This is a genomic window from uncultured Bradyrhizobium sp., assembly GCF_936943645.1.
Taxonomy (GTDB): Bacteria; Pseudomonadota; Alphaproteobacteria; order Rhizobiales; family Xanthobacteraceae; genus Bradyrhizobium.
Window position 1 is genome coordinate 56,706 of the sequence record NZ_CAKZJO010000079.1, and the last position, 55,931, is coordinate 112,636.

Consider the following 55,931-nt stretch of genomic DNA (forward strand, 5'->3'; position numbering starts at 1 on the left):
GATATCGTGTTCGAGGACGACGATATCGTGGTTCTCAACAAGCCGAAGGGGCTGGTGGTGCACCCCGCCGCCGGCCACGAGACCGGCACGCTGGTGAATGCGCTGATCGCCCATTGCGGCGCCTCGCTCTCGGGCATCGGCGGCGTGCGCCGGCCCGGCATCGTGCACCGGCTCGACAAGGACACGACCGGGCTGATGGTGGTCGCCAAGAACGACATGGCCCACGCCTCGCTGTCGGCGCAGTTCGCCGATCACGGCCGCACCGGCGAGATGCGGCGCGGCTATATGGCCTTTGCCTGGGGCGTGCCCGGCCGGCATCGCGGCACCGTCGACGCGCCGATCGACCGCCATCCGCATGCGCGCGAGAAGATGGCGGTGCGCCAGGGCGGCCGCGAAGCGGTGACGCATTGGGAAATCCTGGAGAGTTTTGCGGGGCGCGACGGCAAACCGGTGGCCTCGCTGATCGCCTGCGAGCTCGAGACCGGACGCACCCACCAGATCCGCGTCCACCTCGCCCATATCGGCCATCCCCTGATGGGCGATGCGGTCTATGGGCCGCACTTCAAGACCAAGGCGAACCAGCTCGGGCCCGAATCGCAGGCCGCTTTGGCCGCACTGGGACGGCAAGCCCTGCATGCCTATCTGCTGGTATTGGAGCACCCGAGAAGCGGAGAATTACTCCACTGGGAGGCGCCTTTGCCGGAGGATTTGCTTCTCCTCCAGAGCGCTCTCAAAGCGGCGCTATGACGCAGCCTCCTTAGGAAAGGCGTTACATTACAAAAGATTATAGCTGCCACACGGGGACGTGACGTCAGCAATCCTTCCCTTTTCGACCCCCCATGGGGTATATTGCGCCTGCGTTGGAAATGACCGACGCGGAACATCGCAGCCCGGCCGGCTTTGACACAGCGGTCGTCTGCCTGGCCCGCCGCTATCGGGGGCCTGAACCTTTGGAGGGCGCACTATGGCCCGTACCGCTGCTTTGCCGGTCCTCAATGGAGAATCCGGCCTATCTCGCTACCTCGCCGAGATCCGCAAGTTCCCGATGCTGGAACCCCAGCAGGAATACATGCTCGCCAAGCGTTGGCGCGAGCATGACGATCGCGACGCGGCGCACCAACTCGTCACCAGCCATCTCCGGCTCGTCGCCAAGATTGCCATGGGCTATCGCGGCTACGGCTTGCCGATCTCCGAGGTCGTCTCGGAAGGCAATGTCGGCCTGATGCAGGCGGTGAAGCGTTTCGAACCCGAGAAGGGGTTCCGTCTCGCCACCTACGCCATGTGGTGGATCAAGGCGTCGATTCAAGAGTACATCCTGCGTTCCTGGTCGCTCGTGAAGATGGGCACCACCGCGAACCAGAAGAAGCTGTTCTTCAACCTGCGCAAGGCGAAGAGCAAGATCAACGCGCTGGACGAGGGCGATCTCCGCCCCGACCAGGTGAAGATCATTGCCAAGCGCCTCGGCGTCACGGACCAGGACGTGATCGACATGAACCGCCGCCTCGGTGGCGACGCGTCGCTCAACGCACCGATCCGCGACGACGGCGAAGCCGGCGAATGGCAGGACTGGCTGGTCGACAATACGCCCAACCAGGAAGCCATGCTGGCCGAGCACGAGGAATATGACGAACGCCGTGACGCCCTGAACGGTGCCATGGGCGTGCTCAACCCGCGCGAACGCCGCATTTTCGAGGCGCGCCGCCTCGCCGATGAGCCGATGACGCTGGAAGACCTTGCCGCCGAGTTCGGCGTGTCGCGCGAGCGCGTCCGCCAGATCGAGGTCCGCGCCTTCGAGAAGGTGCAGTCCGCGGTCAAGGGCACGATCGCAAGGGCCGAACAGGCCGCGCTGGAAGCCGCGCACTAAGCGCGGTTTTCACAGCGCCAGAGATTGGCGGGTCGAAGAGACAGAAAGCCGGCGGCAACGCCGGCTTTTTTGTTTCGTCCGTCTCCCCTTGCAGCAACGAATGAGACCACGATCACGGTCGACTTCCCCTCGACAGACATAGACTCGCGCCTGCCTTGAACCCGCGCGTCCGGTCAACCGACCCACGATGACCGGACCGACAGCATCGATTGGACGAGAAACCGTGTCGATCATCCTGCAATCAACCGCCGGCGGCTTCTCGGGCCAGTTCATGCGCAAGCTGCCGCTGGTCGAGCAGGCGATGCGCGAGCACGGGCTGGAGCCGTCGGAATTCGTGATCTCCAAGGACTATGCGGGCACCGCGACGATCCCGCTGATGGGCCCGTTCTTCTATAGCTACAGCGTGTTCTTCGGCGAGGAGCAATTCACCGTCACCGAGCCGAACGACATGGTGTTCCTGGACTACTTCTTCAAACGCGTGCTGGCCGTGGACGAGCCGCCGGAATTGCCGCAGCGACCGGGCCTGATGCGGCGGCTGTTCGGCTGGATGTCGCAGCCGGTGTGATTTCCGTCACCATTCCGGGGCGCGCCTCTTGGCGCGAACCCGGAATCCATCAGGCCGCAGAGTTGTTGGATGAATGGATTCTCAGGTGCGCATTTGCGCACCATAGTTCGCGCTGCGCGCGCCCCGGAATGACGGTTCTTACTCCCCCCACATCTGCGCCAGGGTCGCGAGCCAGCAACCTTCGCAATAGCGGGCGTCCTTGTAGTCGATCCAGTTGTGGGCGTAGACGTGGTCGAGCGGGATGTCGTAGCGCGCGCGCAGCACCTTGACGAGGATCCGCCACGCCGCGACTTGCGCCTCGGTCGGGCCGGTCGTCACATCGGGGTAATTGCCGGCGAACTCGACACCGATCGAATTGTCGCGCACCACCTGCCGGTAGGTCGTGCTGTTGTCGATGTACTTGTTGTCGTTGCGATTGGCGCCGTCGCCATGGGTCGGCACCAGGTTTTCAGCGACCGCCCAATAGACCGTGCCGTCGGTCTCCACCCACACCGTGACGCCGCGCCGCGTCGGCTTCTTGGCCTGCTCCGCCGCGCCGCCGCGCGCCGAGCCTGCCGGTCCCTCGGTCTGGTGCACGATGACGTTGCGCCATGGCCTTGCGTCGCGGACGTCGCCCCATGGCGCCAGCCAGACGATGTTCAAACCGGGAATCTCGGGCGTGCCGGAGGCGCGCGCGAACCGTGTCAGCTCGGCGTCGGTGGCAGCGGCAGGTGAGATCAGAACGAGAGCGGCGACAACGGCCGCGAGCAGGCGAGGCATCATCAAGGGTCCAGTGTGGGCCCCCATCGTAGCAGCATGATGCGGAAAAATGCGCAGCGGTTTTGCGCAAAGATCGCGCTCAAATGATCAAATAGGAAGGCGCTAGGCGAATGTGCGCTCGCTCTGGTCCGGGCCGATCGCCTCGGGCGACAGCGGCGGCACCGGATCGTAGACGGCAAAGTCGTTCTTGCCGTTCTTCTTGGCGGCATAGAGGGCGTGGTCGGCATTGGCCATCAGGCGGTCCGGGAATGCGCCGATGCCGCGATCCCACTGCGCGACGCCGATCGAGATCGCGATCGGGATGTCGCTGCCGGTGCAGGCCTCGGCATCCTGGCGGCAGACCTCGAGCACGCGGCGGGCGATCGCGGCGGCCTCGCGCAGGGACGAGGACGGCAGCACGACGCAGAACTCGTCGCCGCCGGTGCGGGCGAGCATGTCGCCGGGCCGCAGGCGCGTCTGCGCCATCAGCGTGAAGTGCTTCAGGCAGGCGTCGCCCGCGGCATGGCCGTGGGTGTCGTTGATGGTCTTGAAGCCGTCGAGATCGATCACCAGCAGCGAGAACGGCGCAGCGCTGCGCTCCGAGCGGGCGCATTCCTCGGTCAGGCGCTGCAGCAGATGCCGGCGGTTGGCAACGCCGGTGAGATCGTCGAGCAGCGCGAGGTCGGCGACTTCGCCGCGCAGGCGGTCCATCGCCATCAGCAGGAAGCCGAAATTGAGCGTCATCGACAGGAACAGCAGCCCCAGCACCATGACGGCATGGGTCTGGCCGCCGGCCTTCGCCGAGAAATCGTGGCCGAGCAGATTGCCGGCCGTGCGAGCCATGAGGATCGCGAGGATGGTGAGAATGACGATGCCGGACAGCCGCGCGCCCGGGCTGACGCGGCCTTCCGGCGGCCACAGCAGCAGACGCAGCGCCAGCACCAGCGGCAGGGCCTGACCCAGCGTGTAGCTGAGCATGCGCAGCTGCATGTGCTCGAAGCCGACCATGAAGACCACGACGCCGGCAAGGCTGAGGCCTCCCGAAGCCGTCATCAGGCGCCATGAGACCGGCCGGTCGTAGAAGCGCTGAATGCCCATGGCGGCGAAGCAGCTCGCGGCGATGACGCCGGCAGCGCCGAGCAGAAGCGGCAAGGGAGAGGCGATGAACAGGCGGATCAGCGCCGTCATCGCGCCGGTCGCGCCGACGAAGGACGATGCCATCCAGAACCGGGCCGCGGCGAATTTCGGATAGGACCGCGTCACGTAGGCCCAGATCACACCGAGCGCCAGGAAGTTGACGACGAAGACGGTCCACAATGTCGGCACGTTCAGCATGGCGCGTGCAGCACGCGCAGCGTCGCGCCCCCCGTCCCTGGCAGCCGTCCGTCCATGACCCGTCCCCGTTTTCTTGCGGAGACGATGCGCAGGTTGCGCTTAATGGTTCCTCACTGCGATCTTCGAAAGTTCCCCTTTGGTTTTGGATTCATGAACGGCGCGCGGCCGTTGGCGGATCGTTAAGCGTGTCGGCCGCGATGGCGGACCGGCGCGCCGATGCGGATTCGCGCACCAAAATCACCCGAAAACGTATCTGAGCTGTGGATAACGCGATGACATGGATGTGACAGCGCGGGGCAGCGAGCTGCGAATCTGCTGAGTTTACGCTTGAGGATGTTGCGAGGCTGGCCCTCCGCCGAGCATCCCTCGTGTCGCGTTTCACCATTAACCCTGAAGAGGATCCTATGGCTAAGAAAGCGAAGAAGGCGACGAAGAAGAAGGCGAAAAAGGCCAAGAAGGCGAAGAAGAAGTAACGAGGCTTGTTCTTTGCCCGGGTGGAGCTCGCTCCGCCCGGGCGTCGGGACGGAGTTCTGAAGGTAGCGGGCGCAAGGCCCGCTTTTTTTATTGGGTGGAGAAGTTACCGCTCCGCAAGCGCCAGCTTGGCGCCGAGCGCGGCAAAGCCCGCCGCGAAGCTGCGGCGCAGCCAGGCCATGACGCGCGGGCGGGAGATGACGCGCTCGCGCACGGACGCCGCGCAGAGGCCGTAGACGACGAACACCGCAAAGGTCATCGCCATGAAGGCGCCGCTCAATTCCAGCATGCGCGCCAGCACATGGGCCTCGTCCGCGGCGATGAACTGCGGCAGGAAGGCGAGGAAGAAGATCGACAGCTTTGGATTGAGGATGTTGATCAGAAAGCCGGTGACGATGACGCGGCCGCTCGACCGTTCGCGGATGTTGCCTTCGACCGACAGCGCGCCGGTCTCGCGCAGCGCCTGCCAGGACATATAGAGCAGATAGGCGACGCCGCCCCATTTCAGCGCGGCGAAGGCGAGCGCGCTGGTGTGCAGCACGGCGGCAAGCCCGAGCATCGCTGCAACCATGTGCGGCACGATCCCGAGCGTGCAGCCGAAGGCGGCCGCAACGCTTGCGCGCGAGCCGCGCGTCAGCGCCGCGGCAAGCGTATAGAGCACGCCGGTGCCGGGCGAGGCGACGACGATGAGCGAGGTGAGCAGGAAGGACCAGGACATGGCCGGACGCTATCACCCGGCATCGCGGCGGGGAAGCTGGTCCGTCCGGTAACTCAGACTCCGTCACCCTGAGGTGCTCGCCACTTCGGCGAGCCTCGAAGGGCGACGGGCTGAGAAGGGTCACGACAATTGCGCGATCTCGGCTTCGCGCAGCACGTCGAGCGGCGCCCAGGGCTTGGCCCAGAATTTCGCGCCGTCGGGCAAGGGCTGCATCAACGGGCGGCCGGAGGTGACGACGACGTCGAGCCTGGGATTGCGATCCTTGGCGACATGGGCAAGCTCGACCCCGTTCATGTGACCGGCAAGCTGCACGTCGGTCAGCAACAGGCAGAGCGCACCGGCGTTCTTGTCGAGCACGCGTTCGGCGGCCTCGGCGCTTTCGCACTGGATGACCTGGTAGCCGCTCTCTTCCAGCAGGAGACCGAGCATCTCTCGCTGCATGACATCGTCCTCGACGATCAGAGCAGTTGCACGAAATGGCTGTGCTTGTCCCATCAGCGTCTCCCAATGCTTGCTTGCGTAACGTAGGTTAAGGAGTAAATTCCCATGTGGTTCGGTTCCATTCTGAAAAAATGTAAAGCATAGTTCCCTGGTCAGGACTTGACGGGGGACATCATGACTGCGATTCGCGGCGCCGCCGCCATCACGGGAGCTGCCAGCGGCATCGGCCGGGCGCTCGCCATCGAGCTTGCGCAGCGCGGCTGCGATCTGGCGCTGGCCGATCGCGACGAGGCCGGGCTGAAGACGCTGGCGGCCGAGATCGGCGCAGCACGGAAGGTCAGCGTTCACCGCGTCGACGTCGGCAACGCCGACGACATCGCGCAGTTCGCGACGGAGGCGACCGCCGCGCATCCCGCGCTCGGCATCGTCGTCAACAATGCCGGCGTGGCGCTGATGGGCTCGTTCGAGGAGATCGACCAGGCGCAGATGGACTGGCTGTTCGACATCAATTTCTGGGGCGTGGTGCACGGCACGCGCGCCTTCCTGCCGCATCTGAAGACGCTGCCGGAGGCGCATATCGTCAACCTCTCCTCGATCTTCGGCATCATCGCGCCGCCGGGACAGTCGGCCTATGCGGCGGCGAAATTCGCCGTGCGCGGTTTTTCCGAGAGCGTGCGGCATGAGCTCAGCGTCGCCGGGAGTCCGGTCAAGCTGTCGGTGGTGCATCCCGGCGGTGTCGCCACCGCCATCGCGCGCAACTCCCGCACCGGCGTCGGCGTCACCGACAATGCGCGGCGTGCGCAGTCGATCGAGCGGTTCGAGAATGCGGCGAGGACCACGCCGAAAGACGCCGCACTGCGCATCATCAAGGGTATCGAAAAGAACGAGCCGCGCATCCTGATCGGCAACGACGCCCGCTTCATGGACCTGTTGCAGCGCTTCCGCCCGGGAACGTATTGGGCGCCGCTGCAGCGGAAGCTGGAGAGGATGGCGAAGGGGACGGCGAAGTAGTCAGGCGCGCAGTGCGACCGCCACACACTCCACTGCCGTAGGGTGGGCAAAGGCGCACTTGCGCCGTGCCCACCATCTCTTTCGATCACGACGAATGCGTGGGCACGCTTCGCTTTGCCCACCCTACGAGATCAGCGCCCTCCTCACTGCCCCGCGAGGCGATCCGCGAAATAGCCGATCGTCTTTCTGTAGATCACCGCCCTGTTCCACTCGCGCATCGCCTCGAAATTGGCGGTGCCTTCGCCGTAGGGCTGGCCCATCTTGAAGCCGTTGGTGTGGAGCAGGTTCGCGGTCGAGGCGAGCACGTCGGGGACGCTGTGGCGGAGGTCGACATGGCCGTCGCCGTCGAAATCGACGCCATATTTGATGTAGGACGACGGCAGGAACTGGGTCTGGCCGATCTCGCCGGCGAAGGCGCCGATGAGGTCGCGCAGCGGCAGGTCGCCGCGCTGCACGATCTTCAGCGCGGCGAGCAGCTCGCCCTGGAACAGATCGGTGCGGCGGCAATCATGCGCCAGCGTCGCCAGCGTGCGGATCACCGGCATCTTGCCGATGTCGCCCTTGCCGAAATCGCTCTCCAGGCCCCAGATCGCGACCAGGATGTAGCGGGGCACGCCGAACTGCTGCTCGATGCGCGAGAGCAGCGCGGCGTGGCGCTGCAACAGCGCGCGGCCGCCATTGATGCGGCCGGGGCCGACGCGGGTCGAGACGTACTGTTCGAAGCTCTTGTTGAAGGTGTGGCGCTGGCGCCGGTCGAAGGCGAGCACGGCGCCATCAGGGGTCACGCCGCTGAGCGCCGCATTGGTCACACCAGCCGAGACGCCGGCTCCTTGCGCCTCCTGCGCCATGGTGGCGACGAACGCGTTGAAATCGCCGCCGCAGCGCGCGGCCTGCGCCGCTCCGCCGGCCAGACACAGGACGGACGCGGCGGCGAAAAGCAGTCTCAGCATCTGGAGCAATCCCTCAAAGGAAAATCGTGGCGCGAAGCAGCGCGCGGGATCATGCCCGGGAAAGACCCGAGCGTCAAAGCGCAAGGTTTGAAAGCACGCGGCTTGATCCGCATCAAACCGTCTCACGCCGCGCTTTCTAGATTGGAGCGAACAGGAGAGCCGCCCAGGAGACGCGCCCATGACCGGAATTACCTTGACTACCGAGCAGATCCGCAATGCCCCCGCAGCGGTGCGGCAATGGATCGAGCAGGAGGTGATCACCTCGCTCGGCCTCAGCCCCCGCGCGCCCGTGACGATCCCGCCCCAGGCGTCCCATCTCGTCGCCTGCAGCGTGGAGGATGTCGCCGGCGTGCTCGAGCACATCAGGGGCGTGCTTCCGGCGGTGAACGTGCTGCTCGAGCTCGGCCGTCCCGGCATCAGCTTCGGCCAGCCTGCGGTGATGACGTTCCGCCTGATGGATATCCTGCATCACACCCGCCTCAACGGTGTCGGCGAGGTCATCACCTGCCTCGAAATGATCAACCAGGCGCTGATCGAGGTGAAGAAGGATCCCGCGGTGCGGCTCTGCGGCTTCGACCATGAAGGCCACTGCCTGATCGCGCCGCAGACGCAAGCGAGCATCGCAACGCTCTGGCAGACCATGATGGAGCGCCAGCAGGCAGTGCAGCAGCGCGAAGCGGCGGACCGGGCGGCGCCCGCGGCCTGAGGTGAGGCGGCGCGGATTCCCTGACGATCGGAGCCGGAATGATCCGTCGGTTAGAACCGGCAGGACGGCGCGTGAGACTAATGTCTCAAGTCTTGCATCTTGCGCCCCCCTTCCCCCGCAACCGACAGAGAATGCCGATGTCCGCACCGCAGACCATCCCGGGAATGCTCGTCCTTGCCGCCCTGCTCTGCCTGCCCGCGATCCCTGCCTCCGCGCAGACGCGCGACGTGGCGGGCGCGCGCGACTATCCCGGCATCGGCCGGTTCGCCGGCAGCGTCGTCACCGGCTATGTCGTGAAGGATTTTGACGCGGCGCGGATGCAGGCCGCTCCCTTCAAGGACGGCCAGCCGACCGATGCGCGGCGGCTCGAGGGCCGCATCGTCCGCATCGCCTATCGCACCAATCCCGGGCCCTCGATCCTGGAGGTGTCGCGCAATTTCGAGACGCAGCTTGCCAAGGCCGGCTTCGAGACCTTGCTGGCCTGCGACACCGACGCCTGCGGCGGCATTCCCTTCACCGAGAGCATCGACGCGCTGCCGATGCCGCAGATGTGGGTCGACGGTTTCAACTACCGCTATGTCGCCGGTCGCAAGATCGAGGGCGGACGCGAGACCTATGCCAGCGTCATCGTCAGCCAGAACAACCAGGACGTCACGGCGCAGGTCACCGTCGCCGAGGTCGGCGCCATCGCGAACAAGATGGTCGACGCCGCCGCGATGGCGAAGGGACTCGGCGAGACCGGCCACATCGCGCTCTACGGCATCTATTTCGACACCGACAAGGCGGTGCTGAGGCCGGAAAGCCGCCCGACGCTGGAGCAGATCGCAAAACTGCTCGCGAGCCAGCCGCAGCTCAGCGTCTTCATCGTCGGTCACACCGACAGCCAGGGCGCCTATGAGTACAATCTCGATCTCTCCAAGCGACGCGCGGAGGCGGTCGCGGCCGAGCTGGTGAAGAGTTTCCGGATCGTGCCGACACGCCTGCGCACCGCCGGCGTCGGCCTGCTTGCGCCGGTCGGCTCGAACGCGACGGATGCGGGACGCGCGCTCAACCGGCGCGTGGAGCTGGTGGCGCCGTGAAACGTTGCGTCCGGGTTTGATGCGGGTCAATATCGCGGCACGGACGACATGAGATGGATGGCTGCAGACATCCTCTTCCTCCGTCATCCGGGCTCGACAAAGTCTGAGGCAACCAGCCATGCCCGACCATCAGAACAAGCCAAGTCGCGCTTTGCTACGCATCCCGCTGTTCCGCCTGCTCGCCATCAACCTTGCGATCGGCACCTGCGCCGCGGCGATCCTCGTCGGCGGTCTGCTCTGGCTCAATCCCGGGCATCTGCGCGAATTGATCTTCGCCGACAATTCCCCCGGTATCGCGCTCGCATTGCTGCTGGCGTCGTTTCTCATCACCTTCGGCTCGGCGGCGATGGGCAGCGCGATCATGGCGCAGGGGCGCAAGGAGGACAGCGGCAAAGGCGGCGGCAAGAGCGGCGGACGCGGATCTCGGCTCGCCGTGCAGGAAGTGACGCAGCGCCCGCGCGCATCGTGACGCGCGCGGCGAGGATCGAAGACGCCTGGCGCACATCGCGTCACAGTGTCTGCACGCAGACGGGAAGACATGCAGACCGATGCAACCTTCTGACGCAACACGCGCATGCTGCACGCGCGCGAAGATGAACAAAGTAGTTCGACAATCCAACAAATTGCGTTGACGCACGTTGGAACCGCGGATCGCAACCAGCGCATATCTGATGCGCTCACTGCGACACCAGCGCGCCACGATTTGCCTTGCCATCGCAGGGCGTCTTCTATAGCCTTCTATTTTAGGTTGTCGCCCCGCCAGCCCCGGGCGACACTGAAGACCAAAATAAACGGCGGGCTCCGAGCCCGCCGTTTATTGAGGCCGGGTCTTTCGCGAAGGAACCCGGCAGACGGCATCAGCGCCTGGCGCGCATCCCGCAACCCCTTTCCGCAGCCAATTCAATCAGCCGCATCGTGCTGGGCCGCCCGGACCGGGCCGCAACCGAGGTCGATCGCCGCCAAAGTCATTTGACTGCGGCCCTGCAATCGACGACAAGCCGCCATGGCCAAGAAACCCGGAACCAACCCCAAAGGCGAATTCGCCTTCTTCAACGTCGTCTATGAAGACGACACCCAGCGCTCCAACCGCCGCGTCCCCACCGAGCTGCTCGGCGGCCTCGACGGCGACGAACCCGCCCGCAACTTCATCATGGAGCAGGACCGCGAGATCGCGGAGAAGAGCGGCAAGCCGGCGCTCGAGATCAAGCGGATCGAGCGGGTGGGGGCGAAGAAGAAGTAGGGTGGGGCGAGCGCTCACCAGCGTCCGCTCCATCTACTCCAGGCAAACAGCAGATCGGCGAACCGGTCTTAGACAAACCGCGTGACCGGCAGCGCCGCACGATTGCCGAACAGAGCCCTCCCCCCGGCGTCAGCCGCCACAACGCAATCGCGACATCCGCTCCGACGATGAGCCGCCCGGCCTCGTCGATCGCATTCAGGCGCCGCCTTGACGTTGGGCGCGACCACGCCAATGATAGCACCTTACCCAATTGTCACTCTATAGTTGACGAGCATTTCGATGCAAAATCTGCTCACCAATTTGGCTACTCTAAAAGTCTACTGGGATCAAAGCGACACCGACTTGCTGTCGAACTTCATGCCCCTTGTCGGATACGCGATTAAAACGCTCCCGAACCGGGTTGTCTCCGAAGAAGAGCTCGTCGAGCGCATCTATCAGGTTGCAGAGTTCAAGATCCCCCGCGCCGCTGCAAATATTCTTATCCGCCGAGCTTCACGGACCAAGTACGGATTTATCAACAAGGAGGCCGGCAGTTACGTTCGCAACGATGCGGCAGTCGCACATCTAGACTTTGAAGTGATAAGATTAGGGATATCGCAGAAATTCCAAACACTGGGTGACCGGTTTTCCGCCTATATCGCTGAAACTTTTCCGAACGCTCCCAGAGAGGTTGATCCACAATATTACTTCTTTGATATCTTGTACGACCTAACGCCCCGCCTGATTCAGAATCTATACGATGCAGAGAAGTCGCAGACGTTTGACAGAATAGTAGAGGACAACAAAGCAGAATACCGCGTCTCACGTTTCGTAGACCATTGCTTCCAGCACGATCCGGACAGTTATGATCTAATTATATCATTCGCCCAAGGCGCCATTCTTTCCGAGTCATTTTTTTATTCGAATCCAGAGACTGTAACTACAAAATTACGAAATACCAAAGTCTACTTCGACACTAGCATTGTCCTCACATTGCTGGGCTACGCAGACGAGGTCTTTCGTACAACACACCTTGAACTGCACGAGATCTTGGTGTCGATGAACGCAAAACTTGCGATATTCGACGTAACCCTTAAGGAGATTAAACGCATATTCTTGGCAGCCGAAAACGCACGGCTCGGATCGGCCCGCTATACACCGTTTCGCCCCGGAGACGTATTCGACCACTTTATTCGAAATAACTATTCTCCCTCCGATATTAGGCTTGAGGCGGAGAAGCTCGAATCTAAACTGGAAAATCTCGGAATTTCTGTGGAGGCCCCGCCGCCTCATACGGTGTCACTTGGCATCGATGAAATTCAACTGAACGATTATTTGAACAAATATTTTGGTTCAGATCTGCCACCCAGCAACGCGTCGCGAATGCATGACGTTGATTGTGCATCCGCAATTTACCGTTTGCGGGGTGGCTTACCACAACGCTATTTCGAGTCTTGTAAGGCGATTTTCGTTACTGGGAATGTGGAACTAGTTCGAGCAGTCAACGAATACTTTCGGCGCGAGTTTAAGCTTGTGTCGGATGCGCCAATCATGATCGGCGATCGAGTATTTACAATGCTCATGTGGCTAAAGGCTGTAGACAAGAAGCCTGCGCTACCTCGCCAACAACTAGTTGCAAATAGCTTGGCTGCGATGTCGCCCTCGCAGAAGCTCTGGGACAAGTTCCTTACAGAAACACAACGATTGGCTGCGAGAGGAGAGCTGAGCCAAAACGACTATAACATTATGGCTTACAGCTTAGAGGCCCGCACGGCCCTGATGGCAATCACTGAAGGGGATCAAAGCGTCGTCACTGAAGGGTCTCTGATCGATGTACTAAGCCGATCCAAGGAACTTATCTTGACGGAGACAAGGCGCGATTATGAAATTCGACTGAATGCACAAAGTACCATACTTCGAAATTTGGATCAGACAATTTCTAAGATCGAGAAGCTCACCTCGCTAACAATCAAGTGGACATCGATCGGCGCTTTGATGGCGGTGATGATGGCCGGACTTCTATTGACTGACCCCGCGACCGCGCTAGGCACGATCAAAAGCAAGACAATCGACTATGTGCGACTAAGTTTGTTAGCAGCCTTTTGCTCGCTGCTACTTGCAACAGTCGCTAACCTCTTTTTTGGGGTCACGTTAGAGAACATCGTTGACGGTTTTGCCACCAAAATTGCTCGTAGGCTCAGGCTAAAGCTGAACGAGGTATTCAGGGGCGAGGACGGTCGAAAAAAGACGATCTCTCACGATGAAGGCAAAGGTTAAACGCTATATTCGTAGAGTGACTTGCCACTGTGTGCGGTTGCACTGGACAATTTGTGGGGCGATTGCCTAGCAAATCACGGCAGGCACAGAAGACCAAAAACAAATGGCGGGCCAAGGCCCGCCCTTTCGCTTTGGATCGCTGTCTGCGATCAATTATCCAAAAAGCTCCGCAGCTTCCGGCTCCGCGACGGATGCTTCAGCTTCCGCAGCGCCTTCGCCTCGATCTGACGGATACGCTCTCTCGTCACCGAGAACTGTTGCCCCACCTCTTCCAGCGTGTGGTCGGTGTTCATGCCGATGCCGAAGCGCATGCGGAGCACGCGTTCTTCGCGCGGGGTGAGCGAGGCGAGGACGCGCGTGGTGGTCTCGCGCAGGTTCGACTGGATCGCGGCGTCGATCGGGAGGATCGCGTTCTTGTCCTCGATGAAATCGCCGAGATGCGAATCCTCTTCGTCACCGACGGGCGTCTCGAGCGAGAGCGGCTCTTTCGCGATCTTGAGGACCTTGCGCACCTTCTCCAGGGGCATGCCGAGCTTCTCGGCGAGCTCTTCCGGAGTGGGCTCGCGGCCGATCTCGTTGAGCATCTGGCGGGACGTGCGCACGATCTTGTTGATCGTCTCGATCATGTGCACGGGGATGCGGATGGTGCGGGCCTGGTCGGCAATCGAGCGCGTGATCGCCTGCCGGATCCACCAGGTGGCGTAGGTCGAGAACTTGTAGCCGCGGCGGTACTCGAACTTGTCGACCGCCTTCATCAGGCCGATGTTGCCTTCCTGGATCAGGTCGAGGAACTGCAGGCCGCGGTTGGTGTACTTCTTCGCGATCGAGATCACGAGACGGAGGTTGGCTTCCACCATCTCCTTCTTGGCCTGGCGTGCCTCGCGCTCGCCCTTCTGCACGGAGTGCACGATCTTGCGGAACTCGACGATCTCGAGGCCGGTCAGCGCGGCGAGCTGATGCACCTCGTGACGGAGGTCCTTGATGCGGTCCTTCTCGTGGTGGACGAAGTTCTTCCAGCCCTTGGCCGAGAGTTTCGACACCCGGTTGAGCCAGCGCGGATCCAATTCAGAACCGGTGTAGTTGCGCAAAAAGTCTTCGCGCGCGACGCCGTGGCTGTCGGCGAGGCGCATCAGGCGGCCCTCATGCGAGACGAGGCGCTTGTTGATGTCGTAGAGCTGCTCGACGAGGGAATCGATACGGGCCTGGTTGAGGCGCAGCGACTTCACCTCGACGATGATCTCGTCCTTCAGCTTCTTGTACTTGCGCTCCTGGTGCGGCGAGAGCGACTCGTTCTGGAGCTGGTTCTGGATGTCCTGCTCCTGAAGCTTGCGCAGCTTCTTGTAGCTGTCGGCGATCTTGTCGAAGATCTCGACCACCTTCGGCTTGAGCTCGGCCTCGATCGCCGCGAGCGACATCTGGTTCTCGAACTCGTCGTCGTCCATGTCGGATTCGGCGGCGGCTTCGCCGGGATCCTTCTCCTCGCCGGCTTCAGCTCCGCCGGCAGGCGCGGCACGGAACGGGGTCGGCGACGGCGGCGCGGCGGGCGGGGCGACATGGGCGGGCGCCGCTGCAGACGCGGCGGCTTCGCCGCCCTCGGCCGAGGCTTCGCCGTTCTCGCCGGTGGGACCTGCGATCATCGCATTGTTCATGCCGGCCTTGGCGTCGGGGCCGGCATAGGTGGCTTCGAGATCGATGATGTCGCGGAGGAAGATCTTTCCTTCGTTGAGCTCGTCGCGCCAGATGATGATGGCCTGGAAGGTCAGCGGGCTTTCGCAGAGGCCCGCGATCATCGCCTCGCGGCCGGCCTCGATGCGCTTGGCGATCGCGATTTCGCCTTCGCGGGAGAGCAGCTCGACCGTGCCCATCTCGCGCAGATACATGCGCACGGGATCGTCGGTGCGCTCGCCCGGCTCGCTCTTCTTGACCTCGGTGACGGCCTTCTGGGTGACCTCGACGAGCTCGTTGTCGGTCTCGTCCTCGCCCTCGTCCTTCTCCTCCTCGCCTTCGCTGTCGTCGGCTTCGGTGACGTTGATGCCCATGTCCGAGAGCATCGACATGATGTCCTCGATCTGTTCGGGCGAGGTCTGGTCGGACGGCAAGACTTCGTTGAGCTGATCGAAGGTCACGAAGCCGCGCTTCTTGGCCTGCTTGATCATCTTCTTCACGGCCGCGTCGGACAGGTCGAGCAACGGCGAGGGCGCGTCCTGGGAATCCTTCTCCGGAGCATCCGCTGCCTTGTCGTCTTTTTCCTTGTCCTTCGCCTGCAGCGTCTTTGCCTTGGTGGCCATCCATTGCTCCTAAACGCGCTTCATGCGAGGCGTCGCCGCGCCTTGCGTGAATTCACATGAACCTGTTGTCCGACGCTCTCGCTTCGGCAGCTCTCGACACGGAAAGGGCGGCGCACATGTCTCTCGCCACCCCCAACTCTCTCTCGCCGGAATTGCCTAACGCTTCGTCAGCCTCTTTGTCGCAGCGGATGCAGGTGTAGTGCCAACAGCGATTGCGCGGATTCATTCCTGACGCGTCTGTTCTGCCTGCGGCCGCCTCTGGGCCAAAGTGCTACAAGACCGTTAAGCCTCGATTAACCCTGTTTTGTCGCCAAACCTTGGATTTGGCGAGTCTTTTAGCGGTTCCGGCTTCGGCCGTCCGCATGATTCTTTCATCACACGCTCTTCTGGAACCGACCCGACAGCTCGCCAAAACCCTCGATCAGGGCCTCGGTGCCGTCGACCTCGCCTATCCGAGCCTTGACGTCACGCAGCCATGCCAAATTGGCCTCGCTGGGGTCCTCCCCCAAGGCCAGCTCGGCGTCCTTCAGCTCCCTAAGTAGTGAATGCCATTGCCGATGCAAGGCGACCAGCTGATGCCAGGTGGCAAGAACGTCATCCCGCGCCGCGCCCTCGCGGGCGCCCCACACCGCCGCGGTCGTGATGCCGTTCTCAACCCTTTGAAGGGTTTGGGAAAATCCTCCCTTTTCGAGATCGCCGCGCATCTTTTCGGCCTGCTCTTCGGGGTCAGGCGAATGGTGATGGTCGTTGGCGAAGGCGGCGATGATGCCGGCCCGGAGCTTGTGGGCCTCGGGATGGGCCAGCTCCAGGGCCGCGACCTCCTCGAGGTGGTCGTGCAGCAGCCAGGGATGGTTGATCAGGCATTGCAGGATCAGGGCCTCCCGGCGGGAGATGGCGCTGCGCTGGCCCTTCATGATCGGGCTCGCCGCCAGCTGGGGACTGGCGGCCTGGTAGGGGCCCGACGGTAGCGGGGTGGGGCCGGGCGGCCCGCGGCGCCCGCCGCCAAATCCCCCGCCAAATCTCTGGCCGCCGAATCGATTCGCACCGCCCCCGGGCTGGAAAGGGCGGCCACCGCCCTGGCCCTGGCGGAAATTGCCGCGGCCGCCGAAGCCGCCGCGCCCGCCTTCGGGGGCGAAGGTGCGCTGCAGCCGCTCGACGAATTCGTCGCGGTAATAGCGCCGCACCACCTCGTCGCGGATGCCGTTGGTCAGCTCCTTGATGCGCGCTTCCAGCGCGGCGCGGCGTTCTGGGGTGGCGAAGTTGCCGCCTTCGAGCTCGCGCGACCAGATCATGTCCGCGAGCGGACGGGCTGCGCCAATCACCTCCTCGATCGCGCCGCGGCCGCCGGAGCGGGCGAGGTCGTCGGGGTCCTGCCCTTCCGGCAGCAACGCGATACGAAGACTCTTTCCGGGCGCGAGGTAGGGCAAGGCCAGATCGGCGGCACGATACGCCGCCTTCTGCCCGGCGCGGTCGCCGTCGAAGCAGAGGATCGGCTCGTCCGCCATCTTCCAGAGCAGCGCGAGCTGGCTTTCCGTGAGCGCGGTGCCGAGCGGCGCCACAGTGCCGGCAAACCCCGCGGTCACCATCGCGATGACGTCGACATAGCCCTCGACCACGATCAGCGCGCTGCCGTCATGGGTGGCCTTGCGCGCGGTCTGGTGGTTGTAGAGGTTGTCGCCCTTGTGGAAGAGCGGCGTCTCCGGCGAATTCAGGTATTTGGCCGGAACGTCCTTCTCCAGCGCGCGCCCGCCGAAGGCGATGACGCGGCCGCGCAGATCCGTGATCGGAAACATCACGCGATCGCGGAAGCGGTCGTACGGCAGGGGGATGTCGTCGCCGCCGATCAACAGGCCGGTCTCGACCATGTCCTCGACGGAGACGCCGAGCTTGCCGAGATGCTCCTTCAGCGCAAAGCGATCGGGCGAGGCATAGCCGAGGCGGAACTGCAACTGCGTCGCCGGCGAGATCGCGCGGTCAGCGAGATAGCCGCGGGCCTTCGCGCCCACGCGCGAGGCCAGCGTCTCCGCGAAAAAGGTCGCGGCGAGATCCATGACGTCGTGCAGCGTGCGGCGGCGCTGCTCCTGCCGCGCCGCATCGGGCGTCACCGCCGGCAGCGCCAGCCCCGCCATGCTGGCGAGCCGCTCCACCGCTTCCGCGAACGGCAGGCCGTCGGTCTCCATCACGAAGGAGATGATGTCGCCGTGCTTGCCAGAGGAGAAGTCGTGGTAAAAACCCTTCTGGTCGTTGACGTAGAAGGACGGCGTCTTCTCCTGCTGGAACGGCGACAGCCCCTTCCACTCCCGCCCCGCCTTCTTCAGCTTGACGCGCTTGCCCACGACCTCGGAGACCGAAAGCCGGGCACGAAGCTCGTCGAGGAACTGGGGCGTGAAGCGCATGGCGGATTGGAACTCGGTCAGTGGCCGCAGGGAGCGCCCATCTCAGAAAGGCAAATCGGTGCCTTGCTTCAATCGCTCATTTAGTGTTCGGGTTACGTTCCGTCCATATCCACTTTGTCCACATCCGCTCTCTGTCTCCACGAGAAATACTGACACGGGAATATTGACACTCATCGGCTCGAGCCAACTTGCCGCGAGCGATCGCTTTCACCCGTCACCCTGAGGCGCTCGCCTCTTCGGCGAGCCTCGAAGGGCGACGGCCCGGCTGCATCTTGGCCGTCCATCCTTCGAGGCTCCCATGCGGCGCGACGCGCCGCATGCCTCGCACCTCAGGATGACGGAACTGGCTGGAAAGCCCCCTTGAACCGCGCCCGGTTCCACGCTTCCATAAGCCGATGTTCAGGACGTTTCGGGGCGGCCATAGCGGGGGTTGGCGCGTCACCTCGATTGCACCGGTGACGGGCGAGCCCCTGCCCTTCGTCCCTGCGTTGTCGGTGACCGACAGCGCAGCCGTCTCGCTGCCGCTGGTGCCCTCGCGCAATGCCTGGCGGCTGGTCGGCGTCGCCAGCAATTTGCGTTACACCGAGCGGGCCGAGAAGGAGCAGCTCACGGCCGTGCAGGCCGGGCTCGGCCGGATGGAGGCAACCAGCGCGGCGCTGATCCCGATCCGCAAGTCGCAGGCCTGGTGGGACCTGACCCAGGAAGAGCGCCGCAAGATCTTCGAGGACAAGTCGCACCACATCGCGAACAGTCTTCGCTTCCTGCCCGCGATCGCGCGCCAGCTCTATCACTGCCGCGACCTCGGCGAGCCCTTCGACTTCCTCACCTGGTTCGAATTCGCCCCCGCGCACGCCTCGCTGTTCGAGGAGCTGGTGGGGATATTGCGGCGGACCGAGGAGTGGAGCTACGTCGAGCGCGAAGTCGACGTGCGCGTGGTGAAGGAAGTGCTGTCGGCCTAGTGCTCGAGAAAGCGGCCGGACTCGATGCGCGGCAGATCGGTGACGGGCCAGTTGTAGACATAGGTCCACGCCTTCTCGGCGGCACCGTCGGCGCGCGTCACATCGACCAGCTGGCGCAGATATTCGGTCGGCTCCGGAAATCCCTCGCCGCACGCTTCGTACATGTCGAGCTCGCCCAGCAGTTCGTCAGGCACCCGCATCTGAAACAGCTCGCCATGGACGATGTCGGTGGCTGCGTCGGAGAGCAGCAATCCCGGATAATGCTTCACCAGGACGAGCCGGCCGCGGCAGGTCGCATCACCCAGGAAATCCGCATGCCCCGCGAGCAGCCGCGCCATCGGATGGTCGAAGCCGCGCATCAGGGTGCCGTAGACGAAAAGGCGATCGGAGGTCATGCTGGTCTAACGTTGCGAGGTCGGGGCAATATCGCTACTCCGTTTAGACAAATTATCGTTTCATAGGCAACCAGGATGGACCTGCACATAGCCGAGACGGCCGATCAACTGCTCGGCGAGGGCGATATTTCGCCTGTGCATGAGGTGAATGCGGCAGGCACATCGCCCTTCCTGCTCACCTCGGATCACTACGGCCGGGCGCTGCCGCGCGCGCTCGGCGATCTCGGCATCCCGGAAAGCGAGCTCGTCAGGCACATCGGCTGGGACATCGGCATTGCCGGCGTCGCCGACCGCCTGGCCAAAATGCTCGACGCGCATCTGATCGCGCAGCGCTATTCGCGGCTCGTGATCGACTGCAACCGCCCGCCTGCGGCGGTGAGCTCGATCCCCGTCATCTCCGAGGCGACCGCGATCCCGCGCAACGAAGGGATTTCGGACAGGGAACGCGAGGCGCGGCGGCGCGAGATCTTCGAGCCCTATCATGACCGCATCGATGCCGCGATCGACGCCCGCCTGCACGACAAGCGGCCGACCGTGCTGGTGTCGCTGCACAGCTTCACGCCCGTCTATGCCGGCGTCGCGCGGCCCTGGCACATCGGGGCGCTGTACAACCGCGACACCGTGCTGCCGCATCTGCTGCTGAAGCATCTGCGCGGCGAAGGCGATCTCGTCGTCGGCGACAACGAGCCCTATGCGGTCAGCGACCTCACCGACTACACCATTCCCGTGCACGGCGAGGCCCGCGGCCTCGTCAACACCGGCATCGAGATCCGCCAGGATCTGATCGCGGACCAGGCCGGGCAGCAGCAATGGGCCGAACGGCTGGCCAGGATTTTTTCGGAGATCGAGGCGGAGCTGCGACCCGAGTTGCTGGTCGGCTAGCCGCCGCGCGTCGCGACGAACAGGGCGAGCGCGGCGAAGATCGCGGCGATCCCCCACAGCACGTAAGCCATGCGGCCGTCGGCACGGGCGTCGAGCGTGGCCTCCGCCGGATTGTCGGGATTGACGCGGACGTCGACGGTGGCGCCGTCCTGGTAGCGTGACATCAGCTTCTTCAGCATCTCGTCGGAGGCGTCAGGCGACTGGGTCGCGACGCGCGCGCATTCATTGGTGTAGCTGATGTTCTGATAGCGATAGGTATAGGTCACCCGCTTGCCGAACATCTCGAGGCCGCGCGCCTCACCCGCCTCGCTCGCCTGGTGATACTCCTCGACGCCCGACAGCTTGATCGTGCCCGGCACCACCGGCCAGCGCGTCGCCATCGACGCCTGCCGCCGCACCGCCCAGGCCATCAGCGCGATGACGAGGCCGAACGCGCCGAAGGCGACGACGAGGCCGGCAAGATCGGGACGGCCGATGTGATGGGCGAGATATTGGTAGCTCTGGTTGAGGCCGAACACCGAGCCGAAGACGATGGCGAGCACTATTCCCGAGCCGATGCCGAGGCAGCCCCACAGGCCCTTCGGCAGGTCGCGCTCGAGCACGGCCTGATCGGGGTGGCGCGGATTGTAATAGACGGTGACGATGCTGCCGGCGGGATATTTCGCGAGCTTCTCGGCGACCTGGAAATTGCCGAGGTCCTCGCCGATCGAGATGCGATTGCAACGCAGCTTGCGGCCGCCGACCGAATATTCGTAAGTGACGTTCGCGAAATTACGGCTCTCGGTGCGGTAGCCGTCCTCGCGCTCGTCATCGGACACCTTGACCTCGCGCACCTCGGCCACCGCGGTGACGACCTTGCCCGCGGCCTGCGGCCAGCCTCGCGCCTCGCGCACCTGCCAGGTCTTGACGATCGCGGCGATCAGGATGAGCGCGAGCGGCGCAAGCAGCATTGCGTAAACCAGCGGCGGCAAATTCGGCACGGCAAAAATCCTTCGTCGGCGGCAATGCCCGATTGGACGCTGTGCCGCCGCGAAGGGTTCAAGCCGGTCCGGCCTGAAGTTGAGGTTATTTCGCCCGGGTCAGCGCCAGCCAGATGCCGCCGCCGATCATGAAGCCGCCGGAGATGCGCGACATCATCCGGGTGCGGCGGGCCGAGAAGAACTTTCGCGCGCGGCCTGCGGCGATGGCGTAGAGCGCATCGGTCATCACGGCGGTGACCATGAAGGTCGCGCCCAGCAGGGCAACTTGCGGAAAGTGCGGCTGGTTCATGTCCATGAACTGCGGAATGAACGCGCCGAAGAACACCAGCACCTTCGGGTTCGACAGCAGCACCAGGAAGCCTTGCAGGAAGAAGCCGCCGCGCGGCGGCGGAGGCGGCGTGTCGACCTCGACACCCTCGACCGGCGCCCAGATCAGCTTGATGCCGAGCCAGACCAGATAAGCGGCGCCGGCAAAGCGCACCCAGTCGAACCAATAGCCCATGGTCGCCATCAGCGAGGTCAGGCCGATCGCGACGATGCCGATCACGATGGCGAGACCCGCCTGCGCACCGGCGACGTTGGTGAGCGCGGCCCGCGTTCCGTGGCGCAGGCCGTTGGCGATCACGAGCGTGACGATCGGCCCCGGCAGCAGCGCCAGCGCGATGCAGGCGGCGAGGAAGGCGAAATAGGCTTGCATGGACATCATGGGAAGCACTCGGGCTCGGGGCGACACGCGCGTATTAATGCATGGGACGAGCGGAGAGGGAAGCTCGCTTATCCCCTCTCCCCGCTTGCGGGGAGAGGGTTAGGGTGAGGGGGAGTCTCCGCAGGGACGGTGGCAGACGGACTCGCGGAGAGTCCCCCTCACCCGGATCGCATCTTCGATGCGCTCTTCGCCTCTCCCCGCACGCGGGGAGAGGCGAAGACCGCCCTCCGTCCAATGCCGCCGTCACCCAGATCATCATCGCCCGCCGCACCGGTCAGTTCTTCGGCAGGCCGGCGGCCGCGCGCGCTGCTCCGGTCAATTCGAGGATGTGCAGGCCGGTATTGGCGCGATCGACGATGTAGATGAAGCCGCGATCGTCGGTCTCGACGTTGTTGGTCTGGATCGCGACCTTGCAGCGCTCGCCGCCCTCGATCGGGATGCAGCGCTTGTCGGTCGCCGCCGTGATCGCCGGAATGAAATGGCCGACCTCCTTCGGATGATAGGGATCGCGGATGTCGAGCGCGCGCACGCCGGCATTGAAGAAGGCGATGAAGGCCATCTTCTTGTAATAGACCGGCGCCATGCTCTCGCTCGAGGAATGCGCGCCGAAGCGGCCGCCGCGCTGGCAGAACTGCCCGCTCGCCTCCGGCACGGTGTAGCTCGAGATCATCATCGGCCGCGTCTCGGTGGTGACGTCGGCGAACCACACCATCTGTCTGGCCTCACCGCATTCGTTGAGGATCGCTTCATTCACGATCATCACGATGTCGCGAGTCTTGCCGTCCTTGTCCTCGGAAAACTCGGCGATCGGCATGTCCAGCATCGGAAACGTCGTGTGCGCGCCGTTGAAGGCGGACATCGGCAGGCGCGATATCTCGGGATAGCGCAGATTGTCCGGCGTCGGCTCCTTCGCCCCGTTCAACAGCTTGTCGCGATCGACGATCTGCAGCATGCCGCCCTTGTTGGTGCCATAGCCGAAATAGACGCGGTTGCCATCGGGGCCGGTCGAGATCGGCCCCTGCAGCTCGGTCGGCACCGCGCCGGTCGAGCCCGGCTCCTGGCCCGGCAGACCGAAATCGCGGATCTTCTGCGGACGCGCGGGATCGGAGAGATCATACACTTGCGTCATGCGCCGCGTGCGCCAGTCCGGCGCGCCCGAGACGAGATAGGCAATGCCGGTGTCGCATTCCCACCAGCTCTTGTGCGTGTCCTTCAGGCCGCCGATGCGGGTGATGAGCACGGGGCTGGCGGGATCGGCGACGTTCCAGATCTCGTGCGCCTCGCCGCCGAAGGTCCTGAGCATGTAGACCGCATTGGGGTCGCCTTTCGGCAACGACTTGCCGTCGCAGACCCGCACCATCTGCGCGCCGCCGGATTCGTACTTGCCCTCCTGCCCCGGCAGATGCCGCAGATATTTCGGCCGCGCGGGATCGGTGACGTCCACGATCGAGGTTCCGTTCGGCTCGGCCTTGCCCGTCATCGGATTGACGGGAGCGGGCACGTCGTCGGTGCCGCCGTGATGGCCGATATAGGCGATCCAGCGATCGCCCTGGTGATGGATGGTCGGCTGATAGGCGCTGCGGGCTTGCAGGTCGCTCATGCCGACGAGCTTCATGTTGGACGCTTCGGGCGGCGCGCCGATGGTTTGCTTCTGCGCGTGAACGTCGGTGCTGCACGCGAAAAGAATGAGGGCGGCAGCAAGTGAAACGCGACGGAGCATCAACGTCCTCCCGGAACCAATCTGTGTTGGCTGAGCCTTGACGCTAACACAGCCGAATGCGCGTGCCCAACACACCATCTTGACATGCAACCTTTTGGTTGCCTATTATCGCGACCATGGATGAGGTCTTCAAAGCGCTCGCCGATGCATCACGACGCTCGCTCTTGGACCGGCTTCACGCCAGGAACGGCCAGACGCTGAACGAACTCTGCGAGGGCCTCGCGATGACGCGGCAGGCCGTCACCAAGCACCTTGTGATCCTCGAAGAGGCCAACCTCGTCACGGCCATCAAGCATGGCCGCGAGAAGCTGCACTACCTCAATCCGGTGCCGATCCATCAGATCGGCGAGCGCTGGATCAGGAAATTCGAGCGCGGCAAGCTCGCCGCGCTCGGCGAGTTGAAACGCCAGTTGGAGAAGCGCGATGAGTAAGCCTGAATTCGTCTACGTGACCTATATCGAGACCACCGCGGAGAAGCTGTGGGAGGCGCTGACGTCGAGCGAGTTCACGAGGCAATATTGGTTCGGCGCCGAGGTCCGCTCGGACTGGAAACTCGGCTCGCCGTTTGCGCTGCTGCTCGACGGCGAGGTCACCGATTCCGGCGAGATCCTGGAATCCGATCCGCCGCGGCGGCTGTCCTACAGCTTCAAGCACCACAAATTCGAAGAGCTCCGCGGCGAGCCGATCTCGCGCGTCGTCTTCACGATCGAACCGTTCGGCTCGCTCGTGCGTTTGACCGTGCTGCATGACGGCTTCGTCGAGGGCGGAAAGTATCTCGGCGCGGTCTCCAATGGCTGGCCGGCGATCCTGTCCGGGCTGAAGAGCCTGCTGGAGAGAGGCCAGGTGCTCGCCATCCCGCGCGCAGCTCTCAACAAGGGATTCGACGCAAAATGAACATCGACCAGTTCAAACCGCTGACCGTCTACACCATCTACATCGCCTCGACGCCGGAGAAGGTGTGGGACGCCCTGACCTCGGCCGAGTTCAGCAAGCAGTACTTCTTCGGCAACACCGTCGAAGTCGAGCCTCGCCTTGGCGGTGCGTTCATCGTGCGCACGCCCGACGGCGCGCTGCACATCAGCGGCGAGGTCCTCGCTTACGAGCCGCCGCGGAAGCTCGCGGTCACGTTCAACGTGAACTGGCCCGAACTGATCGAGAAATTGGGGCCGACGCTCGTGACCTACGAGATCGAACAGGCCGGCGATGCGGTCCGGCTCACCATGAGCGAAGGACACGACCGGCCGCTCAGCGACGATATCCTCGCCGGTGGCCGCTCGGGCTGGCCCGCGATCCTGTCCAGCCTCAAGAGCCTGCTGGAAACCGGCAGGCCGCTGGCGGTGAAGATGGGCCCGCCGCAGCGCATGCTGGACGCGCTGAAGGCGATGGGGATCAAGACGCCGTAGGCGTTCGTCGTCCCGGGGCGCGCGGAGCGCGAGCCCGGGACCCATAACCACAGGGACGCGTTTGGCGAAGACTCGCGGTTACCTTCCCGCCACCCGACTTCTCCCTGGGGTTATGGGCCCCCGCCTTCGCGGGGGCGACGACCTCCTTCGGGGCGCCGTACGCCCTACACCGGCGCCACAAGCCGCCGGTAGAGATGCCAGGTCGCATGTCCGAGCACCGGCAGCGTCACGACCAGGCCGAGAAAATAGGGCAGCGCCGAGACGATCAGCAGCATCACGATGACGGCGGCCCAGCCGATCATCGGCAGCGGGCTGGTGACGACCGCGCGCACGCTCGTCACCATGGCCGTGACGAAATCGACCTCGCGGTCGAGCAGCAGCGGAAACGACACCACGGTCAGCGAGAACAGGATCAGCGACAGCACGGCCCCGACCGCGTTGCCGATGCCGAGGAACAGCAGGCCCTCATTGGTGGTCAGCACCACCGTCATGAATTCCTGCAGGCTGGAGAAGGAGGCGTGCAGGCCGAGCAGCAGCGCGATCAGGAGCCGCACCTGGTACATCCAGACCACGAACACGAACAGCGTGACGAACGCCATCCAGCCGATCTCGCTGCGCGAGCGCACCGCCGACCAGATCGCACTGAAGGACACCGGCTCGCCGCGCTCGCGGCGGCGGCTGACTTCGTAAAGACCGATCGCCACGAACGGCCCGATCAGTGCAAAGCCTGCCGCCAGGGGATAGACGAGATAGACCATGCCGAAGGCGGTCAGGCACAGCATGATCGCGATGCCGCCGGCCGCGTAGAGCGCTCCGAAGCAGAGCCCGTAAAGCGGCAGCGCCTGGAAATCGCGCAAGCCTTCGACCAGCGCCTCGGCGATGTCAGTCGTCGCGACTGGACGCACCACCGGATCGACCTTGCCCGAGATGGACATCAGCTTCCTCCGCACATCGGCGCGATCTTCGTCGCGCGCATGCTGCCGATATTAGCGCCGCCGCGCGCGGGCGCAACTTGCTGCCCGGCAGGCCGACGAGTAGTGGCAACGCAACAATGCTCGCGAGGCGAAATCCTTGACCATCGGCGCGATTTCGCGCCAATGGATCTGGACTGGGCGGATGATCGTGCCGCAAATTGTACCTCCGAGCAGATGCGTCTGAGAGCGGACCGCCCCACCGATGAGCCTGCGTACCCGGTTACTGATCCTCGTCATCGCCGCGATGCTCGTGCCGGCGATCCTGGTCGGGCTGCGTTTCGTGCAGAACCGGGCCAGCGAGATCGACGCGGCACTGGCCAATCTGGCTGCGTCCGCCGACGACATCGCCAGCGACCTCGATGAGAAGATCCAGGGCACCGCCCAGCTTCATTACGGGCTCGCCCGTGCCCGCGACCTCGACACGCGCGACAAGGCGGCGTGCTCGGCGTTCCTCTCCGATGTCCGCGAGGAATATCCGCAGTTCACGGGTATCCTGACCATCGATCCCGACGGCAGCCTGTTCTGTGACTCCTTGCGGACCAACCGCACACTCGACCTGAACGACCGCGGCTATTTCAAGCAGGTCAAGGGTCTTCACGGCGTCGTCGCGGTGGAGCCGGTGTTCGGTCGCCTCACCGGACTATCGGTGCTCCAGATCGCCTACCCTGTGCGGTCAGAGGCGGGCGCGCTGAAATTCGTGTTGCTGGCGTCCTTCAATCTGAACAAGTTTGCGGAATTTCACGACAAGCGGCTGCTCGCCGAGAAGGACATCCTGCTCGTCGACGCCAAGGGGACGGTCCTGGTCGCCCCCAGGGGCGGCGGCTGGAGCGAGCCCGTCGGCGGATCCATTGCAGGCTCCGACCTGTTCCGCTTCGCGGCAGCGCCCGATGGCGACCCATTTCGTGAGGTCACCGACCGCGGGGGCCGCACGCAGATCTGGGGCGTTGCCCGCTCGCCCTCGATCCGCAAGGCCGGCCTCTACATCCTGGTCGGGCGATCCAAGGACGGGCTGGTCGCGGCGGCCAACCGCCGGCTCTACGAGGACATGGCGATTCTCGCGGTGGCCTCGCTGCTGCTGCTCGGCGGACTATGGATCCTCACCACCGTGAGCATCGGACGCCAGGTCGGACGGCTGGCCGCGATGGCAAAGAGCCTCGGGCGCGGCGATCTCAGCACGCGCATTCCGGAGCCCCATCCGAGCGGCGAGCTCGGCGGCTTGATGAGCCTGCTCAACAGCACGGCCGAGTCGCTCGAGCAGCAGCGCGCCGCCATCGCTGATCTCAGCCACAAGCTCAGCCAGTCCCAGAAGATGGAAGCCATGGGCCAGCTCACCGGCGGCGTGGCGCACGATTTCAACAATCTGCTGACCGTCATTCTCGGCAATTCGGAGCACCTCGCCGACAGGCTCGCGGGCAACAAGGAATTGCACCGGATCGCCGACGATATTGCCACCGCCGCCGAGCGCGGCTCCGACCTGACGCGGAGCCTGCTCGCCTTCGCGCGCAAGCAGCCGCTGCGGCCGCGGGAGATCGACATCGCCGAGCAGGTGACCGGCATGAAGCAGCTGCTGCGGCGGAGCCTGGGCGAGCACATCGAGTCCAGCTTCAATTTCGCGCCGGATCTATGGATCGCCAGCGTCGATCCCGGTCAATTGGCGACCGCGGTGCTCAACCTCGTGCTCAACGCGCGCGATGCGATGCCCGACGGCGGCAAGCTGGCGGTCGAGGTGTGCAACGCATCGCTCGGTGAATCCGATCTCGACGTCAACGGCGAGCCGCATCCGGGCGACTACGTCATGCTGGCTGTGAAGGATACCGGAACCGGCATGAGCAGCGAGGTGTTGGGGCGCGCCTTCGAGCCGTTCTTCACCACCAAGGAGGTCGGGAAGGGAACGGGCCTCGGCCTCAGCATGGTCTATGGCTTCGCGCAGCAATCCGGCGGCCTCGTGCAGATGCAATCCGAACCGGGTCAGGGCAGCGTCGTCAGGCTGTTCTTTCCCCGCCTTTCGACGCCGGTGAACGAGGAGCCGCGGCCGGCAGAGCGTGTCACCGCACCGGACGGACACGAGACGGTCCTTGTCGTCGAGGACGACGACATGGTGCGCGCCTATGTCGAGAACGAGCTGAAGGCGCTCGGCTACCGCGTCATCACGGCCTCGAACGGGCCCGCGGCGCTGGACGTGCTGCGGCAAGCCGGGGACATCCAGTTGCTCTTCACCGACGTCGTGATGCCCGGCGGCATGTTCGGGCCGGAGCTGGCGAAGCAGGCGATTCAATTGCGGCCCGGTCTCAAGGTGCTCTTCACTTCCGGCTACAGCCAAAATCCGGTCAAGACGCCCGACGGGATCGACGCGCGCATTCTGACCAAGCCGTTCCGCCGCAAGGATCTCGCCGCAATGCTGCGGGCCGCGCTTTCGGAGCCGCCGCGGTAGATCAGGACGCGATCGCGAGCCGAAGCGCGACTGCGAGATTGGCCGCGAACAGGCCGGCGTCGATGACGAAGATCCGGAGCATCGGGCCCTTCAACACCGGCCAGTAGGCGACGCCGACGCGTCCACCACGCATCAGCACCGGGAGGTTGTAGGCGAACTGGCTGAAGTGGCAGGCGGAGAAGAACAGGAACAGCGCGAGCTGCGCCTCGACTGGCTGGAAGAAGAGCGGGCGCGCGGCCAGAAGGTAGAACGACAACAGCCCGATCGGCAGGTTCATGCCGCCCAGGAACGCCACGCTCGCCGCCAGCGTCGGCGCGATCGGATTGCTGTGCTCTTCCCGCGGCAGCAGTATCTTCAGCGTGTTGCGTTGGGCGATGCTGAACTGGATGAAGGCGCCGACGAACCAGAGCGTGTTGAGAAGCAGGACGATATCCGAAGGGCGCATGATCATTTTCCGTAGAAGGCTTCGCTGCGGACGACGCGGCCGGCATCGTCGAAGTCCATGAACTCGCTGGCCCTGACGTCGCCGAGCTGCCACCATACGACCAGCCGCGCGATCGTATCGTCCCAGCTCCAGCTCAAGATTTTGAGGTCGGCGCTTTCGATGTGGCCATAGGCCTTCTGCCAGTAAGCGCGGATGTTCTCGGCGCCGCTCACCACCGGCGAGCCGGTCAGCGTCAAGGCCAGAGGACTGCGCATCTGCGCGTCGTCGGCAAAATGCGCGACGACGGCATCGATATCGACCTTGCACCAGTTCGCGCACCAGGCCGCGACGAAAGGCCCGGCCGCCGCGCGATTCATCATCTGTCCGGCCATGACGCGGCCCTCCCCTCGCTCGTTGGCGAGGAAAGTGGCAAAGCCGGCCTCTCATGTCAACTACATTGACTTGAGATTCGTCAATTGTGGTCGGCGATCGCCTCCATGACGGCCATCCAGGCCGCTGTGCTGGACGACCCGGCGCGATCGAACGCCTGGCGCATAACGTTACGCTCGTGGTCGGATGCACGCTGCTCGATGCGCTGCCCCGCAGCCGTCAGGCGCAGCAATTTCGAACGGTGCTGCTCGGGCGAGCGCCTGGACGTCAGGAGCTTGCGCTCCAGCAGGAGATTGAGCGGCCGGTTGAGCGCCTGCTTGGAAATGCCGAGGACCTCGAGCAGCGCGCCGATCGCGATATCGGGCCGGCGCGCCACGACATAGAGGATGCGATGGTGCGGGCGCGACAGGCCCTGCTTCGCAAGGTATGCGTCGGCCTCCAGCGTCATGCCGCGCCAGCCGTAATACATCAGCTCCAGCGCCGCATCGAGATCGTGCAGCTTGTCGAGCGAGGCGCGGTGCAGTCCCGCGGCTTGAGACGTCTTTGCCATGGTCGGGAAGCTAGCCTTTCGCGCGCAGCTCGCGCCGCAGCACCTTGCCCGTCGCGGTCATCGGCAGCGTCTCGGCGAACGCGACGAAACGCGGATATTCGTGGGCGGCGAGCTGCACCTTGACGAACTCCTGGATCTCGCGGGCGAGCGCGTCGGTGCCGGCAAAGCCCGGACGCAGCACGATCCAGGCCTTGATCGATTCGGTGCGGATCGGATCGGGGATGCCGACCACGGCAGCCATCGCCACCGAGGGATGCTTCATCAGCGTGTGCTCGATCTCGGAGGGGCCGACGCGATAGCCGGCGGTGGTGATGACGTCGTCCTCGCGGCTGACATACCAGAAATAGCCGTCCTCGTCCTGCGCGCTGAGATCGCCGGTGAGCAGAAACTCGCCGGCATATTTCTTCGCGGTCGCCTCGGGATTGCGCCAGTATTCGAGCATGGTGACCGGGCACGGCTGGCGCACGCCGATGATGCCGCGCTGGCCTCTCGGCTGCTCCTCGCCCTTGTCGTTGACGATGCGGACGTCGAAGCCCGGCGTCGCCTTGCCCATCGACCCCGGGCGGATCGGAAACAGATTGGAATTGCTGCCGATCACGAGATTGCACTCGGTCTGACCGAACACCTCGTGTGCGTCGATGCCGAAGGTCTCGCGCACCCAGCCGAGCAGCTCGCCGCCAAGCGATTCACCGCCGGTGAAGATGCTGCGCAGCTTCACGCCCGGATGCTTCACCCCGGCCTGCCGCATCAGCTTCAACGCGGTCGGCGGCAGGAAGACGTTGCGCACGCCAAGATCGGCCATCATCTGCATCGCCGCCTGCGGCTCGAATTTTCGCGCGCGGTGACCGACCAGCGGGATGCCGTGATACCAGAACGCCAGCAAGCCGTTGACGAGGCCGCCGATCCAGGCCCAGTCCGCCGGCGTCCACATGAGATCGCCGGGCCGGGGCAAGAAGTTGTGGCACATCTCGACGTTGGGCAGATGGCCGAGCACGACGCGGTGCGCATGCAGCGCGCCCTTCGGGTTGCCCGTGGTGCCCGAGGTGTAGATGATCAGCGCGGGATCGTCGCAGGACGTATTGACCCGCGTGAAGTCGGGTGACGCGGCCTTCACCGCGTCCCAGAACGATGTCGTGCCCGCGGGGGCGCGCTCGCCGACGATATAGACATTCTTCAGGTCAGGCAGGCGGTCGCGGATCTTGGCGAGTTTCTCCCAACCGCCCTCGTCGGTCACGATGGCCTTGGCTTCGGAGTTCGACAGGCGGAATTCCAGCGCGTCCTCGCCGAACAGCGCGAACAGCGGGATCGAGATCATGCCGGAGCGGAACGCCGCCATATGGGCGACCGGCAATTCCAGCGATTGCGACAGGAACACCGCGACGCGGTCGCCCCGCGACAGCCCATCGGCCTTCAGCACATTGGCAAAGCGGCGCGACATCTCGGCGATCTCGTCGAAGGAGGTGCGACTGGTCGCGCCGTTCTCGTCGACATAGACCAGCGCGAGGCGCCCGGCGCCGTCGGCATGGCGGTCGCAACACGCCTCGGCCATGTTGAAGCGATCAGGGATGTCCCAACGGAAGTTGCGGACGAGGTCGTCGTAGGTCTTGGCTTCGGAGAGCATGGGCTTGGTCGTCTTCCCGGTGTCTTCTTGTTAGGGTCCAGTCTAAAGCTGTGAGTGCTCGGGACAAGAGCCTCTCGGCGTCATTCCGGGGCGACGCGTCAGCGTCGAGCCCGAAATGACGGCGGAGGTTCACCGCACCGTCGCAAAGAACTTCCTGACATCGCGCACGAACAGCTCTGGCTGCTCGAAGGCGGCAAAGTGACCGCCCTTCTCCATCTCGCTCCAATGCGTGATGCGGGAGAAATTCGGCTCCATCCAGCGCCGCACCGGCGTGATGATCTCCTTGGGAAACACGGCGACACCGGTCGGCACGCCAACCTTGGGCGTGGTGCGGCGCTTGCCAAAACTCTCCCAGTAGAGCCGCGCCGAGGAGGTCGCCGTCTCCGTCGCCCAATAGAGCATGACGTTGTCGAGCAGCTCGTCCTTGCCAAAGATGTTTTCGGGGTGCCCGTTGCAATCGGTCCAGGCCCAGAATTTTTCCAGGATCCAGGCCGCCTGCCCGCTCGGGGAATCCGTCAGGCCATAGCCGAGCGTCTGCGGCCGCGTCGACTGCTGTTTTGAGTAACCGGAATCGAGATCGACATAATGCTTGAGCCCGGCGAGCGCGCGCTTCTCCTCCGCCGTCGGCTCGCCCTCCACTTTCGGCGCGGCGTTGAAGGCGAGCGTGATGTGGATGCCGGCGCAATGCGCCGGATCCTGCGCACCGAGCGAGGTCGTCACCGCCGAACCCCAGTCGCCGCCCTGCGCGCCGTAACGCGGATAGCTGAGCCGGTCCATCAGCTTCGCCCAGGTCGCGGCGATGCGGTCGACACCCCAGCCGGTGGCCTTCGGCTTGGCCGAGAAGCCGAAGCCCGGCAGCGAGGGACAGATCACGTGAAAGGCATCGGCGGGATTGCCGCCATGCGCGGCGGGATCGGTGAGCGGCGCGATCACCTTCTGGAATTCGACGATCGAGCCGGGCCAGCCATGCGTGACGATCAGCGGCAGCGCGTTCGGCTCTTTCGAGCGAACGTGCATGAAATGTATGTCGAGCCCGTCGATCTCGGTGGTGAACTGCGCGAAGCGATTGAGCTTTGCCTCGCGGGCACGCCAGTCATAGCCGTCAGCCCAGTAGGCGCAAACTTCCTGAATCCACTTCCGCGGCGCGCCCTGGCTCCAGTCGTCAACCAGCTCCGCCTCCGGCCAGCGCGTGCGGGCGAGGCGCGATTTGAGATCGGCGAGGATGTCGTCGCTGACGGCAATGCGGAACGGCTTGATGGCGGTCATTGGCGGCCTCCCTTCTTTTCTTATGGAGAGAGTAGACCGAACCGATGCCGCATCAAAGGTTGCCCATCCTCCCCTGGGGGGAGGATCGGTTCGCATAGAGCGAAGCGGCGTGCGAACCGAGGTGGAGTGACAGTCTCTCCACGGAAGCGCTGCCGGAGTGGAGAGATCACCCCACCCTGCTCGCGCTACGCGCGATTCCCCTGCCCCTCCAGGGGAGGGTAAGCAGCTAGCCCGATAGCGCGGCCTTCACCAAGCCGCTGGCCTTGCCGAAATCCATCTGCCCCGCGTATTTCGCGCGCAGCACGGCGATCACCTTGCCCATGTCCTTCATGCCGGCCGCACCGGTCTCGCCGATCGCATCCGCGATCGCCTTCTTCACTTCGTCCTCGGACATCTGCTTGGGCAGGTACGCCGAGATCACCGCGATCTCCTCGCGCTCCTGGGCTGCGAGCTCGGCGCGGCCGCCCTTGTCGTAGAGCTCGACCGATTCCTGCCGCTGCTTGATCATCTTCTGGAAGACGCCGAGCAGGTCGGCATCCGACAACGGCGGCTTGCCCTGCCCGCGCGCGTCGATGTCGGCGTTCTTGATGGTCGAGTTCATCATGCGCAGCGTGGACAGCTTGCGCTCGTCCTTGGCCTTCATGGCCTCCTTGACCGCAGTGTTGATGTCGTCGCGCAGCATGGTCGTGATCCCTTCGAATATATGACGCCTGATCTAGGCCGTTTGCGCCCTTCACACAACCTGGCTGGCGAGCCATTCGGTCAGCGCCCGCGCGGTCGCTTCCGGCTGCTCGGCTTGCGGCAGGTGCCCGCAAGCCTCGAGGATCACGAGCCTTGCGCCGGCGATGCCCTCGGCCATCTCCTTCGAGAAGGCGTTGGGGATGGTATTGTCGGCATCGCCCGTCAGCACCAATGTCGGGCAGGTGATCGTCGCCAGCGTCGGGCGCGAATCCACCCGCGCGATGATCGCGGTCTGCTGCCGCAGATAGCCCTCGACGCCGACGTCCTCGTCCTGGGCGTGCACCAGCTTCAGAATATCGGAGTCATCGCGCCGCGAGGGATGCACCAGCTCCGGAAAGCTCTCTTCGCGGATGGCGCGCAATTCGCCGCGCCTCGCGCGCTCCATCAGGCCGCGGCGGCGCGCGGTCGCCTCTGGCGTATCGGGCCGGGCCTGGGTGTTGATCAGCGCCAGCTTGATGACCCGCTCGGGCGCCTGGCGCATGATCTCGAGCGCGATGTAGCCACCCATGGAATGCCCGGCGAGCGCAAAGCGCGGCGGTGCCTCGCGCAGCAGGCGGGCGGCGATATCAGCCATGCTGTCGTCGCGGATATGGTTGGCAATCATCACCGGGCCGAACCGCCACAGCGCCGGGACGACGGGGGCATAGATCCGGGCCGAGGAGGCCAGCCCCGGAACCAGCACCATCGGGGTCGTCTGGTCCATTATTGCCTCGCAAGCCGCTCAAATTGCCGGAAATTATCGTCGCAAGCTTAAGTGCCCGAAGCAGGCTGTCAAATATGCAAAAACGCATGTGAATCGGCGCATCTGCGCTTTGACGGCGGCGCCCGCGGGGACTATGAAACGCGCTCATGACACAACATGACAACGATCCCGCCTGGCCGGACCATAAACCGACCGCGCTCCTCGTGCTTGCCGATGGCACGGTGCTGGAAGGCTTCGGTCTCGGCGCCGAGGGCCACGCCGTCGGCGAGGTCTGCTTCAACACCGCGATGACCGGCTATGAGGAGATCCTCACCGATCCCTCCTATGCCGGCCAGCTCATCACCTTCACCTTCCCGCATATCGGCAACGTCGGCACCAACGACGAGGATATCGAGACGGTGAACATGGCGGCGACGCCGGGCGCGCGTGGCGTGATCCTGCGCACCGCGATCACCGATCCCTCCAACTACCGCGCCACCAAGCATCTCGATGCCTGGCTCAAGGCGCGCGGCATCATCGGTCTCTCCGGTATCGACACCCGCGCCCTGACCGCGCTGATCCGCAGCAAGGGCATGCCCAATGCCGTGATCGCGCACGCCAAGAACGGCGAGTTCGACCTGCATGGCCTGAAGGAAGAAGCCCGCGAATGGCCCGGCCTCGAGGGCATGGACCTCGTGCCGATGGTCACGAGCGGCCAGCGCTTCACCTGGGACGAGACCCCCTGGCTGTGGGACAAGGGCTTTGGCCGCCAGGACAAGCCTGAGTTCAACGTCGTCGCCATCGACTACGGCATCAAGCGCAACATCCTTCGCCTGCTCGCCGGCGTCGGCTGCAAGGTGACGGTGGTGCCGGCGACGACCTCGTCCGCAGACATCCTGGCGATGAAGCCGGACGGCGTGTTCCTGTCGAACGGTCCGGGCGATCCGGCCGCCACCGGCAAATATGCCGTGCCCGTGATCCAGGACGTCATCAAGTCTGGCACGCCGACCTTCGGCATCTGCCTGGGACACCAGATGCTGGGTCTTGCCGTCGGCGCCAAGACCAAGAAGATGCATCAGGGCCATCACGGCGCCAATCATCCCGTCAAGGACGAGACCACCGGCAAGGTCGAGATCACCTCGATGAATCACGGCTTTGCCGTGGACGAGGCGACGCTGCCGAAGGGCGCCACGCAGACCCACATTTCCTTGTTTGATGGGTCCAACTGCGGCATCCAGCTCGACGGCAAGCCGGTGTTCTCGGTGCAGTACCACCCCGAGGCTTCGCCCGGCCCGCGCGACTCGCACTATCTGTTCCAGCGCTTCGCCGATCTGATGCGGCAGAAGAAGAGCGCGTAAGACCAAGAACACCGGCGGACAAAGCCGCCGGCGATGCGTCACGGGCGCATGAACATGAAGTCCGTGTCGGGATCGCAGTTCTCGGCGATGAAGCGCAGCTCCGCTTGAATGTCCGGGACGGACCTCGTCTCCAGATATTTCGAGATCACCAGGCTGAGCAGGGCGCGGCACACGGCTTCGTGCCCGAGACCGGACGTCTCGGCGTCGTCGATGGCCGCCGAGAAATGACGCTGCGCAACGTCGGATGCGTACATGGCGTTCCCTTTATCTTTCGGTGCGATTTGCGTGCCCGCCATTGGCCGCCCGTGCCTTGATCTCCATCAAGCCGGCGCGGAGCGGCGCAGGAACAAGGGGGCGTGCACCGTCTTGATCCCCAAGCTGTTGTGATCCGGAGCCCCGAAATGTCCGCCGTCCGCGACAATGCCGAGCCGCTCGCCATCGTGTTCGAGGATGACGGCCTCGTGCCGAACAACATCCTGCCCTTCCTGGTTTACCAGAGCGCGGTGAAGCTCGATCCCGAGCGACCCGAGGCGAGCATCGAAGATCTGTTCGAAGCGAACGGCTGGGGCGGCACGTGGCGCAACGGCGTCTACGATTATCTGCACTATCACGCGACGGTGCACGAGGTGCTCGGCGTCGCCCGCGGCCGCGCGCGCGTCCGCTTCGGCGGCGACCACGGCCAGGAGCTGGACATCAAGGCCGGCGACGTCGCGATCCTGCCGGCCGGCACCGGTCATCAATGCATCAAGGCGAGCGATGATTTCTGCGTGATCGGCGCCTATCCGCCGGGCGCGAAGATGGAGATCACAAGGGCGACGCCGGAGAACCACGCCAAGGCGCTGAAGACGATTCCGCAAGTCGCGCTGCCGCCGGCCGATCCGGTTACGGGCAAGGGCGGGGCGTTGATGCGGCTGTGGCGGTAGCCGAGCAGATGGTGCCGTAGGCTGGGCAAAGCGGAACGTGCCCACCCATTTTTCGCGATCGAGAGGGATGGTGGGCACGGCGCGCGAAGAAGCGCGCCTTTGCCCACCTGATATCCCGGCTACGCCTCGTTGCCGCCTTCCTGACGCGTGGCCTCGAACAGGAACCAGGTCCGGCGCTCGGTCTCGTCGATGAAGTTCTCGAGCAGGCTCGCGCTCGCCACGTCTTCGGCCTTGTCGCAGACGTCATGCGCTTTGCGCATCGCGGCCGCGACGTGCTTGTTGTCCTGCATCAGCTCGCGCAGCATCTCGCGTGGCGGGACGTAGTCCTCGTTATTGTCCTTGATGGTCTGGAGCTTTGCGACCTGGCCGATCGACTTCAGCGTGGTGCCGCCGATCTTGCGGACACGCTCGGCGAGCTGGTCGGTGGTGGCGAAGATCTGGTCGGACTGCTCGTCGAGCAGCAGATGGTAGTCCCGGAAATGCCGGCCGCTGATGTGCCAGTGGAAATTCTTGGTCTTCAGGTACAGGGCGAAGGCGTCGGCCAGAAGCACGTTGAGCGCCTCAGAGACCTTCTTGACCCCGTCGGGCGACAGATCGGTGGGGGTATCGAGATCGGGCGAGACCTTGTTGTTGGTTTTGCTCACGGGAGACCTTCCTGTTAGGACGCGGACATTGACGGCGCGCCGTCGCACCCCTAACGCAAGCGGGCAGCGCCGGTTCCCCGACAGGAACTGTTTCGCCGGGACCCTCGGATACCCCATGGACGATTGGATCGATTATTACGACTCCACGCATACGATCTATGTCAGCAAGCTGCATCGCGACTTGCACTTCCAGATCATCGCGCGGGACATCATCGGCTACATCACCTCGCCCGAGGCGACCGTGCTCGACTACGCCTGCGGGGAGGCGTTGTCGGCGAACCAGGTGGCGGCCGCCTGCGGCAAGCTGATCCTAGCCGAACCGGCGCCCGGGGTGCGCGGCCGGCTGATCGCGCGGTTTGCCCCGAACACCAAGATTCGCGTCCGCTCGCTCGACGACGTCCGCAAGATGCAGGACCAGTCGATCGACCTCGTGGTGATGAACTCGGTCGCGCAGTACATGACGCCGGACGAGCTTGATGCCGCGTTTCTCAACATCCGCCGTATCCTGACGCAATCAGGCAAGCTGGTGCTGGGAGACATCCTGCAGCCCGATGTCGGCATGTTCAGGGACGTCGTGGCGCTACTCGGCTTCGGCCTGCGGCACGGCTTCCTGAAGGACGCGCTGATCGGGCTGATCAGCACAGCGCTGTCGGATTACCGCCATTTGCGCACGCGCATCGGGCTGCAGCGCTACAGCGAGGACGAGATCACCGCCAAGCTGAGGGCCGCGGGCTTTGGGGTCCAGCGCGCCCACACCAATATCGGCCATAATCGCTGGCGCATGACCTTCATCGCTCGGCCGCCGCTGGTTCGTTAAGCATAACAATTAGCCGTTGTAGCTTGTCGCACTGCAATCGGACATGATCGCCGCGGCCCGGTGGCGGAAGCGTCTACGCGAGGGCGGTGCAACGCTCTTCATCCTGGTTCAAATCCAGGCCGGGTCTCCATGCTTCGCCCCTGCGGGGCTACGCGTGGCGCAGCCACGCGAGGCCCGAAGGGACGAAGCGTGTCCGGCGTAGCTGGAGCGAAGCGGAAGCGAAGACGGACTGCCTGCCGCGACCTCAATCCGCCTCTACCACATCACACCCGACGACGAGCTGAAGCCGCTCCGCATCCTTCGCCGCCGATTTGATCACCGCATCGAGCAAGCCGGGAAAGCGCACGTCCAGATCCTCACGGCGCAGCCGCATGAAGCGGTTGGTGCCGGCGACGCGCGTCTGCATCAGGCCGCATTCGCGCAGTTTGGCGAAGTGATAGGCGAGGTTAGACTTGGCCCCGAGACCGCTGAAATCGCCGCACCGCAACTCGCTGCTGACACGTTCTTGCTGGGCAAGCTGGTACACGATCGCCAATCGGATCGGATCGCTCAGGCAATCCAGGACCATCGGCAGCTCGATCTGCTCGCGGGTGGGGTGGAGGGGTGTGCGGCTCATGGTCCGAAATCATAGCGATCCGGACCCAATGTTCAATAGTTCTTGAACCAATTGACAGCGGCTTCCGAAAATACCAATAGTTCAATAATCATTGAACATAAGGTTGCACCCGATGAGCGTATTCTGGTTGGCCCTGGCGGCCTTCGCGATTGGCACAGAAGGCTTTGTGATCGCAGGACTTTTGCCCGGCATCGCCGCTGATTTGCAGATTTCAGTGCCGGCCGCCGGCCAGTTGGTCACCGCCTATGCCCTCACCTACGCCGTGGGTTCGCCGATCCTGGCGGTCGCGCTGAACAATATCGACCGCCGCACCGTGCTGGCCCTGGCGCTGACGACTTTCATCGCCGGAAACCTCGCGGCCATGGTCGCATCCAGCTACGCCTTGCTGCTCGCCTCGCGAATGCTGATGGCGCTGGGCTCGGGCCTGTGCGTGCCGACGGCCATGGCGGTGTCTGTCGCGGTCGCCGCTCCCGAACGCCGCGGCCGCGCGGTGGCGCTGGTCACCTCGGGCATCACGGTTGCGACTGTCATCGGTGTTCCCCTCGGCAATCTCGTCGGCAGCCTGGTCGGCTGGCGCGCGACCTTCGCCATGGTCGCCCTGATCAGCGCCGTTGCGCTCGCCGGCCTTCTGCTCGGGCTGCCCCGCGGCCTGCCACGCAACACCGCCTCGCTCGGCGAGCGGATGGCGGTGGCGCGTCACAGCCACGTGCTGGTCGCGCTCCTGATCACCATTCTCTGGGCGCTCGGCGGCTTCACCGTGTTCACCTATTTCGCGGTTCCACTGCGCAGCCTCGGCTTCGACGCCTCGCAGATCAGCCTGGCGCTCCTGGTGTTTGGCGGCGCGGCGGCGATCGGCAACATGCTCGGCGGCGTGCTGGCCGACCGGCTCGGCACGCTGGCCACCGCCGGCCTCGGGCTGGCCGGCATGTCGGCGGCTCTGATCCTGCATTCGCTGGTCCTGAAGCTGATGCCCGGCCAGGCGCATTACGCGGTGCTGGGTGCGATCTTCCTCTGGGGCATCTCGGGCTGGGCGTTCTATCCGGCCCAGGTCGCCAGCATCATCCGGATCGAGCCGCAGGCCTCGATGATCGCGCTCTCGCTGAACGCCTCCGCCATGTATCTCGGCTTCGCCATTGGCGGAGCATTGGGGGGCGCGGTGCTGGCCACCCTCTCCCCGAACGACCTCGGCTGGATCGGCGGAACGAGCGTTGCGGCCTCGCTTCTGGTCCACCTCGCCCGCGGCTGGCAGGCCCGGCCAAAACCGGTCAAAATTGCCGGTTGATGGGCATTTTTCGGGGTTTCGCCGCCCCGAAAACTGGTCTAAGACCCACCCGCGCGCGAGGGAAGGCCCCGCGCTCTCGGCTCAAGGGGACGCGCGGCAAGCGCGCCCTTTTTTTGTGCCTAAATTCCACTTCGACTTCGGCGAGAGTTGATGCCCAAACGTACAGACATCACCACCATCCTGATCATCGGCGCCGGTCCCATCGTGATCGGCCAGGCCTGCGAGTTCGACTATTCGGGCACGCAGGCGGTGAAGACGCTGAAGGAAGAGGGCTATCGCATCGTCCTCGTCAATTCCAATCCGGCCACCATCATGACCGACCCGGAATTGGCCGATGCGACCTATATCGAGCCGATCACGCCCGAAATTGTTGCGAAGATCATCGAGAAGGAACGTCACGTCATTCCCGGCGGCTTCGCGCTGCTGCCCACCATGGGCGGCCAGACCGCGCTGAACTGCGCGCTGTCGCTGCGCCGGCAGGGCACGCTGGAGAAGTTCGACGTCGAGATGATCGGCGCCACCGCCGACGCCATCGACAAGGCGGAGGACCGCCAGCTGTTCCGCGAGGCCATGACCAAGATCGGGCTCGAGACGCCGAAATCGCGGCTCGCCAACGCCTCGGCCTTGAAGAAGTCGTTCCGCGACAAATACCTTGCCGAGCGCGAAAAGCTCTCGGGCGCCGCACTCGAAGAGCATGAGCGGCAATGGACGCTGGGCGAGAGCGACCGCCGCAAGCGCTATCAGGAATACGCGCTCGGGCAGGCGATGATGGCGCTGTCCGAGATCGGCCTGCCCGCGATCATCCGCCCCTCCTTCACCATGGGCGGCACCGGCGGCGGCATCGCCTACAACAAGGAAGAATTCCTCGACATCATCGAGCGCGGGCTCGACGCGTCTCCGACCAACGAAGTGCTGATCGAAGAATCCGTGCTCGGCTGGAAAGAGTACGAGATGGAGGTGGTGCGCGACAAGAAAGACAATTGCATCATCGTCTGCTCGATCGAGAACCTCGATCCGATGGGCGTGCACACCGGCGATTCCATCACGGTGGCGCCGGCGCTGACGCTGACCGACAAGGAATACCAGATCATGCGCGACGCCTCGCTGGCGGTGCTGCGCGAGATCGGCGTCGAAACCGGCGGCTCCAACGTGCAGTTCGGCGTCAATCCCGAAGACGGCCGCATGGTCGTGATCGAGATGAATCCGCGCGTGTCGCGCTCCTCTGCGCTGGCGTCGAAGGCCACCGGCTTTCCGATCGCCAAGGTCGCGGCCAAGCTCGCCGTCGGCTACACGCTCGACGAGATCGCCAACGACATCACGGGCGGTGCAACGCCCGCCTCGTTCGAGCCGACCATCGACTACGTCGTCACCAAGGTGCCGCGCTTCGCCTTCGAGAAATTCCCCGGCGCCTCGACCACGCTGACGACGTCGATGAAGTCGGTCGGCGAGGTCATGGCGATCGGCCGCACCTTCCAGGAGAGCCTGCAGAAGGCGCTGCGCGGGCTCGAGACCGGACTGACCGGCCTCGACGAGATCGAAATCGAGGGCCTCGGCCGCGACGACGACAAGAACGCGATCCGCGCCGCGCTCGGCACGCCGACGCCGAACCGCATTCTTCAGGTCGCCCAGGCCATGCGGCTCGGCTGGTCGAACGAGGACATCTTCAACTCCTGCAAGATCGATCCGTGGTTCCTCAGTGAGATGCGCGGCATCGTCGACATGGAGGAGAAGGTCCGGAAGAACGGCCTGCCCGGCAACGCCTTCGGCATGCGCACGCTCAAGGCCATGGGTTTTTCGGACGCGCGCCTTGCGGTGCTGGCCGAGACGACGGAAGCCGAGGTCACCGCGAAGCGCCACGCGCTCGGCGTGCGCCCCGTCTACAAGCGCATCGACACCTGCGCAGCCGAGTTCGCCTCGCCCACCGCCTACATGTACTCGACCTACGAGTCGCTGTTCGCGGGCGCGCCCGCGGACGAGAGCACCCCGTCCGACAAGAAGAAGGTCATCATTCTCGGCGGCGGGCCGAACCGCATCGGCCAGGGCATCGAGTTCGACTATTGCTGCTGTCACGCCTGCTTCGCGCTGCATGACGCCGGCTACGAATCCATCATGGTCAACTGCAATCCGGAGACGGTGTCGACCGATTACGACACCGCCGACCGGCTCTATTTCGAGCCGCTCACCGCCGAGGACGTGCTGGAGATCATCGCCAAGGAACGCAGCAACGGCACCCTGCACGGGGTGATCGTGCAGTTCGGCGGCCAGACGCCGCTGAAGCTCGCCCGTGCGCTGGAAGCTGCCGAGGTGCCGATCCTCGGGACCTCGCCCGATGCCATCGACCTTGCCGAGGACCGCGACCGCTTCAAGCGCGTGCTCGACAAGCTCCGTCTCAAGCAGCCGAAGAACGGCATCGCCTATTCGGTCGAGCAGGCTCGCCTCGTCTCGGCCGATCTCGGCCTGCCCCTGGTGGTGCGCCCGTCCTACGTGCTCGGCGGCCGCGCGATGCAGATCATCCGCGAGGAGAACCAGCTCAACGACTATTTGCTCGGCACGCTGCCGGAGCTGGTGCCGGCCGACGTCAAGGCGCGCTATCCCAACGACAAGACCGGGCAGATCAACACCGTGCTCGGCAAGAACCCGCTGCTGTTCGACCGCTATCTGTCCGACGCCACCGAGATCGACGTCGACTGCCTCTGCGACGGCAAGGACACCTTCATCGTCGGCATCATGGAGCACATCGAGGAAGCCGGCATCCATTCCGGCGACAGCGCCTGCTCGCTGCCGCCGCACTCGCTGGATGCGAAGATGATCGAGGAGCTGGAGCGGCAGACCCGCGAGCTCGCACTCGGCCTCGACGTGGTCGGCCTGATGAACGTGCAATACGCCATCAAGGACGGCGAGATCTACGTGCTCGAGGTCAACCCGCGCGCCTCGCGCACCGTGCCCTTCGTCGCCAAGGTGGTCGGCACGCCGGTCGCCAAGATCGCCGCGCGCATCATGGCCGGCGAGAAGCTCGCCGACTTCAAGCTGAAGAAGGCGAAGCTCAAGCACGTCGGCGTCAAGGAATCGGTCTTCCCGTTCGCGCGCTTCCCCGGCGTCGACACCGTGCTCGGCCCCGAGATGCGCTCGACCGGCGAGGTCATGGGCATCGACCGCAACTTCGAGGTCGCCTTCGCCAAGAGCCAGCTCGGCGGCGGCACGCGAGTACCGGGCAAGGGCACGGTGTTCGTCTCGGTGCGGGAGAGCGACAAGACGCGCATCGCCGAGGCCGTGCGCGAATTGCATTCGCTCGGCTTCAAGGTACTGGCAACCTCGGGCACGCAGCGCTTCCTGGCTGATCAGGGCATCCCGACCGAGAAGGTGAACAAGGTGCTGGAGGGACGGCCGCACATCGTCGATGCCATCACCAATGGCGACGTCCAGCTCGTCTTCAACACCACCGAAGGCCCGCAGGCGCTGGCCGACAGCCGATCGCTGCGGCGCGCGGCCCTCTTGCATAAAGTGCCGTATTACACCACTCTTTCCGGGGCCGTGGCGGCCGCGCAGGGCATACGCGCCTATCTGGGCGGGGACCTTGAGGTTCGTACCCTGCAGAGCTACTTTTCGGAAACCTGATCGCTAGCGGCGGCAAACCCGCCGCTAAGTGATTGGCAATGAAGCCACAATGGCCGGAGGAACTGTCCGGCCATGTGGTTGTTCTGTTCCGGCGCCAGACCCACATAACACCCCGGTGGGCGCGTGTTCAGCCCCGGGAGTACCGACGAATCAAGGTTGCCGCGCCCCGGCTTGTGTGGGGCGCGCAGCTGAAGGACGAGAGAAGAGATGGAAAAGGTTCCGATGACCCAGGCCGGCTTTGTCGCGCTCGGGGAAGAATTGAAGAAGCGCCAGTCGGAAGATCGTCCGCGGATCATCGAGCATATCGCGGAGGCACGCTCGCACGGCGACCTGTCGGAGAACGCGGAATATCATGCCGCGAAGGAAGAGCAGTCCCACAACGAGGGCCGTATCGCCGAGCTCGAGGACAAGCTCGCGCGTGCCGACATCATCGACATATCCAAGCTCTCCGGCGACACCATCAAGTTCGGCGCCACCGTGACCCTGGTCGACGAAGACACCGAGAAGAAGACGGTGTGGCAGATCGTCGGCGAGGTCGAGGCCGACGCCAAGAAGGGCCGCATCTCCATCACCTCGCCGCTCGCGCGCGCGCTGATCGGCAAGAAGAAGGGCTCGACCGTCGAGGTCAACGCACCCGGCGGCGCCAAGGCATACGAGATCACCAAGGTGGAGTGGCGGTAAGCATTTGCCGCTGCGCCGACGTTTTTTGAAAAGGCCGCGCACTGCGCGGCCTTTTTTGTTGCTCTGTGATCGTGATGAGCTGTGATCTCACCTCGTCATTGCGAGGAGCTCTTGCGACGAAGCAATCCAGACTACTTCCGCGGAGAGATTCTGGATTGCTTCGCTGCGCTCGCAATGACGATGTTGATGCAGCCGGCACTACTCCATCACCGTCAAACCTGAGGTGGCCGCTTCTTCAGCGGCCCTCGAAGGGCGACCGCCACACTGGTGCCGCGCGCTCTTACATGCGGGCCGCTCTTCCTTCGAGGCTCCCCATGGGACGCGTTGCGTCCCATGCCTCGCACCTCCAGCGACAACGGCTTTGCCGTTGCGCGGGGATGACGGAACGGGCATTGCGCGCCCTCCGCCCCAGACAGCACTGACATTCGCCCAAATTGCCACTACCTAATCACCCAGAATGCCCTTTTCTTCCTCCCCCTTCGCTTCCGAGCGCGCCCTTCACGATCGAGTGCCTGGCGCGGGCGTCACTGCGGTGCTCGGGCCCACCAACACCGGCAAGACCCATCTCGCCATCGAGCGGATGCTCGCGCATCCCTCGGGCATGATCGGCCTGCCGCTGCGCCTCCTGGCGCGCGAGGTCTACAACAAGATCGCCGCACGCGTCGGCAGCGAGGCCGTCGCGCTCGTCACCGGCGAGGAGAAGATCAAGCCCAGGAATCCGCGCTATTGGGTCTCGACCGTCGAGGCGATGCCGCGCGACCTCGACCTTTCCTTTCTCGCCGTCGACGAGGTCCAGATCGCGAGCGATCTCGAACGCGGCCATGTCTTCACCGATCGCATCCTCAACCGCCGCGGCCGCGACGAGACGCTGCTGCTGGGCGCTGCCACCATGCGCCCGATCATCGAGCGGCTGCTGCCCGGCGTTTCCATGATCACGCGGCCGCGCCTGTCGCAGCTGGAATTCGCCGGCGACCGCAAGATCACGCGCCAGCCGCGCCGCACCGCCATCGTCGCGTTCTCGGCCGACGAAGTCTACGCCATCGCCGAGCTGATCAAGCGCCAGCATGGCGGCGCCGCCGTGGTGCTGGGATCGCTCTCGCCCCGCACGCGCAACGCGCAGGTGGAGATGTTCCAGAACGGCGACGTCGATTATCTCGTTGCCACCGATGCCGTCGGCATGGGCCTCAATCTCGACGTCGACCACGTCGCCTTTGCCTCCGACCGCAAGTTCGACGGCTTTCAGTTCCGCCGCCTGACGCCGTCCGAGTTCGCGCAGATCGCGGGACGCGCGGGCAGGGCCACGCGCAACGGCACCTTCGGCACCACAGGGCGCTGCGCGCCGTTCGAGCCCGAGCTCGTCAACGCGCTGCAGAACCACACTTTCGATCCGGTGAAGATGCTGCAATGGCGCAATTCGAAGCTGGATTTCTCCTCGCTCGGCGCGCTCCAGGTCTCGCTGAACCTCGCCCCCGGCCATGAGGCGCTGACGCGCGCGCCAATCGCCGAGGACATGCGCGTGCTCGACCATGCCGCCCGCGACGCCGAGGTGCGCGATGTCGCGCACGGCAAGGAGGCCGTGGAACGGCTGTGGGAGGCCTGCCAGGTCCCGGACTACAGGAAATTGTCGCCGGCCGCCCATGCCGAGCTGGTGACCACGCTCTACGGCTTCCTGATGCGGAAGGGCTGCATCCCCGATGCCTGGTTCGAAGCCCAGGTCACCCAGGCCGACCGCATCGACGGCGACATCGACACGCTGTCGGCCCGGATCGCACAGATCCGCACCTGGACCTTCGTCGCCAACCGCCCGGACTGGCTGAAAGGCCCCGAACGCTGGCAGGGGATCGCGCGGGAGGTCGAAAATAAATTATCGGATGCGCTCCATGAACGCTTGACTGAGCGTTTCGTTGATCGCCGGACCAGTGTATTGATGCGCCGCCTGCGGGAGAACACGAGCTTGAATACTGAAATCGGCAAGACCGGCGAAGTCATCGTCGAAGGCCATGTCATCGGCCGCCTCGACGGCTTCACCTTTGCACCGGATGCGGCGGAAGCAGGCTCCGATGCGAAAGCCTTGCAGGCTGCAGCGCAAGCGGTGCTCGCCGGCGAGATCAACACGCGTGCCGAAAAGCTCGGCAATGCGCCGGACGATCAGTTCGTGCTGACCTCCGAAGGCACCATCCGCTGGACCGGCGATGCCGTGGCGCGACTGTCTGCCGCAGAGGACGCGCTGCATCCGCGCATCCGCATCATCTCCGACGAAAGGCTCACCGGGGCGCCCCGCGAAAAAGTGCAGGCCCGGCTCGAGCTCTGGCTCAAGACCCATATCGAGAAGCTGCTCGGGCCGATGTTCGAGCTTTCCAAGGCGGAGGACGTCACCGGTATCGCCCGCGGGATCGCCTATCAGCTGGTCGAGGCGCTCGGCGTGCTGGAGCGGCCCAAGATCGCCAATGAGCTGAAGGATCTCGACCAGCCCTCGCGTGCCGTCCTGCGGAAGTACGGCGTCCGCTTCGGCGCCTATCACATCTATTTCCCCGGCCTGCTCAAGCCCGCCGCGCGCGCGCTCGCCGCGCTGCTCTGGGCGCTGAAGCAGGACAATGTCGATCTGTCCTCTCTCTCGGGCGCGCAGCATCTGGCCTCATCGGGCCGCACTTCTTTCCCGGTCGACAAGGCGCTGCCGCGCGATGCCTATCGCGTGCTCGGCTACAAGCAGGCCGGCGAGCGCGCCGTGCGCGTCGACATCCTGGAGCGCCTGGCCGATCTGATCCGCCCGGCGCTGGCCTGGCGCGAGAATGCCTCCGGCGAGAAGCCGGCCGGCGCCTTCGACGGCCGTGGCTTCGTGGTGACGCAGGCGATGACCTCGCTCACGGGATCTGCCGGCGAGGATTTCGCCTCCGTGCTGCGCGCGCTCGGCTATCGCATGGAGAAGCGTCCGCCGCTGCCGGCAAAACCGGCCGTGGTGGAAACGGTCGCGGCCGAAACGCCGCCGGCTGAAGGCAGCGCCGAGGCCTCGGCAGAGACTTCGACCGAGACGGCGGCGGAAGCCGTTGCCGGCCTGCCCGAGGAGACCCCGGCCGTCGAGACTGCCGTTGAAGGCGTCACCGTCGAAGATGCGCCCGGCATGGAGCAGCACGACGAGCCCGCCCCGGCAGAGCCCGCGCTCGAAGCGTCTCCTGAGGTGCCCGTGACGCCCGAAGACGCCCCCGGCATCGCGCCGCCGGCTGACGAGGCCGCTGCGCCGGTGGAGGCTGCCGGCCTCGAAGCGGCTGCCGCCGAGACCGTGGCAACGGAAGCCGCTGCGTCACCCGATGCCGCCGCGCCTGAAGCTGCGGCCGCGCCCGCCGAGCCCGAACTGGTCGAAGTCTGGCGTCCCGGCGGCCGTCACGAGGACCGCAAGCCGCGCCACGAGCGCCACCGTCACCAGCGCCATCACAACAACCAGCGGCCGCAGGCCGGTGCCGAGGCGGGCGCTGCGCCCGCGGAAGGCGAAGCCGCCGAAGGCGCCAAGCCCGGTGAAAGGCATCGTCATGGCGGCGGTCATCGCCGCGACGGCAACAGGGACTTCCGCAAGCCGCGCGAAGGTGGCGAGGGCGGCGAGCGCCGCGACGACCGCAATCGCAGCTTCCAGGGCAAGGACCGCGACAAGGATCGCGATCGCAACCGCGACAACAAGAAGTTCGGCGGCGATCGTGACAAGGGTCGCGACAACCGTGGCCGCGACCGCGACAAGGGCCGCGACCGCCGAGATCGCGAATCCGGTCCGTCGCTCCGTCCCTACGCTTCGAGCGCGAACCCGCGCGAGCGCGATCGTCCCGCCGATCCCAACTCGCCGTTCGCCAAGCTCGCTGCGCTGAAAGAGCAGCTGTCGGGACGCAAGGAGTAACCCCACGACCACCGAGCGGCAGCGCCTCGACAAATGGCTGTGGCACGCGCGGGTGGTGAAAGCGCGTACCTCTGCGGCCGAGCTCGTCGAGACCGGCCACGTTCGCGTCAACGGCGAGCGGGAGAAATCTCCGGGCCATGCGATCAAGCTCGGCGACGTCGTCACCGTCGCGCTCGATCGCACCGTGCGCGTGTTGAGAGTGACAAGCTTTAGCGAACGCCGTGGCGATGCTGCCGCGGCGCGGGTGCTCTACGAAGAGCTCGGAACGCGCAATTAATTGCGCTTCTTATTCATTTCTTGGTCGATCAAACGCACACAAGTGTCATGATCGGGCTTTCCCGACCTTGCAGCGCAGGGCCATCCGCGCTACGCAGGCCGCGACTTTTAAAAGAGCTTTTCGGAGCGTTGGATGACTTACGTCGTCACTGAAAACTGCATCAAGTGCAAGTACACCGACTGCGTCGAGGTCTGCCCGGTCGACTGCTTCTACGAGGGTGACAACATGCTCGTCATCCACCCCGACGAGTGCATCGATTGCGGCGTGTGCGAGCCGGAATGCCCCGCCGACGCTATCAAGCCGGACACGGAACCGGGCCTGGAAAAGTGGCTGGAAGTGAATACCCAGTACGCCAAGAGCTGGCCGAACATCACCCAGAAGAAAGAATCACCTGCCGACGCCAAGGAATTCGACGGCATGGAAGGCAAGTTCGAGAAATATTTTTCTCCGAACCCCGGCTCCGGCGACTAATTCGGGCCCAAACTTAACCCTAATAGCGGCCCTGCCGCCGAAAACCAGCCCTGAAGACCCCTAAATCATTGATTTTTGCGGGAAATGTGCTATATTGGGCACATTAAGCCGAACCCTGTCAGCCCCGTTGGCCCCGCTGGGTTCCCGTGAAACCAAATGTCGAACAGGGGCGTGGCAGTTTCCGCGCGCAGGCTGTGTCACAGAAAACGCGTAAAAAGAGTACTTCAGCGAGGGCTTCCCATAAGGAGGCCAAAAAAGTCGCCGCGGCCAGCCGTAGCGCATCCAAGGGTCGGACCGCGACGAAGGCGCCGGCTGCAAAGTCCTCGAAGAACAAAAGAAGCGCAATGCCTAACAAGACTGCCAAACCGGCCGCGAAAGCGACCGTTGCCAAGCCTGCTGCCAAGCCTGTGACTGCCAAGCCTGCCGCCGTCAAGGCTCCCGCTGCCAAGCCGGCCGCGCCGAAGGCTCCTGTTGCTGCTGCTCCTGCCAAGGCCCCCGTCGCTGCCGCCAAGCCGGTTGCCAAGCCCGCTGCCGCGCCGAAGGTCGAGGAAAAGAAGGTCGTGACCCAGCGCCAGGGCTTCAAGGCCAACGAATTCGTCGTCTATCCCGCTCACGGCGTCGGCCAGATCCTGGCCATCGAGGAGCAGGAGATTGCCGGTGCGAAGCTCGAGCTGTTCGTCATCAACTTCATCAAGGACAAGATGACGCTGCGCGTGCCGACCGCCAAGGTCGCCAATGTCGGCATGCGCAAGCTGTCCGAGCCCGCGCTGGTGAAGAAGGCGCTGGAGACCCTCAAGGGCCGCGCCCGCGTCAAGCGCACCATGTGGTCGCGCCGCGCCCAGGAATACGAAGCGAAGATCAATTCGGGCGACATCGTCGCGATCGCGGAAGTCGTGCGCGATCTCTACCGCTCGGAATCGCAGCCGGAGCAGTCCTACTCGGAACGCCAGCTCTATGAAGCGGCGCTCGATCGTCTGTCCCGCGAGATCGCGGTGGTGCAGCACTCGACCGAGACCGAAGCGGTCAAGGAGATCGAGGCCCAGCTCGCCAAGAGCCCGCGCCGGACCAACGCCAAGGCGGAAGCCGCCGACGGCGAGGGCGACACGGATGCCGAGGGCGATACCGACGATAGCGATGGCGACGACACCACCGTCGCCGACGAGGCCGCGTAAGCGCCTCGCGTCGATCGCAAGCAATCAAAAGCCCGGCCGCTCGGCCGGGCTTTTTGTTTGGGGATGCTTGTCCAAGACGATACGGAAGCTTTGTGCGAGAGCTCTCTCGACCAACTCGGTGTCGTCCCGGCGAACGCCGGGACCCATACTCCCAGGGAGAAGTTTGACGAAGATATTTTGTTCGGTACCTCTACCGATCGCAACGACAGATTCCGCGGTATGGGTCCCGGCGTTCGCCGGGACGACGAGAGGGGAGAGTGTTCGTCAAACGTCGTGTGGCGGCCTACTTCACCGGCCGCTTCTCGAGCTTCCTTGCCAGCGTGCGCCGATGCATGCCCAATCGTCGCGCCGCCTCGGAGATGTTGAAATCGGTCTCGATCAGGGTCTGGTGGATGCGCTCCCATTCCAGTGTCTTGATCGAGGTCGGCCGCGCATCGAGCGCGACCTCGGTATTGCCTTCGGCCTTGGTGAAGGCGGCTTCGATGTCGTCGGTGTTGGAGGGTTTTGCGAGATAGTGGCAGGCCCCTAACTTAATCGCCTCCACCGCGGTGGAGATGCTGGCAAAGCCCGTGAGCACCACGATCAGCATGTCGGGGTCATGCGTGTGCAGAAGCTCGACGCAGGCAAGGCCCGAGGCGCCGCCGAGCTTGAGGTCGACCACGGCATGGCCGAAGGTCCGTTCCTCCAGCGCCTTGCGCACGTCCTCGATCGAGGCGGCCAGCACGACCTCGTAGCCGCGGCGCTCGAACGAGCGCTTCAGCGTGCGCGCAAAGCCTTCGTCGTCCTCGACGACGATGAGCGAACGGTCAGGCGTCAAAATTTCCTCCGATCGCGAGGGTAGCGAGCGGCAGCGTCAGGCGCACGGTGGCGCCGCGCTTCCTGTGGTTCTCGGCGGTCACGCTGCCGCCCAGCTTGCGCACCACGTTCACGACCAGGAACAGGCCGAGCCCGCCGCCGGTGCGGCCCTTGCTCGATTGGTAGGGCTTTCCGAGCTGCGCCAGCATTTCCGGCGCAAAGCCCGGGCCGCGATCGCTGATCGACAGCACGAGGTTGTCGCCTTCGCGCTCGGCCACGAGCTCGACCCAGTCGCGCGAGACCTCATAGGCGTTGTCGAGCACGTTGAAGATGACCTGCTTCAAGGCGATGTCGGAGACGATCGCGACGTCCGCGCCGAACGTATTGACGAAGTAGAGCGTCCGCGCCGAGCGCGCGTCGCGCCACTCGTCGACCAGGGCGGTCACGAACGCCGTCACCGTGGTCGGCGAGGAGCCTTCGCCGCGCGCTTCGCCCGCCGAGACCAGAATGCCCGTCACGATCGACTTGCAGCGCTGCAGCGAGGTCTCCATCTCCGTGAGATCCTCGGCGAGCTCCTGATCGGCGGCGAGATCCGGCATGCGGCGCCAATCGCTGAGGATCACCGAGAGCGAGGCCAGCGGCGTGCCCAGCTCATGCGCCGCGCCGGAGGCGAGCAGGCCCATGCGCACGATGTGATCCTGTTCGGCGGCGTGCTGGCGCAGCGCCGCCAGATGCGCATCGCGCTCCCTCAGGTTTCGATTGATGCGGGTGACGAACACGACGAGCAGCACGGCGTTGAGCACGAAGCCGAGCAGCATGCCCGCAACGGTGAGGCTATAGGTCTCGCTGATCGGGTTCGGCGGCAGATCGAGCGGCCGGTAGGCCAGCGTCAACCAGACAAAACTCGCGCAGGTCAGTGCGACCAGCGACCAGGTCGAGCGGGCATCGAGCAGCACCGCGCCCAGCGTCACCTGCAGCAGGAACAGCGAGGTGAAGGGATTGGTGGCGCCGCCGGAAAGGTAGAGCTGCGCGGTCAGCGCCGCGACGTCCAGCATCAGGGCGACCAGCAGCTCGTTGTTGGTGATCGCGGCGCGATGGCGCACCCAGATCAGGCTGGAGACGTTGAGCAGCACCAGCGCGCCGATCACCGCGCCCATCCGCTCCAGGGGTAAGGGAATGCCGAGCCCGAAATGCACGCCGCCGATGGTCACGATCTGCCCGACCACCGCGGTCCAGCGCAGCTGGATCAGCAGCGCCATGTTCTTGCGGTTGGTCTCGTCATCGGTCGGCGCAGCACCGATCAGCTCGCTGCGCGCATCCGCCTGCGATTGCAGCGTGACGGTCAGCTCGCCAGGCGCTTGGCGAGGCGTGTTTCCGCCGTCAGGTTTGCTCGACGATCTCTCCAGCATCTGATCCCGTCCTGCGCGCGGCGGCACCTGGGCCACCGGCCGGTTCGTGGACGAAGCGCTTGCGGCGGAACAGCCCGCCGCCGAATGTGACGAAAAGCTTAGCCGCCAGCATGAAGGCGAGGGCAAACCACGTCAGCGCGTAGATCAGGTGGTTATTGGGAAAGCGCACCACGGTCAATCCGCCGATGGGCCCGCGGCCGGATTGTGATCCGGCGTCAACATCGACGAAGAACGGCGCGACGTTCTGGAGGCCCCGCGCTGCCGCGATCGCGGCGACATCCCGCGAGTACCAGCGGTTGTGCTGGGGCACGTTGTTCCGGAGGAAGCCGCCTTTGGGCTCCGTGATGCGGAGCAGGCCGGTGATCTCGACCTGACCGTCCTGATTGCCGTCCCGCCGTGCCGATGGGTCACGCCGCTCCGACGGCACGAAGCCGCGGTTGACCAGAACGAGCGTACCGTCGCCGCGCCGAAGCGGCGTCAGCACCCAATAGCCCGGACCTTCCTCGGTGACGGCCTGAACCAGCGTCTCGCGGTCATGCAGGAAGCGGCCGGCGACGCTGACATGCCTGTATTCGTCGCTGGCCGCGCTGACCGCAGGCCACGATGCGGGCGAGGGAATCGGCTGGGCCGGGGCGTGAACACGCTGCTCGACGCGGTCGATCAGCGCCAGCTTCCAGGCGCGGCGTTCGATCTGCCAGACGCCGAGGGCGATCAGGACGACAAAGGCTGCCAGCGAGAGGACCGTGAGCCACAGGGACGGGGAGCGCGCAGTCTTGCTGCGCGCATCGTCCGTCCTGCTCGTCACGGTCCCGATCTCGCTCACTTCATTCCGCTCATCTGGTGCATGGGCATCATGTTGCTGTTGAGGTGGCTCATCACCCACAGCGAACCCGACAGCGCGATTACCACCATGACGATGGTGAAGATCAGGGCCATCATGGTCCAGCCGTTCTCGGATTTGGCGCTCATGTGCAGGAAGTAGATCATGTGCACGACGATCTGCACGACCGCGAAGGCCATGATGACGAGGGCGGTGATCTGCTTGCTCGGCAGCGTGCCGCTCATCACCAGCCAGAACGGGATCGCGGTGAGCACGACCGAGAGCACGAAACCGAGCATGTAGCCCGAGAACGTGCTGTGGGCGTGACCGTCGTCGTGGTGATGGTCGTCCGCGTGCGCGGCGTGGGTATCGGTGCTCATCGCAGAACTCCCAGGAGATAGACGAAGGTGAAGACGCCGATCCAGACCACGTCGAGGAAGTGCCAGAACATCGACAGGCACATCAGGCGGCGGCGGTTGGCTTGGATCAGGCCGAACTTCTGCACCTGCACCATCAGCGTCACCAGCCAGATCAGGCCGCAGGAGACGTGCAGGCCGTGGGTGCCGACCAGGGTGAAGAACGCCGACAGGAAGGCGCTGCGCTGCGGCGTGGCGCCCTCATGGATCATATGCGCGAACTCGGTGAGCTCGATGCCGATGAAGGCGAGGCCGAACAGGCCGGTGATCGCCAGCCAGATCTGGGTCTGCGCGACCTTGTTCTGCTGCATCGTCAGAATGGCAAAGCCGTAGGTGATCGACGACAGCAGCAGCATCGAGGTGTTCACCGCGACCAGGTTCAGGTCGAACAGGTCCTTCGGCGCCGGGCCGGCAGCGTAGTTGCCGCCGAGCACGCCGAAAGTGGCGAACAGGATCGCGAAGATGAGACAGTCGCTCATCAGATAGATCCAGAAGCCGAGCGAGGTGCTCCAGCCTTCCGGATGCGGATGTTCGTCGGCGAGGTAGAAGACCGGCTCGCCGGTCTGCGAGGGATTGACGGCGACAGTCATTTACTTGGCTCCGGCGAGCAGTTTGGTGCGCGCGTCCTCGGTCCGGATGACGTCTTCAGCCGGAATGTCGAAGTCGCGGTGATAGTTGAAGGTGTGACCGATGCCGACGACGAGCAGCCCGGCGAAGCTCAATGCGGCCAGCCACCAGATGTACCAGATCAGGCCGAAACCCATCGCGGTGGCGAGGCCGGCGAGGATGATGCCGGTGCCGGTGCTGCTGGGCATGTGGATCGGCTTGAAGCCGGTGAGCGGACGCTGATAGCCCCGGCGCTTCATGTCCCACCATGCGTCATTGTCGTGAACGACGGGGGTGAAGGCGAAGTTGTAGTCCGGCGGTGGCGAGGAGGTCGCCCATTCCAGCGTGCGCGCATCCCAGGGATCGCCGGTGACGTCCTTGAGCTGCTCGCGCCGGAGCAGGCTGACCGCGAACTGCATCAGCATCGAGAGGATGCCGAGGAAGACCAGGAAAGCACCGATCGCGGCGATCACGAACCAGATCTGCAGGGACGGATCGTCGAACACGCGCAGGCGGCGGGTCACGCCCATCAGGCCGAGCACGTAGAGCGGCATGAAGGCGAGGTAGAAGCCGACGACCCAGAACCAGAACGACAGCTTGCCCCAGAACACATCGAGCTTGAAGCCGAACGCCTTCGGGAACCAGTAGTTGATGCCGGCGAACGCGCCGAACACCACGCCGCCGATGATCACGTTGTGGAAATGCGCGATCAGGAACAGGCTGTTGTGCAGGACGAAGTCGGCGGGCGGCACCGCGAGCAGCACGCCGGTCATGCCGCCCAGCACGAAGGTCAGCATGAAGGCGATCGTCCACATCATCGGTAATTCGTAGCGGATGCGGCCGCGATACATCGTGAACAGCCAGTTGAACATCTTCGCGCCCGTCGGGATCGAGATGATCATCGTGGTGATGCCGAAGAACGAGTTGACGCTGGCGCCCGAGCCCATCGTGAAGAAGTGGTGCAGCCACACCAGATACGACAGGATGGTGATGACGACGGTGGCGTAGACCATCGAGGTGTAGCCGAACAGCCGCTTGCCGGAGAAGGTCGAGGTGACCTCCGAGAAGATGCCGAAGGCCGGCAGAACCAGGATGTAGACCTCGGGGTGACCCCAGATCCAGATCAGGTTCACGTACATCATCGGGCTGCCGCCGAAATCGTTCGTGAAGAAGTTGGTGCCGACGTAACGGTCGAGCGAGAGCAGCGCGAGTACGACGGTCAGGACCGGGAAGGAGGCGACGATCAGGACGTTGGTGCAGAGCGAGGTCCAGGTGAACACCGGCATCTTCATCATGGTCATGCCGGGGCAGCGCAGCTTGACGATGGTGCAGATCAGGTTGATGCCGGACAGCGTCGTTCCGACGCCGGCGACCTGCAGCGCCCAGATGTAATAGTCGACGCCGACATCAGGACTGTAGCCGATGTTCGACAGCGGCGGGTAAGCCAGCCAGCCGGTCCGGGCGAACTCGCCGATGAAGAGCGAGGCCATCACCAGCACCGCGCCGCCGACCGTCATCCAGAAGCTGAAATTGTTCAGGAACGGGAACGAGACGTCGCGGGCGCCGATCTGCAGCGGCACGACGTAGTTCATCAGGCCCGTGACCAGCGGCATCGCCACGAAGAAGATCATGATCACGCCATGGGCGGTGAAGACCTGGTCGTAGTGATGAGCGTTGAGATAGCCCTCCGAGCCGCCAAAGGCGAGCATCTGCTGGCCGCGCATCATCAGCGCGTCGGCAAAGCCGCGCAGCAGCATGACGATGCCGAGGATCATGTACATGATGCCGATGCGCTTGTGGTCCACGGTGGTGAACCATTCGCGCCAGAGGTAGCCCCAGAGGCGGAAATAGGTGAGGCCACCGAGCAACGCGGCGCCGCCGAGCGCGACCACGGCGAAAGTGCCGACGACGATCGGCTCGTGCAGCGGCAGAGATTCGAAGCCGAGCCGGCCGAAGATGAGCTTGAG

General features: G+C 64.6%; 52 protein-coding genes, 1 tRNA gene and 2 pseudogenes (2 of these 55 cut by a window edge). 26 read left to right on the forward strand and 29 right to left on the reverse strand.

Annotated elements, in window-relative coordinates; all coding sequences use genetic code 11:
- From Q0743_RS20650 to Q0743_RS20660, 3 genes are all read left to right on the forward strand, one after another.
- Positions 1-747 carry the 3' portion of an RluA family pseudouridine synthase gene (locus Q0743_RS20650; RefSeq protein WP_298243334.1) on the forward strand. The gene continues 288 nt to the left of window position 1, outside the view, so only the last 747 of its 1,035 coding nucleotides appear in the window; the start codon falls outside the window, past its left edge; it ends in the stop codon at positions 745-747.
- A 217-nt stretch (positions 748-964) separates the two neighbouring features.
- Positions 965-1,864 carry an RNA polymerase sigma factor RpoH gene (gene rpoH, locus Q0743_RS20655; protein WP_018318222.1) on the forward strand — a complete coding sequence of 300 codons (900 nt, stop codon included), beginning with the start codon at positions 965-967 and terminating at the stop codon, positions 1,862-1,864.
- A gap of 223 nt (positions 1,865-2,087) precedes the next feature.
- Positions 2,088-2,429 carry a hypothetical protein gene (locus tag Q0743_RS20660; RefSeq protein WP_298243335.1) on the forward strand — a complete coding sequence of 114 codons (342 nt, stop codon included), beginning with the start codon at positions 2,088-2,090 and terminating at the stop codon, positions 2,427-2,429.
- A gap of 138 nt (positions 2,430-2,567) precedes the next feature.
- Here the strand turns inward: Q0743_RS20660 and Q0743_RS20665 are convergent, their stop codons facing one another.
- The 4 genes from Q0743_RS20665 to Q0743_RS20680 form a co-directional block, all read right to left on the reverse strand.
- Positions 2,568-3,191 (reverse strand): peptidoglycan recognition family protein, encoded by a 624-nt coding sequence (locus tag Q0743_RS20665; RefSeq protein WP_298243336.1) that lies wholly within the window; start codon positions 3,189-3,191, stop codon positions 2,568-2,570.
- 99 nt (positions 3,192-3,290) lie between these two features.
- Entirely contained in the window at positions 3,291-4,502 is a 1,212-nt protein-coding gene (locus tag Q0743_RS20670; RefSeq protein ID WP_298243337.1) for a GGDEF domain-containing protein, read from the reverse strand.
- Positions 4,503-5,079: 577 nt separating this feature from the next.
- Complete coding sequence (locus Q0743_RS20675; RefSeq protein ID WP_298243338.1) at positions 5,080-5,691, reverse strand: LysE family translocator; 612 nt, start codon at positions 5,689-5,691, stop codon at positions 5,080-5,082.
- A 120-nt stretch (positions 5,692-5,811) separates the two neighbouring features.
- On the reverse strand, positions 5,812-6,186 hold the full coding sequence (locus Q0743_RS20680) for a response regulator (protein ID WP_298243339.1): 375 nt from the start codon (positions 6,184-6,186) through the stop codon (positions 5,812-5,814).
- A 120-nt stretch (positions 6,187-6,306) separates the two neighbouring features.
- Here Q0743_RS20680 and Q0743_RS20685 point away from each other — a divergent pair, with 120 nt between their 5' ends.
- The gene (locus Q0743_RS20685) at positions 6,307-7,143 is read left to right on the forward strand and encodes an SDR family oxidoreductase (RefSeq protein WP_298243340.1); all 837 of its coding nucleotides are present in this window, start codon (positions 6,307-6,309) and stop codon (positions 7,141-7,143) included.
- 143 nt (positions 7,144-7,286) lie between these two features.
- Here Q0743_RS20685 and Q0743_RS20690 read toward each other — a convergent pair whose 3' ends face one another.
- Positions 7,287-8,093, reverse strand: a complete 807-nt coding sequence (locus tag Q0743_RS20690; protein WP_298243341.1) for a lytic murein transglycosylase — start codon at positions 8,091-8,093, stop codon at positions 7,287-7,289.
- A gap of 178 nt (positions 8,094-8,271) precedes the next feature.
- Here Q0743_RS20690 and Q0743_RS20695 point away from each other — a divergent pair, with 178 nt between their 5' ends.
- From Q0743_RS20695 to Q0743_RS20710, 4 genes are all read left to right on the forward strand, one after another.
- A complete protein-coding gene (locus Q0743_RS20695) occupies positions 8,272-8,799 on the forward strand; it encodes a hypothetical protein (RefSeq protein WP_298243342.1) in 528 nt (175 codons plus the stop codon).
- A gap of 131 nt (positions 8,800-8,930) precedes the next feature.
- The gene (locus Q0743_RS20700; protein WP_298243343.1) at positions 8,931-9,878 is read left to right on the forward strand and encodes an OmpA family protein; all 948 of its coding nucleotides are present in this window, start codon (positions 8,931-8,933) and stop codon (positions 9,876-9,878) included.
- 118 nt (positions 9,879-9,996) lie between these two features.
- The gene (locus Q0743_RS20705; RefSeq protein ID WP_298243344.1) at positions 9,997-10,347 is read left to right on the forward strand and encodes a hypothetical protein; all 351 of its coding nucleotides are present in this window, start codon (positions 9,997-9,999) and stop codon (positions 10,345-10,347) included.
- A gap of 534 nt (positions 10,348-10,881) precedes the next feature.
- The gene (locus tag Q0743_RS20710) at positions 10,882-11,118 is read left to right on the forward strand and encodes a hypothetical protein (RefSeq protein ID WP_298243345.1); all 237 of its coding nucleotides are present in this window, start codon (positions 10,882-10,884) and stop codon (positions 11,116-11,118) included.
- 68 nt (positions 11,119-11,186) lie between these two features.
- Here Q0743_RS20710 and Q0743_RS20715 read toward each other — a convergent pair.
- Positions 11,187-11,380, reverse strand: a pseudogene (locus tag Q0743_RS20715) (hypothetical protein).
- Positions 11,381-11,397: 17 nt separating this feature from the next.
- On the opposite strand from Q0743_RS20715, the gene Q0743_RS20720 reads away from it, so the two are divergent.
- Complete coding sequence (locus Q0743_RS20720) at positions 11,398-13,374, forward strand: hypothetical protein (protein WP_298243346.1); 1,977 nt, start codon at positions 11,398-11,400, stop codon at positions 13,372-13,374.
- A gap of 149 nt (positions 13,375-13,523) precedes the next feature.
- Here Q0743_RS20720 and rpoD read toward each other — a convergent pair whose 3' ends face one another.
- Positions 13,524-15,662, reverse strand: a complete 2,139-nt coding sequence (gene rpoD, locus Q0743_RS20725) for an RNA polymerase sigma factor RpoD (RefSeq protein WP_298243347.1) — start codon at positions 15,660-15,662, stop codon at positions 13,524-13,526.
- A gap of 374 nt (positions 15,663-16,036) precedes the next feature.
- Positions 16,037-18,058, reverse strand: a complete 2,022-nt coding sequence (dnaG, locus tag Q0743_RS20730; RefSeq protein WP_298243348.1) for a DNA primase — start codon at positions 18,056-18,058, stop codon at positions 16,037-16,039.
- 395 nt (positions 18,059-18,453) lie between these two features.
- On the opposite strand from dnaG, the gene Q0743_RS20735 reads away from it, so the two are divergent.
- Complete coding sequence (locus Q0743_RS20735) at positions 18,454-19,017, forward strand: chlorite dismutase family protein (RefSeq protein ID WP_298243349.1); 564 nt, start codon at positions 18,454-18,456, stop codon at positions 19,015-19,017.
- Here the strand turns inward: Q0743_RS20735 and Q0743_RS20740 are convergent.
- Positions 19,014-19,412 carry a gamma-glutamylcyclotransferase gene (locus tag Q0743_RS20740; RefSeq protein ID WP_298243350.1) on the reverse strand — a complete coding sequence of 133 codons (399 nt, stop codon included), beginning with the start codon at positions 19,410-19,412 and terminating at the stop codon, positions 19,014-19,016. The genes Q0743_RS20735 and Q0743_RS20740 overlap by 4 nt on opposite strands.
- Before the next feature lie 75 nt (positions 19,413-19,487).
- Here Q0743_RS20740 and Q0743_RS20745 point away from each other — a divergent pair, with 75 nt between their 5' ends.
- Complete coding sequence (locus Q0743_RS20745) at positions 19,488-20,294, forward strand: N-formylglutamate amidohydrolase (RefSeq protein ID WP_298243351.1); 807 nt, start codon at positions 19,488-19,490, stop codon at positions 20,292-20,294.
- On the opposite strand, the gene Q0743_RS20750 is transcribed toward Q0743_RS20745, so the two are convergent.
- The 3 genes from Q0743_RS20750 to Q0743_RS20760 form a co-directional block, all read right to left on the reverse strand.
- Positions 20,291-21,274: a DUF3592 domain-containing protein gene (locus tag Q0743_RS20750; RefSeq protein WP_298243352.1), complete on the reverse strand. Its 984-nt coding sequence runs from the start codon at positions 21,272-21,274 to the stop codon at positions 20,291-20,293. The two genes, Q0743_RS20745 and Q0743_RS20750, sit on opposite strands and share 4 nt — an antisense overlap.
- An 85-nt stretch (positions 21,275-21,359) precedes the next feature.
- Entirely contained in the window at positions 21,360-21,980 is a 621-nt protein-coding gene (locus Q0743_RS20755) for a LysE family translocator (RefSeq protein ID WP_298243353.1), read from the reverse strand.
- Between the two features lie 274 nt (positions 21,981-22,254).
- Positions 22,255-23,700 carry a hypothetical protein gene (locus tag Q0743_RS20760; protein ID WP_298243354.1) on the reverse strand — a complete coding sequence of 482 codons (1,446 nt, stop codon included), beginning with the start codon at positions 23,698-23,700 and terminating at the stop codon, positions 22,255-22,257.
- Positions 23,701-23,816: 116 nt separating this feature from the next.
- Here Q0743_RS20760 and Q0743_RS20765 point away from each other — a divergent pair, with 116 nt between their 5' ends.
- From Q0743_RS20765 to Q0743_RS20775, 3 genes are read left to right on the forward strand one after another with little or no spacing between them, the layout of a single operon-like run.
- Positions 23,817-24,131, forward strand: coding sequence for a metalloregulator ArsR/SmtB family transcription factor (locus Q0743_RS20765; RefSeq protein WP_298243355.1), 315 nt, complete (start codon positions 23,817-23,819; stop codon positions 24,129-24,131).
- The gene (locus tag Q0743_RS20770; protein ID WP_298243356.1) at positions 24,124-24,594 is read left to right on the forward strand and encodes an SRPBCC family protein; all 471 of its coding nucleotides are present in this window, start codon (positions 24,124-24,126) and stop codon (positions 24,592-24,594) included. Before Q0743_RS20765 ends, Q0743_RS20770 begins: the two co-directional genes overlap by 8 nt.
- Complete coding sequence (locus tag Q0743_RS20775) at positions 24,591-25,103, forward strand: SRPBCC family protein (protein ID WP_298243357.1); 513 nt, start codon at positions 24,591-24,593, stop codon at positions 25,101-25,103. The genes Q0743_RS20770 and Q0743_RS20775 overlap by 4 nt, the downstream gene beginning before the upstream one ends.
- A gap of 164 nt (positions 25,104-25,267) precedes the next feature.
- Here the strand turns inward: Q0743_RS20775 and Q0743_RS20780 are convergent, their stop codons facing one another.
- A complete protein-coding gene (locus Q0743_RS20780) occupies positions 25,268-26,038 on the reverse strand; it encodes a DUF2189 domain-containing protein (RefSeq protein ID WP_298243358.1) in 771 nt (256 codons plus the stop codon).
- 241 nt (positions 26,039-26,279) lie between these two features.
- Here Q0743_RS20780 and Q0743_RS20785 point away from each other — a divergent pair, with 241 nt between their 5' ends.
- Positions 26,280-28,508: an ATP-binding protein gene (locus Q0743_RS20785; protein ID WP_298243359.1), complete on the forward strand. Its 2,229-nt coding sequence runs from the start codon at positions 26,280-26,282 to the stop codon at positions 28,506-28,508.
- 1 nt (position 28,509) lies between these two features.
- On the opposite strand, the gene Q0743_RS20790 is transcribed toward Q0743_RS20785, so the two are convergent.
- From Q0743_RS20790 to Q0743_RS20820, 7 genes are all read right to left on the reverse strand, one after another.
- Positions 28,510-28,953: a hypothetical protein gene (locus Q0743_RS20790; protein WP_298243360.1), complete on the reverse strand. Its 444-nt coding sequence runs from the start codon at positions 28,951-28,953 to the stop codon at positions 28,510-28,512.
- Positions 28,954-28,955: 2 nt separating this feature from the next.
- A complete protein-coding gene (locus Q0743_RS20795; protein ID WP_298243361.1) occupies positions 28,956-29,324 on the reverse strand; it encodes a nuclear transport factor 2 family protein in 369 nt (122 codons plus the stop codon).
- A gap of 80 nt (positions 29,325-29,404) precedes the next feature.
- Positions 29,405-29,872, reverse strand: coding sequence for a MarR family transcriptional regulator (locus Q0743_RS20800; protein WP_298243362.1), 468 nt, complete (start codon positions 29,870-29,872; stop codon positions 29,405-29,407).
- Positions 29,873-29,882: 10 nt separating this feature from the next.
- Complete coding sequence (locus Q0743_RS20805) at positions 29,883-31,493, reverse strand: acyl-CoA synthetase (RefSeq protein WP_298243363.1); 1,611 nt, start codon at positions 31,491-31,493, stop codon at positions 29,883-29,885.
- Between the two features lie 129 nt (positions 31,494-31,622).
- Positions 31,623-32,759: an epoxide hydrolase family protein gene (locus tag Q0743_RS20810; RefSeq protein ID WP_298243364.1), complete on the reverse strand. Its 1,137-nt coding sequence runs from the start codon at positions 32,757-32,759 to the stop codon at positions 31,623-31,625.
- A gap of 226 nt (positions 32,760-32,985) precedes the next feature.
- Positions 32,986-33,441 carry a GatB/YqeY domain-containing protein gene (locus tag Q0743_RS20815; RefSeq protein ID WP_298243365.1) on the reverse strand — a complete coding sequence of 152 codons (456 nt, stop codon included), beginning with the start codon at positions 33,439-33,441 and terminating at the stop codon, positions 32,986-32,988.
- A 51-nt stretch (positions 33,442-33,492) separates the two neighbouring features.
- Complete coding sequence (locus Q0743_RS20820) at positions 33,493-34,203, reverse strand: alpha/beta hydrolase (protein WP_298243366.1); 711 nt, start codon at positions 34,201-34,203, stop codon at positions 33,493-33,495.
- A gap of 146 nt (positions 34,204-34,349) precedes the next feature.
- On the opposite strand from Q0743_RS20820, the gene carA reads away from it, so the two are divergent.
- The gene (gene carA / locus Q0743_RS20825) at positions 34,350-35,540 is read left to right on the forward strand and encodes a glutamine-hydrolyzing carbamoyl-phosphate synthase small subunit (protein WP_298243367.1); all 1,191 of its coding nucleotides are present in this window, start codon (positions 34,350-34,352) and stop codon (positions 35,538-35,540) included.
- A gap of 38 nt (positions 35,541-35,578) precedes the next feature.
- Here the strand turns inward: carA and Q0743_RS20830 are convergent, their stop codons facing one another.
- Positions 35,579-35,836, reverse strand: coding sequence for a hypothetical protein (locus tag Q0743_RS20830; RefSeq protein WP_298243368.1), 258 nt, complete (start codon positions 35,834-35,836; stop codon positions 35,579-35,581).
- A 105-nt stretch (positions 35,837-35,941) separates the two neighbouring features.
- Here Q0743_RS20830 and Q0743_RS20835 point away from each other — a divergent pair, with 105 nt between their 5' ends.
- Positions 35,942-36,463 (forward strand): cupin domain-containing protein, encoded by a 522-nt coding sequence (locus tag Q0743_RS20835; RefSeq protein WP_298243369.1) that lies wholly within the window; start codon positions 35,942-35,944, stop codon positions 36,461-36,463.
- A gap of 119 nt (positions 36,464-36,582) precedes the next feature.
- On the opposite strand, the gene Q0743_RS20840 is transcribed toward Q0743_RS20835, so the two are convergent.
- Positions 36,583-37,107, reverse strand: coding sequence for a DNA starvation/stationary phase protection protein (locus Q0743_RS20840; RefSeq protein ID WP_063197129.1), 525 nt, complete (start codon positions 37,105-37,107; stop codon positions 36,583-36,585).
- 115 nt (positions 37,108-37,222) lie between these two features.
- On the opposite strand from Q0743_RS20840, the gene Q0743_RS20845 reads away from it, so the two are divergent.
- Both Q0743_RS20845 and Q0743_RS20850 read left to right on the forward strand, forming a co-directional pair.
- On the forward strand, positions 37,223-37,924 hold the full coding sequence (locus Q0743_RS20845) for a class I SAM-dependent methyltransferase (RefSeq protein WP_298243370.1): 702 nt from the start codon (positions 37,223-37,225) through the stop codon (positions 37,922-37,924).
- 54 nt (positions 37,925-37,978) lie between these two features.
- Positions 37,979-38,054: transfer RNA gene (locus tag Q0743_RS20850), tRNA-OTHER, on the forward strand.
- 114 nt (positions 38,055-38,168) lie between these two features.
- Here the strand turns inward: Q0743_RS20850 and Q0743_RS20855 are convergent.
- The gene (locus tag Q0743_RS20855) at positions 38,169-38,540 is read right to left on the reverse strand and encodes a transcriptional regulator (protein ID WP_298243371.1); all 372 of its coding nucleotides are present in this window, start codon (positions 38,538-38,540) and stop codon (positions 38,169-38,171) included.
- 112 nt (positions 38,541-38,652) lie between these two features.
- Here Q0743_RS20855 and Q0743_RS20860 point away from each other — a divergent pair, with 112 nt between their 5' ends.
- The 7 genes and pseudogenes from Q0743_RS20860 to Q0743_RS20890 all read left to right on the forward strand — a co-directional run bounded on the left by Q0743_RS20860 (position 38,653) and on the right by Q0743_RS20890 (position 49,918).
- The gene (locus tag Q0743_RS20860; RefSeq protein ID WP_298243372.1) at positions 38,653-39,822 is read left to right on the forward strand and encodes an MFS transporter; all 1,170 of its coding nucleotides are present in this window, start codon (positions 38,653-38,655) and stop codon (positions 39,820-39,822) included.
- A gap of 150 nt (positions 39,823-39,972) precedes the next feature.
- Complete coding sequence (carB, locus tag Q0743_RS20865; protein WP_298243373.1) at positions 39,973-43,437, forward strand: carbamoyl-phosphate synthase large subunit; 3,465 nt, start codon at positions 39,973-39,975, stop codon at positions 43,435-43,437.
- 207 nt (positions 43,438-43,644) lie between these two features.
- A complete protein-coding gene (gene greA, locus Q0743_RS20870) occupies positions 43,645-44,118 on the forward strand; it encodes a transcription elongation factor GreA (RefSeq protein WP_018643807.1) in 474 nt (157 codons plus the stop codon).
- Positions 44,119-44,575: 457 nt separating this feature from the next.
- Complete coding sequence (locus Q0743_RS20875; protein WP_298243374.1) at positions 44,576-47,998, forward strand: helicase-related protein; 3,423 nt, start codon at positions 44,576-44,578, stop codon at positions 47,996-47,998.
- 13 nt (positions 47,999-48,011) lie between these two features.
- Positions 48,012-48,275, forward strand: a pseudogene (locus tag Q0743_RS20880) (RNA-binding S4 domain-containing protein); the annotation flags it as partial.
- Positions 48,276-48,407: 132 nt separating this feature from the next.
- Complete coding sequence (gene fdxA, locus Q0743_RS20885) at positions 48,408-48,746, forward strand: ferredoxin FdxA (protein WP_063198086.1); 339 nt, start codon at positions 48,408-48,410, stop codon at positions 48,744-48,746.
- A gap of 344 nt (positions 48,747-49,090) precedes the next feature.
- Positions 49,091-49,918: a CarD family transcriptional regulator gene (locus Q0743_RS20890; RefSeq protein WP_298243375.1), complete on the forward strand. Its 828-nt coding sequence runs from the start codon at positions 49,091-49,093 to the stop codon at positions 49,916-49,918.
- 283 nt (positions 49,919-50,201) lie between these two features.
- Here the strand turns inward: Q0743_RS20890 and Q0743_RS20895 are convergent, their stop codons facing one another.
- The 6 genes in view from Q0743_RS20895 to cyoB are tightly spaced (each overlapping or abutting the next) and all read right to left on the reverse strand, a layout consistent with a single transcriptional unit that may run on beyond the window.
- A complete protein-coding gene (locus tag Q0743_RS20895) occupies positions 50,202-50,735 on the reverse strand; it encodes a response regulator transcription factor (protein WP_298243376.1) in 534 nt (177 codons plus the stop codon).
- Positions 50,725-52,122, reverse strand: a complete 1,398-nt coding sequence (locus Q0743_RS20900; protein ID WP_298243377.1) for an ATP-binding protein — start codon at positions 52,120-52,122, stop codon at positions 50,725-50,727. The genes Q0743_RS20895 and Q0743_RS20900 overlap by 11 nt, the downstream gene beginning before the upstream one ends.
- Complete coding sequence (locus Q0743_RS20905) at positions 52,094-52,945, reverse strand: SURF1 family protein (RefSeq protein ID WP_298243393.1); 852 nt, start codon at positions 52,943-52,945, stop codon at positions 52,094-52,096. Before Q0743_RS20905 ends, Q0743_RS20900 begins: the two co-directional genes overlap by 29 nt.
- A complete protein-coding gene (gene cyoD, locus Q0743_RS20910) occupies positions 52,942-53,322 on the reverse strand; it encodes a cytochrome o ubiquinol oxidase subunit IV (RefSeq protein ID WP_298243378.1) in 381 nt (126 codons plus the stop codon). Before cyoD ends, Q0743_RS20905 begins: the two co-directional genes overlap by 4 nt.
- A complete protein-coding gene (gene cyoC / locus Q0743_RS20915; protein WP_298243379.1) occupies positions 53,319-53,948 on the reverse strand; it encodes a cytochrome o ubiquinol oxidase subunit III in 630 nt (209 codons plus the stop codon). The genes cyoD and cyoC overlap by 4 nt, the downstream gene beginning before the upstream one ends.
- Positions 53,949-55,931: the 3' portion of a cytochrome o ubiquinol oxidase subunit I gene (gene cyoB / locus Q0743_RS20920; RefSeq protein WP_298243380.1), read on the reverse strand. It continues 15 nt past the right edge of the window; 1,983 of the gene's 1,998 nt are visible here — the last part of the coding sequence; its start codon lies beyond the right edge, outside the window — the gene reads right to left on this strand; its stop codon occupies positions 53,949-53,951.

What these genes read in the sequence shown, in the direction of transcription:
- rpoH (WP_018318222.1), top strand. Translation starts at nt 965, where the DNA reads ATGGCCCGTACCGCTGCTTTGCCGGTCCTCAATGGAGAATCCGGCCTA.
- Q0743_RS20665 (WP_298243336.1), bottom strand. Translation starts at nt 3,191, where the DNA reads ATGATGCCTCGCCTGCTCGCGGCCGTTGTCGCCGCTCTCGTTCTGATC.
- Q0743_RS20670 (WP_298243337.1), bottom strand. Translation starts at nt 4,502, where the DNA reads ATGCTGAACGTGCCGACATTGTGGACCGTCTTCGTCGTCAACTTCCTG.
- Q0743_RS20675 (WP_298243338.1), bottom strand. Translation starts at nt 5,691, where the DNA reads ATGTCCTGGTCCTTCCTGCTCACCTCGCTCATCGTCGTCGCCTCGCCC.
- Q0743_RS20680 (WP_298243339.1), bottom strand. Translation starts at nt 6,186, where the DNA reads ATGGGACAAGCACAGCCATTTCGTGCAACTGCTCTGATCGTCGAGGAC.
- Q0743_RS20685 (WP_298243340.1), top strand. Translation starts at nt 6,307, where the DNA reads ATGACTGCGATTCGCGGCGCCGCCGCCATCACGGGAGCTGCCAGCGGC.
- Q0743_RS20690 (WP_298243341.1), bottom strand. Translation starts at nt 8,093, where the DNA reads ATGCTGAGACTGCTTTTCGCCGCCGCGTCCGTCCTGTGTCTGGCCGGC.
- Q0743_RS20695 (WP_298243342.1), top strand. Translation starts at nt 8,272, where the DNA reads ATGACCGGAATTACCTTGACTACCGAGCAGATCCGCAATGCCCCCGCA.
- Q0743_RS20700 (WP_298243343.1), top strand. Translation starts at nt 8,931, where the DNA reads ATGCCGATGTCCGCACCGCAGACCATCCCGGGAATGCTCGTCCTTGCC.
- Q0743_RS20705 (WP_298243344.1), top strand. Translation starts at nt 9,997, where the DNA reads ATGCCCGACCATCAGAACAAGCCAAGTCGCGCTTTGCTACGCATCCCG.
- Q0743_RS20710 (WP_298243345.1), top strand. Translation starts at nt 10,882, where the DNA reads ATGGCCAAGAAACCCGGAACCAACCCCAAAGGCGAATTCGCCTTCTTC.
- Q0743_RS20720 (WP_298243346.1), top strand. Translation starts at nt 11,398, where the DNA reads ATGCAAAATCTGCTCACCAATTTGGCTACTCTAAAAGTCTACTGGGAT.
- rpoD (WP_298243347.1), bottom strand. Translation starts at nt 15,662, where the DNA reads ATGGCCACCAAGGCAAAGACGCTGCAGGCGAAGGACAAGGAAAAAGAC.
- dnaG (WP_298243348.1), bottom strand. Translation starts at nt 18,058, where the DNA reads ATGCGCTTCACGCCCCAGTTCCTCGACGAGCTTCGTGCCCGGCTTTCG.
- Q0743_RS20735 (WP_298243349.1), top strand. Translation starts at nt 18,454, where the DNA reads ATGTTCAGGACGTTTCGGGGCGGCCATAGCGGGGGTTGGCGCGTCACC.
- Q0743_RS20740 (WP_298243350.1), bottom strand. Translation starts at nt 19,412, where the DNA reads ATGACCTCCGATCGCCTTTTCGTCTACGGCACCCTGATGCGCGGCTTC.
- Q0743_RS20745 (WP_298243351.1), top strand. Translation starts at nt 19,488, where the DNA reads ATGGACCTGCACATAGCCGAGACGGCCGATCAACTGCTCGGCGAGGGC.
- Q0743_RS20755 (WP_298243353.1), bottom strand. Translation starts at nt 21,980, where the DNA reads ATGATGTCCATGCAAGCCTATTTCGCCTTCCTCGCCGCCTGCATCGCG.
- Q0743_RS20760 (WP_298243354.1), bottom strand. Translation starts at nt 23,700, where the DNA reads ATGCTCCGTCGCGTTTCACTTGCTGCCGCCCTCATTCTTTTCGCGTGC.
- Q0743_RS20765 (WP_298243355.1), top strand. Translation starts at nt 23,817, where the DNA reads ATGGATGAGGTCTTCAAAGCGCTCGCCGATGCATCACGACGCTCGCTC.
- Q0743_RS20770 (WP_298243356.1), top strand. Translation starts at nt 24,124, where the DNA reads ATGAGTAAGCCTGAATTCGTCTACGTGACCTATATCGAGACCACCGCG.
- Q0743_RS20775 (WP_298243357.1), top strand. Translation starts at nt 24,591, where the DNA reads ATGAACATCGACCAGTTCAAACCGCTGACCGTCTACACCATCTACATC.
- Q0743_RS20780 (WP_298243358.1), bottom strand. Translation starts at nt 26,038, where the DNA reads ATGTCCATCTCGGGCAAGGTCGATCCGGTGGTGCGTCCAGTCGCGACG.
- Q0743_RS20785 (WP_298243359.1), top strand. Translation starts at nt 26,280, where the DNA reads ATGAGCCTGCGTACCCGGTTACTGATCCTCGTCATCGCCGCGATGCTC.
- Q0743_RS20790 (WP_298243360.1), bottom strand. Translation starts at nt 28,953, where the DNA reads ATGCGCCCTTCGGATATCGTCCTGCTTCTCAACACGCTCTGGTTCGTC.
- Q0743_RS20795 (WP_298243361.1), bottom strand. Translation starts at nt 29,324, where the DNA reads ATGGCCGGACAGATGATGAATCGCGCGGCGGCCGGGCCTTTCGTCGCG.
- Q0743_RS20800 (WP_298243362.1), bottom strand. Translation starts at nt 29,872, where the DNA reads ATGGCAAAGACGTCTCAAGCCGCGGGACTGCACCGCGCCTCGCTCGAC.
- Q0743_RS20805 (WP_298243363.1), bottom strand. Translation starts at nt 31,493, where the DNA reads ATGCTCTCCGAAGCCAAGACCTACGACGACCTCGTCCGCAACTTCCGT.
- Q0743_RS20810 (WP_298243364.1), bottom strand. Translation starts at nt 32,759, where the DNA reads ATGACCGCCATCAAGCCGTTCCGCATTGCCGTCAGCGACGACATCCTC.
- Q0743_RS20815 (WP_298243365.1), bottom strand. Translation starts at nt 33,441, where the DNA reads ATGCTGCGCGACGACATCAACACTGCGGTCAAGGAGGCCATGAAGGCC.
- Q0743_RS20820 (WP_298243366.1), bottom strand. Translation starts at nt 34,203, where the DNA reads ATGGACCAGACGACCCCGATGGTGCTGGTTCCGGGGCTGGCCTCCTCG.
- carA (WP_298243367.1), top strand. Translation starts at nt 34,350, where the DNA reads ATGACACAACATGACAACGATCCCGCCTGGCCGGACCATAAACCGACC.
- Q0743_RS20830 (WP_298243368.1), bottom strand. Translation starts at nt 35,836, where the DNA reads ATGGCGGGCACGCAAATCGCACCGAAAGATAAAGGGAACGCCATGTAC.
- Q0743_RS20835 (WP_298243369.1), top strand. Translation starts at nt 35,942, where the DNA reads ATGTCCGCCGTCCGCGACAATGCCGAGCCGCTCGCCATCGTGTTCGAG.
- Q0743_RS20845 (WP_298243370.1), top strand. Translation starts at nt 37,223, where the DNA reads ATGGACGATTGGATCGATTATTACGACTCCACGCATACGATCTATGTC.
- Q0743_RS20855 (WP_298243371.1), bottom strand. Translation starts at nt 38,540, where the DNA reads ATGAGCCGCACACCCCTCCACCCCACCCGCGAGCAGATCGAGCTGCCG.
- Q0743_RS20860 (WP_298243372.1), top strand. Translation starts at nt 38,653, where the DNA reads ATGAGCGTATTCTGGTTGGCCCTGGCGGCCTTCGCGATTGGCACAGAA.
- carB (WP_298243373.1), top strand. Translation starts at nt 39,973, where the DNA reads ATGCCCAAACGTACAGACATCACCACCATCCTGATCATCGGCGCCGGT.
- greA (WP_018643807.1), top strand. Translation starts at nt 43,645, where the DNA reads ATGGAAAAGGTTCCGATGACCCAGGCCGGCTTTGTCGCGCTCGGGGAA.
- Q0743_RS20875 (WP_298243374.1), top strand. Translation starts at nt 44,576, where the DNA reads ATGCCCTTTTCTTCCTCCCCCTTCGCTTCCGAGCGCGCCCTTCACGAT.
- fdxA (WP_063198086.1), top strand. Translation starts at nt 48,408, where the DNA reads ATGACTTACGTCGTCACTGAAAACTGCATCAAGTGCAAGTACACCGAC.
- Q0743_RS20890 (WP_298243375.1), top strand. Translation starts at nt 49,091, where the DNA reads ATGCCTAACAAGACTGCCAAACCGGCCGCGAAAGCGACCGTTGCCAAG.
- Q0743_RS20900 (WP_298243377.1), bottom strand. Translation starts at nt 52,122, where the DNA reads ATGCTGGAGAGATCGTCGAGCAAACCTGACGGCGGAAACACGCCTCGC.
- cyoD (WP_298243378.1), bottom strand. Translation starts at nt 53,322, where the DNA reads ATGAGCACCGATACCCACGCCGCGCACGCGGACGACCATCACCACGAC.
- cyoC (WP_298243379.1), bottom strand. Translation starts at nt 53,948, where the DNA reads ATGACTGTCGCCGTCAATCCCTCGCAGACCGGCGAGCCGGTCTTCTAC.